The organism is Streptomyces acidiscabies (assembly GCF_020010905.1).
GTDB lineage: Bacteria > Actinomycetota > Actinomycetes > Streptomycetales > Streptomycetaceae > Streptomyces > Streptomyces acidiscabies.
Genome location: NZ_JAGJBY010000001.1, coordinates 4485447 through 4539247, shown reverse-complemented (window position 1 = coordinate 4539247; position 53801 = coordinate 4485447). Strand labels below are relative to the sequence as shown.

64 protein-coding genes and 1 pseudogene (2 of these 65 cut by a window edge) are annotated in these 53801 nt (G+C 72.5%); 27 read left to right on the top strand and 38 right to left on the bottom strand.

Annotated features, from left to right (window positions below):
* Positions 1-123, top strand: the 3' portion of a protein-coding gene (locus J8M50_RS20920; protein WP_306045093.1) for a sensor histidine kinase. 2136 nt of this gene lie to the left of the window's left edge; the window shows 123 of its 2259 coding nt (coding positions 2137-2259); its start codon lies beyond the left edge, outside the window; it ends in the stop codon at positions 121-123.
* A gap of 52 nt (positions 124-175) precedes the next feature.
* Here the strand turns inward: J8M50_RS20920 and J8M50_RS20915 are convergent, their stop codons facing one another.
* A complete protein-coding gene (locus tag J8M50_RS20915; protein WP_029183854.1) occupies positions 176-1825 on the bottom strand; it encodes a cellulase family glycosylhydrolase in 1650 nt (549 codons plus the stop codon).
* 535 nt (positions 1826-2360) lie between these two features.
* Positions 2361-3359: an ATP-grasp domain-containing protein gene (locus tag J8M50_RS20910; RefSeq protein WP_010353697.1), complete on the bottom strand. Its 999-nt coding sequence runs from the start codon at positions 3357-3359 to the stop codon at positions 2361-2363.
* Positions 3360-3848: 489 nt separating this feature from the next.
* Between J8M50_RS20910 and J8M50_RS20905 the strand changes: the two genes are divergently transcribed.
* Positions 3849-4373, top strand: a complete 525-nt coding sequence (locus tag J8M50_RS20905) for a hypothetical protein (protein WP_141655584.1) — start codon at positions 3849-3851, stop codon at positions 4371-4373.
* Between the two features lie 15 nt (positions 4374-4388).
* Entirely contained in the window at positions 4389-4700 is a 312-nt protein-coding gene (locus J8M50_RS20900) for a DUF6191 domain-containing protein (RefSeq protein WP_010353699.1), read from the top strand.
* A 2-nt stretch (positions 4701-4702) separates the two neighbouring features.
* Here J8M50_RS20900 and J8M50_RS20895 read toward each other — a convergent pair whose 3' ends face one another.
* The 5 genes from J8M50_RS20895 to J8M50_RS20875 form a co-directional block, all read right to left on the bottom strand.
* Complete coding sequence (locus J8M50_RS20895; RefSeq protein WP_010353700.1) at positions 4703-5146, bottom strand: RpiB/LacA/LacB family sugar-phosphate isomerase; 444 nt, start codon at positions 5144-5146, stop codon at positions 4703-4705.
* Between the two features lie 31 nt (positions 5147-5177).
* Positions 5178-8084: an ATP-binding SpoIIE family protein phosphatase gene (locus J8M50_RS20890; protein WP_010353701.1), complete on the bottom strand. Its 2907-nt coding sequence runs from the start codon at positions 8082-8084 to the stop codon at positions 5178-5180.
* Positions 8085-8223: 139 nt separating this feature from the next.
* Entirely contained in the window at positions 8224-9396 is a 1173-nt protein-coding gene (locus J8M50_RS20885; RefSeq protein WP_010353702.1) for a winged helix DNA-binding domain-containing protein, read from the bottom strand.
* A gap of 1006 nt (positions 9397-10402) precedes the next feature.
* Positions 10403-11689, bottom strand: a complete 1287-nt coding sequence (locus tag J8M50_RS20880; RefSeq protein WP_010353703.1) for an MFS transporter — start codon at positions 11687-11689, stop codon at positions 10403-10405.
* Between the two features lie 170 nt (positions 11690-11859).
* Positions 11860-13239 carry a M20/M25/M40 family metallo-hydrolase gene (locus J8M50_RS20875; RefSeq protein WP_010353704.1) on the bottom strand — a complete coding sequence of 460 codons (1380 nt, stop codon included), beginning with the start codon at positions 13237-13239 and terminating at the stop codon, positions 11860-11862.
* Positions 13240-13367: 128 nt separating this feature from the next.
* On the opposite strand from J8M50_RS20875, the gene J8M50_RS20870 reads away from it, so the two are divergent.
* On the top strand, positions 13368-14261 hold the full coding sequence (locus tag J8M50_RS20870) for a LysR family transcriptional regulator (protein WP_010353705.1): 894 nt from the start codon (positions 13368-13370) through the stop codon (positions 14259-14261).
* Between the two features lie 96 nt (positions 14262-14357).
* Positions 14358-14948: a TetR/AcrR family transcriptional regulator gene (locus J8M50_RS20865; RefSeq protein ID WP_010353706.1), complete on the top strand. Its 591-nt coding sequence runs from the start codon at positions 14358-14360 to the stop codon at positions 14946-14948.
* Between the two features lie 13 nt (positions 14949-14961).
* On the opposite strand, the gene J8M50_RS20860 is transcribed toward J8M50_RS20865, so the two are convergent.
* A complete protein-coding gene (locus J8M50_RS20860) occupies positions 14962-16293 on the bottom strand; it encodes a tetratricopeptide repeat protein (protein WP_040836455.1) in 1332 nt (443 codons plus the stop codon).
* Positions 16294-16516: 223 nt separating this feature from the next.
* Between J8M50_RS20860 and J8M50_RS20855 the strand changes: the two genes are divergently transcribed.
* The gene (locus J8M50_RS20855; RefSeq protein ID WP_010353708.1) at positions 16517-17362 is read left to right on the top strand and encodes an SDR family NAD(P)-dependent oxidoreductase; all 846 of its coding nucleotides are present in this window, start codon (positions 16517-16519) and stop codon (positions 17360-17362) included.
* Between the two features lie 23 nt (positions 17363-17385).
* Here the strand turns inward: J8M50_RS20855 and J8M50_RS20850 are convergent, their stop codons facing one another.
* Positions 17386-18033 carry a TetR/AcrR family transcriptional regulator gene (locus J8M50_RS20850; protein WP_010353709.1) on the bottom strand — a complete coding sequence of 216 codons (648 nt, stop codon included), beginning with the start codon at positions 18031-18033 and terminating at the stop codon, positions 17386-17388.
* Positions 18034-18073: 40 nt separating this feature from the next.
* Positions 18074-18529 carry a DUF1569 domain-containing protein gene (locus J8M50_RS20845; RefSeq protein WP_029183856.1) on the bottom strand — a complete coding sequence of 152 codons (456 nt, stop codon included), beginning with the start codon at positions 18527-18529 and terminating at the stop codon, positions 18074-18076.
* 57 nt (positions 18530-18586) lie between these two features.
* Here J8M50_RS20845 and J8M50_RS20840 point away from each other — a divergent pair, with 57 nt between their 5' ends.
* A complete protein-coding gene (locus J8M50_RS20840) occupies positions 18587-19981 on the top strand; it encodes an aldehyde dehydrogenase family protein (protein ID WP_010353711.1) in 1395 nt (464 codons plus the stop codon).
* 65 nt (positions 19982-20046) lie between these two features.
* On the top strand, positions 20047-20460 hold the full coding sequence (locus J8M50_RS20835; protein ID WP_010353712.1) for a VOC family protein: 414 nt from the start codon (positions 20047-20049) through the stop codon (positions 20458-20460).
* Here J8M50_RS20835 and J8M50_RS20830 read toward each other — a convergent pair.
* Positions 20457-20918, bottom strand: coding sequence for a VOC family protein (locus J8M50_RS20830; RefSeq protein WP_010353713.1), 462 nt, complete (start codon positions 20916-20918; stop codon positions 20457-20459). The genes J8M50_RS20835 and J8M50_RS20830 overlap by 4 nt on opposite strands.
* Before the next feature lie 89 nt (positions 20919-21007).
* On the opposite strand from J8M50_RS20830, the pseudogene J8M50_RS20825 reads away from it, so the two are divergent.
* Positions 21008-21103: pseudogene (locus tag J8M50_RS20825) on the top strand (DUF2267 domain-containing protein); the annotation flags it as partial.
* A 16-nt stretch (positions 21104-21119) separates the two neighbouring features.
* On the opposite strand, the gene J8M50_RS20820 reads toward J8M50_RS20825, so the two are convergent.
* The 4 genes from J8M50_RS20820 to J8M50_RS20805 form a co-directional block, all read right to left on the bottom strand.
* The gene (locus tag J8M50_RS20820) at positions 21120-21341 is read right to left on the bottom strand and encodes a WhiB family transcriptional regulator (RefSeq protein WP_040836456.1); all 222 of its coding nucleotides are present in this window, start codon (positions 21339-21341) and stop codon (positions 21120-21122) included.
* A 95-nt stretch (positions 21342-21436) separates the two neighbouring features.
* The gene (locus tag J8M50_RS20815) at positions 21437-21940 is read right to left on the bottom strand and encodes a DUF6328 family protein (protein ID WP_010353715.1); all 504 of its coding nucleotides are present in this window, start codon (positions 21938-21940) and stop codon (positions 21437-21439) included.
* 28 nt (positions 21941-21968) lie between these two features.
* On the bottom strand, positions 21969-23813 hold the full coding sequence (locus tag J8M50_RS20810; RefSeq protein ID WP_010353716.1) for a transketolase: 1845 nt from the start codon (positions 23811-23813) through the stop codon (positions 21969-21971).
* A gap of 9 nt (positions 23814-23822) precedes the next feature.
* Complete coding sequence (locus J8M50_RS20805; RefSeq protein WP_010353717.1) at positions 23823-24047, bottom strand: hypothetical protein; 225 nt, start codon at positions 24045-24047, stop codon at positions 23823-23825.
* Positions 24048-24134: 87 nt separating this feature from the next.
* Between J8M50_RS20805 and J8M50_RS20800 the strand changes: the two genes are divergently transcribed.
* Both J8M50_RS20800 and J8M50_RS20795 read left to right on the top strand, forming a co-directional pair.
* The gene (locus tag J8M50_RS20800) at positions 24135-24671 is read left to right on the top strand and encodes a type 1 glutamine amidotransferase domain-containing protein (protein WP_010353718.1); all 537 of its coding nucleotides are present in this window, start codon (positions 24135-24137) and stop codon (positions 24669-24671) included.
* 31 nt (positions 24672-24702) lie between these two features.
* Positions 24703-25029, top strand: coding sequence for a hypothetical protein (locus J8M50_RS20795; RefSeq protein WP_010353719.1), 327 nt, complete (start codon positions 24703-24705; stop codon positions 25027-25029).
* A gap of 114 nt (positions 25030-25143) precedes the next feature.
* Here the strand turns inward: J8M50_RS20795 and J8M50_RS20790 are convergent, their stop codons facing one another.
* Entirely contained in the window at positions 25144-25704 is a 561-nt protein-coding gene (locus J8M50_RS20790) for a hemerythrin domain-containing protein (protein ID WP_010353720.1), read from the bottom strand.
* 237 nt (positions 25705-25941) lie between these two features.
* Between J8M50_RS20790 and J8M50_RS20785 the strand changes: the two genes are divergently transcribed.
* The 12 genes from J8M50_RS20785 to J8M50_RS20730 all read left to right on the top strand — a co-directional run bounded on the left by J8M50_RS20785 (position 25942) and on the right by J8M50_RS20730 (position 33432).
* On the top strand, positions 25942-26388 hold the full coding sequence (locus tag J8M50_RS20785; RefSeq protein WP_078480773.1) for a phage holin family protein: 447 nt from the start codon (positions 25942-25944) through the stop codon (positions 26386-26388).
* 624 nt (positions 26389-27012) lie between these two features.
* A complete protein-coding gene (locus J8M50_RS20780) occupies positions 27013-28365 on the top strand; it encodes an NAD(P)/FAD-dependent oxidoreductase (protein WP_010353722.1) in 1353 nt (450 codons plus the stop codon).
* A gap of 114 nt (positions 28366-28479) precedes the next feature.
* Positions 28480-28752, top strand: coding sequence for a gas vesicle protein GvpO (locus J8M50_RS20775; protein ID WP_162138049.1), 273 nt, complete (start codon positions 28480-28482; stop codon positions 28750-28752).
* 58 nt (positions 28753-28810) lie between these two features.
* Entirely contained in the window at positions 28811-29242 is a 432-nt protein-coding gene (locus J8M50_RS20770; protein WP_029183857.1) for a gas vesicle structural protein GvpA, read from the top strand.
* Positions 29239-29967: a GvpL/GvpF family gas vesicle protein gene (locus J8M50_RS20765; RefSeq protein WP_010353726.1), complete on the top strand. Its 729-nt coding sequence runs from the start codon at positions 29239-29241 to the stop codon at positions 29965-29967. The genes J8M50_RS20770 and J8M50_RS20765 overlap by 4 nt, the downstream gene beginning before the upstream one ends.
* Positions 29968-29970: 3 nt before the next feature.
* On the top strand, positions 29971-30222 hold the full coding sequence (locus J8M50_RS20760; RefSeq protein ID WP_010353727.1) for a gas vesicle protein GvpG: 252 nt from the start codon (positions 29971-29973) through the stop codon (positions 30220-30222).
* A complete protein-coding gene (locus tag J8M50_RS20755) occupies positions 30219-30830 on the top strand; it encodes a hypothetical protein (protein ID WP_010353728.1) in 612 nt (203 codons plus the stop codon). Before J8M50_RS20760 ends, J8M50_RS20755 begins: the two co-directional genes overlap by 4 nt.
* Before the next feature lie 17 nt (positions 30831-30847).
* The gene (locus J8M50_RS20750) at positions 30848-31891 is read left to right on the top strand and encodes an SRPBCC family protein (RefSeq protein WP_078480777.1); all 1044 of its coding nucleotides are present in this window, start codon (positions 30848-30850) and stop codon (positions 31889-31891) included.
* On the top strand, positions 31888-32205 hold the full coding sequence (locus tag J8M50_RS20745) for a gas vesicle protein (protein ID WP_029183858.1): 318 nt from the start codon (positions 31888-31890) through the stop codon (positions 32203-32205). Before J8M50_RS20750 ends, J8M50_RS20745 begins: the two co-directional genes overlap by 4 nt.
* Positions 32202-32951, top strand: coding sequence for a GvpL/GvpF family gas vesicle protein (locus tag J8M50_RS20740; RefSeq protein WP_010353731.1), 750 nt, complete (start codon positions 32202-32204; stop codon positions 32949-32951). The genes J8M50_RS20745 and J8M50_RS20740 overlap by 4 nt, the downstream gene beginning before the upstream one ends.
* Complete coding sequence (locus tag J8M50_RS20735) at positions 32948-33136, top strand: gas vesicle protein (RefSeq protein WP_010353732.1); 189 nt, start codon at positions 32948-32950, stop codon at positions 33134-33136. Before J8M50_RS20740 ends, J8M50_RS20735 begins: the two co-directional genes overlap by 4 nt.
* The gene (locus J8M50_RS20730; protein WP_010353733.1) at positions 33133-33432 is read left to right on the top strand and encodes a gas vesicle protein K; all 300 of its coding nucleotides are present in this window, start codon (positions 33133-33135) and stop codon (positions 33430-33432) included. The genes J8M50_RS20735 and J8M50_RS20730 overlap by 4 nt, the downstream gene beginning before the upstream one ends.
* 15 nt (positions 33433-33447) lie before the next feature.
* Here J8M50_RS20730 and J8M50_RS20725 read toward each other — a convergent pair whose 3' ends face one another.
* Together J8M50_RS20725 and J8M50_RS20720 are read right to left on the bottom strand one after the other, a co-directional pair.
* Positions 33448-33618 (bottom strand): hypothetical protein, encoded by a 171-nt coding sequence (locus J8M50_RS20725; protein WP_010353734.1) that lies wholly within the window; start codon positions 33616-33618, stop codon positions 33448-33450.
* A gap of 74 nt (positions 33619-33692) precedes the next feature.
* Positions 33693-34298 (bottom strand): ANTAR domain-containing protein, encoded by a 606-nt coding sequence (locus tag J8M50_RS20720; protein WP_010353735.1) that lies wholly within the window; start codon positions 34296-34298, stop codon positions 33693-33695.
* A gap of 182 nt (positions 34299-34480) precedes the next feature.
* On the opposite strand from J8M50_RS20720, the gene J8M50_RS20715 reads away from it, so the two are divergent.
* The gene (locus J8M50_RS20715) at positions 34481-34867 is read left to right on the top strand and encodes a helix-turn-helix transcriptional regulator (protein WP_010353736.1); all 387 of its coding nucleotides are present in this window, start codon (positions 34481-34483) and stop codon (positions 34865-34867) included.
* A 33-nt stretch (positions 34868-34900) separates the two neighbouring features.
* Here the strand turns inward: J8M50_RS20715 and J8M50_RS20710 are convergent, their stop codons facing one another.
* The 20 genes from J8M50_RS20710 to J8M50_RS20615 all read right to left on the bottom strand — a co-directional run bounded on the left by J8M50_RS20710 (position 34901) and on the right by J8M50_RS20615 (position 52278).
* Positions 34901-36103: a sensor histidine kinase gene (locus J8M50_RS20710; RefSeq protein WP_010353737.1), complete on the bottom strand. Its 1203-nt coding sequence runs from the start codon at positions 36101-36103 to the stop codon at positions 34901-34903.
* On the bottom strand, positions 36100-36771 hold the full coding sequence (gene cseB, locus J8M50_RS20705) for a two-component system response regulator CseB (RefSeq protein WP_029183860.1): 672 nt from the start codon (positions 36769-36771) through the stop codon (positions 36100-36102). The genes J8M50_RS20710 and cseB overlap by 4 nt, the downstream gene beginning before the upstream one ends.
* 11 nt (positions 36772-36782) lie before the next feature.
* On the bottom strand, positions 36783-37232 hold the full coding sequence (locus J8M50_RS20700; protein ID WP_141655585.1) for a hypothetical protein: 450 nt from the start codon (positions 37230-37232) through the stop codon (positions 36783-36785).
* A gap of 85 nt (positions 37233-37317) precedes the next feature.
* Positions 37318-38280, bottom strand: a complete 963-nt coding sequence (locus J8M50_RS20695; protein WP_010353740.1) for a serine hydrolase domain-containing protein — start codon at positions 38278-38280, stop codon at positions 37318-37320.
* The gene (locus J8M50_RS20690; protein ID WP_010353741.1) at positions 38280-39185 is read right to left on the bottom strand and encodes a DUF6895 family protein; all 906 of its coding nucleotides are present in this window, start codon (positions 39183-39185) and stop codon (positions 38280-38282) included. The genes J8M50_RS20695 and J8M50_RS20690 overlap by 1 nt, the downstream gene beginning before the upstream one ends.
* Complete coding sequence (locus J8M50_RS20685; protein WP_010353742.1) at positions 39182-40054, bottom strand: DUF6895 family protein; 873 nt, start codon at positions 40052-40054, stop codon at positions 39182-39184. The genes J8M50_RS20690 and J8M50_RS20685 overlap by 4 nt, the downstream gene beginning before the upstream one ends.
* Entirely contained in the window at positions 40051-40707 is a 657-nt protein-coding gene (locus J8M50_RS20680) for a hypothetical protein (RefSeq protein WP_010353743.1), read from the bottom strand. The genes J8M50_RS20685 and J8M50_RS20680 overlap by 4 nt, the downstream gene beginning before the upstream one ends.
* Before the next feature lie 12 nt (positions 40708-40719).
* A complete protein-coding gene (locus J8M50_RS20675; protein WP_010353744.1) occupies positions 40720-40899 on the bottom strand; it encodes a hypothetical protein in 180 nt (59 codons plus the stop codon).
* Between the two features lie 79 nt (positions 40900-40978).
* Complete coding sequence (locus tag J8M50_RS20670) at positions 40979-42103, bottom strand: hypothetical protein (protein WP_010353745.1); 1125 nt, start codon at positions 42101-42103, stop codon at positions 40979-40981.
* Between the two features lie 96 nt (positions 42104-42199).
* Entirely contained in the window at positions 42200-43063 is an 864-nt protein-coding gene (locus tag J8M50_RS20665; RefSeq protein WP_010353746.1) for an SDR family NAD(P)-dependent oxidoreductase, read from the bottom strand.
* 11 nt (positions 43064-43074) lie between these two features.
* Positions 43075-44130, bottom strand: coding sequence for an LLM class flavin-dependent oxidoreductase (locus J8M50_RS20660; RefSeq protein ID WP_010353747.1), 1056 nt, complete (start codon positions 44128-44130; stop codon positions 43075-43077).
* Positions 44127-44645, bottom strand: a complete 519-nt coding sequence (locus J8M50_RS20655) for a flavin reductase family protein (protein WP_010353748.1) — start codon at positions 44643-44645, stop codon at positions 44127-44129. Before J8M50_RS20655 ends, J8M50_RS20660 begins: the two co-directional genes overlap by 4 nt.
* Positions 44646-44671: 26 nt before the next feature.
* Positions 44672-45712: a phosphotransferase family protein gene (locus J8M50_RS20650; RefSeq protein ID WP_010353749.1), complete on the bottom strand. Its 1041-nt coding sequence runs from the start codon at positions 45710-45712 to the stop codon at positions 44672-44674.
* Positions 45713-45716: 4 nt separating this feature from the next.
* A complete protein-coding gene (locus tag J8M50_RS20645) occupies positions 45717-46991 on the bottom strand; it encodes a ketosynthase chain-length factor (protein ID WP_010353750.1) in 1275 nt (424 codons plus the stop codon).
* A 100-nt stretch (positions 46992-47091) separates the two neighbouring features.
* A complete protein-coding gene (locus J8M50_RS20640) occupies positions 47092-48357 on the bottom strand; it encodes a beta-ketoacyl-[acyl-carrier-protein] synthase family protein (protein WP_010353751.1) in 1266 nt (421 codons plus the stop codon).
* Between the two features lie 94 nt (positions 48358-48451).
* Positions 48452-49297, bottom strand: a complete 846-nt coding sequence (locus J8M50_RS20635) for an NAD(P)H-binding protein (protein ID WP_010353752.1) — start codon at positions 49295-49297, stop codon at positions 48452-48454.
* Positions 49294-50373, bottom strand: coding sequence for an LLM class flavin-dependent oxidoreductase (locus J8M50_RS20630; RefSeq protein ID WP_010353753.1), 1080 nt, complete (start codon positions 50371-50373; stop codon positions 49294-49296). The genes J8M50_RS20635 and J8M50_RS20630 overlap by 4 nt, the downstream gene beginning before the upstream one ends.
* A 23-nt stretch (positions 50374-50396) precedes the next feature.
* Positions 50397-50702, bottom strand: coding sequence for an antibiotic biosynthesis monooxygenase family protein (locus J8M50_RS20625; protein ID WP_010353754.1), 306 nt, complete (start codon positions 50700-50702; stop codon positions 50397-50399).
* A 27-nt stretch (positions 50703-50729) separates the two neighbouring features.
* Entirely contained in the window at positions 50730-51971 is a 1242-nt protein-coding gene (locus J8M50_RS49715; RefSeq protein ID WP_010353755.1) for a nuclear transport factor 2 family protein, read from the bottom strand.
* On the bottom strand, positions 51961-52278 hold the full coding sequence (locus J8M50_RS20615; RefSeq protein ID WP_010353756.1) for an antibiotic biosynthesis monooxygenase family protein: 318 nt from the start codon (positions 52276-52278) through the stop codon (positions 51961-51963). Before J8M50_RS20615 ends, J8M50_RS49715 begins: the two co-directional genes overlap by 11 nt.
* A gap of 224 nt (positions 52279-52502) precedes the next feature.
* On the opposite strand from J8M50_RS20615, the gene J8M50_RS20610 reads away from it, so the two are divergent.
* The 3 genes in view from J8M50_RS20610 to J8M50_RS20600 are tightly spaced (at most 28 nt apart) and all read left to right on the top strand, a layout consistent with a single transcriptional unit that may run on beyond the window.
* Complete coding sequence (locus tag J8M50_RS20610) at positions 52503-52817, top strand: antibiotic biosynthesis monooxygenase family protein (RefSeq protein ID WP_010353757.1); 315 nt, start codon at positions 52503-52505, stop codon at positions 52815-52817.
* On the top strand, positions 52814-53716 hold the full coding sequence (locus tag J8M50_RS20605) for an MBL fold metallo-hydrolase (protein ID WP_010353758.1): 903 nt from the start codon (positions 52814-52816) through the stop codon (positions 53714-53716). Before J8M50_RS20610 ends, J8M50_RS20605 begins: the two co-directional genes overlap by 4 nt.
* 28 nt (positions 53717-53744) lie before the next feature.
* Positions 53745-53801 carry the start of an MsnO8 family LLM class oxidoreductase gene (locus tag J8M50_RS20600; protein WP_010353759.1) on the top strand. Its footprint extends 951 nt past the window's final position, so the window shows 57 of its 1008 coding nt (coding positions 1-57); the start codon lies at positions 53745-53747; its stop codon lies off the right edge, out of view.

Below are 53801 nucleotides of genomic sequence, written 5' to 3'. Positions count from 1 at the left end.
CACACGCCCTCCGACGACGCCTCGGAGAAGGTGGAACGCTCTCTGCTCAGGCCGCGCTGGGGCCGTAAGAAGACCCCGGCGGAGAAGGACGCCGCGAAGAAGAAGGCGTCCGCGAAGGACTGACCCGGGCGGGCCGGGGCGTTCCGCGCTCGCCCCGGCCCTTCATGAGGGTCCGTCAACTCTTGGCGCAGGTCGTGCCGTTGAGGGTGAAGGTGGCCGGTGCGCTGTTCGTGGCCCCCTTGTTGGCGATGAATCCGACGGTCACCGAGCCCGCCGCCGGGATGGTGGCCGTGTAGCTGGCCGGTTTCACGGTCACGGCGCCCCCGGACTGGGTGGCCGTGCCGCCCCACATGTTGCTGACGGTCTGCCCGTCGGCGAAGGAGAACCCGAGGGTCCAGCCGTTGATGACGGTCGTGGAGGTGTTCTTGATGACGATCTCGCCCTGGAATCCGCCGGACCACTCCCCCACCGCCCGGTAGCCGACGGCGCAGGACTGGCCGGGGGCGGGCGGGCCCGTGGTCACGTTCACGGTCCCGGAGCGGGTGGAGCGGTTCCCGGCCGCGTCACGGGCGTACACCGCGAACGTGTACGCCGTCGAGGCCGAAAGCCCGGTCACGGTCGCCGAGTTGGTGGTGGACGCGGCGGCGGCCGTCTCCGTCGTGCCGCTCACCCGGACGACGTCGTACGCGCTCACGCCAACGTTGTCGGAGGATGCGGCCCAGGTCAGGGTCGCCGAACTCCCGGTCACCGCCGAGGCGGTGGGCGTGCCGGGGGCGGTCGGCGCCTGGGTGTCGCCGCCGGGGCCGCCACCGCCGAAGATGGTCGCCTCCTTCGACGTACTGACGATGCCGTTGGGGCCGTTGAAGATCCGCTGGCCCCACGAACTCAGGTTCTTCGCGTCGAAGTTGAGGGCGAGGTCGAGGATCGGGTCGGTGTTGCCGCTCCAGCTCCAGGCCAGGTAGCCCAGCTTGAGCTGCTGCGCGCTCGCCATCATCGTGTCCTCGTCGGGGTCGCCGTACTGGTCGGCGGGGCCGCCGAACTCTCCTATCAACAAAGGGAGTTTCGCGGTGACGAAGGCGTTGAGGTAGTCGGTGATCTCGGCGGCGGTGTCGAACACGCTGTACATGTGGATGGAGAAGATGAGGTTGCCGGTGGGGTCGGCGGCGTACACGGACTGGGCGTTGGCGCGCATGACGCCCTGCCAGTCCTGGCCCCAGTTGGGGGCGTCGACCATGAGGAGGTGCTGGAGTCCGGCGGCGCGGAGTTTCTTGACCGCGGCGATGGTGGGGGCGGTCCAGCCGTCGGGGTTGGTGTTGCCCCAGGGCTCGTTGCCGATGTTGATGGCGATGTAGTCCTCTTGTCCGGCGAGGACGCTCTTGAGATTGATCCAGTAGTCGGCGGCCTGGTCGAGGGTGCCGGCGGCGGACTCCTCGCCGTAGCCGGTGGTGTCGTGGACTTCGAGGACGCAGATGACGCGGTTGGCCTTGCACTGGGCGATGACGTCTCCGACGTCGGCGGCGGTGTTGGCGGTCCAGCGGTGGCCGTCGGCGAGGACGACACGGACGGTATTGGCCCCGAACGCCTTGATATCGGCGAGGGACTGGTTCAGGCGGGTCGGGTACCAGGTGTGCGCGTGGTTGACGCCGCGCATCACGAAATCGTTCCCGTTGGACTCCAGCAGGCGGCCGTTGCTGATGTGCAGGCCGGTCGCCTTGATGCGCGGTGCCGCCGCTGCCTGGACGGCGGCCGGTGCCAGCGCGCCGAGCAGGAGGGCTCCAAGGAGAGCGGCCAGCACTTTCCGGAAGAGGGCTCTGGGTGTTCTCACTGCGGCTCCAGTAAGTGAGCGCCAAGAGGTTCAGGCTAGGGACAGAAGATGGGAGCGCTCCCATAAACCCACTTGGCCAAGTACACGTCAAGAGAGACGGCGCATGCTCATCGGTGCGTGCCCCCCTACCTGCACACATTCGTTCCGGCCCATCGGCATATTCCGGCCGCCAGATGGGGATGACCGGCCCCAAGAAGGTCAACACGCCCGAGCGCACGGGACGCGAACCGGACCGTGCTGCGGGGGACGAGGAGGCGGACGTGAAGAGGATCCAGTTGAACAGGCATCCCCGTGGACCCCGCCGACCGGAGCCGCAGGACCTGCGGACGCCGTCGGGTCGGCAGCTTCCCTACTGACGGCCTTTCTGCACAGCGCGCTTTCCGTACGCGGCGGCGCGACCGGGTCGACTCCCCGGCCGCGCCGCTTTGTTGTGTCCGTACGGTCCAACTCCCCCGCAGGTCAGGGTGGTTGGACCCCGTCCCGGTGACGGTCAGGGCGGAGCACGTCGGTCGGGTGCTCCGGCCGTCATGTCACGTCACCGGGACGGGAGCCTGTCGCCGCGCCCCAGCGGCACCCGCGTCGCGCCGTGGTGCGCGCCGGTGGCCAGGGCGTGGGCTTCGAGGTGGGCCTCGATGTACGGGACGGCGACGAGCGGGAGTTCGCCGTCCACGAAGGCGGGCTGCACGTTGACCTCGAAGACGACGCCGCCGTTCTCCACCGCGAGGTCGACCCCGGCGAACGGCAGTCCCACCGAGGCGGTCGCCGCGATCGCCAGTTCGGCGAGGCGGGGCGGCAGTCCGTGCGCCCCCAGGTGCACCGGGGTCGCGCCCCGGCAGGTGTTGCACGGCGTGTCGTCCTCGGGCTGGAGGTGCTCGCGGGCGTGCACGATCCGCGAGCCGAGGACGAAGACGCGGAACTGGTGGCGCAGGCCGTCGGCGGTGACGTTCCCCGCGTCGCGCGACAGCAGCCAGTCGGTGTCCTGCCCGGCGTAGTAGGCGGCGGCCTCGGCTAGCCGCTCCAGGCTGTTGACGTGGAAGGTGTCGTTGCCGCCGGTCCCCACGACCGGGCGGGCCCAGGTGTCGCCGCCCAACTCCTCGTAGGCGTCCCGGGCTTCGTCCCGGGTCGGCCGGGACAGGACGACCGTGTCCATCTGGGCGACGCCGTCGCGCCGGAAGCGCTCGACGGTCAGGTTCTTCTCGGTGGCGGTGCGCCAGGCGTCCGGGCCGGTGCCGAGGGTGACGACGTCGCACTCCTCCAGCAGCCGCTGGAAACCGGCGAGTTCGGCGCGTCGGTGCGGCGGGATCTCGTAGAGGACGACGACGTCGGGGACGAGGTCGAGGCCCTCCTCGGGAACCCGCAGCCGTAACCGGCCGCCGTCGCGGACGGCGCGGCCCGCGCCGCCGGTCGCGAAGTGCCGTGAGTCGACGCGGACGGGCGGGGTTCCGGTGAGCAGTTCGACGGCCTCGGCGAGGTAGTCCCGGCAGCCTTCGGGCGACGTGGGGTCGGCGATCAGGGCGATGCGGGGTCGGGACACAGCGGCCTCCAGATGCTCTCGACGCGCGCTCGCGGCGTGGGACGGCCGGCGCCGCCTCGCGTGCGGTGTCACGGGTGGTGCCTTGTCGCGCGGGTGCCCGTGTCCCGTAGGCCGGTGGCCGTGGACCCGGTGTGTACGGGCCCGGCCGGTCGGGGCGGCTTGCCGGGGCTCCGGGGCTCGTGCGGGGTGCCCCGCCGGTCCCGCGCCGCAGGGCTGTGGCGCCACAGTAGGCGCCCGGTGCCGGACCGGGCCAGGGCGCACGCGCCCCGGCGCCCTGCCCCTGCCTCTGCGCCGGACGCCCCGGCCGTGCGCCCCGCGTCGACTCCGGATGCCGTGCGGTGACCCCTGAGCCCCGTCCGGCCCCAACTGCCCCTTGCTGTGCGGCTCTTCGGGTGCATCGATGCGTCGCCGGGTCTCCAGGAATTCGTCTGCCCGCTCTGAGTAGGAACACTCATGCCCGTGTTCATGTCGTCCGGTTACGGTGATCGTGTGACGGATGTCAGGGTGCGGGTGCTGGAAGGCCCGCTGCGTACGGAGTGGTTCATCGGGGTGACCGTGTTCAGCTGGGTCGCCATGACCGTCGCCGGGGTGAGCGGCCTGTTCGGGGCGGATCCGGTGGGACCGGCGGTCGCGGGCAGCCTGGGGCTGCCGTTCCTCCTGCACTTCGCGCTGCGCGGGCGGTTCGCGGTGCGGTACGACGAGGCCGGGGTGACCGTGCTGCGGCCCTGGTCGCGGCGGCGTGCCGCGTGGGGCGAGGTGACCGGGGTGGGGTTCCGGCGGCTGCCGCTCGCCGAGGACGGCACCGAGCGGTGGGCCGTGTCGGTCCTCGCCGGGGACCGGTCGCTGCCGCTGGTGACCGTCGAGGACGCGGTCGACGCGGACCGGCCGTCGCGGGACCTCCTCGAACGCCACGGGCGCCTCTTCGCCCCGCTCGCGAACCGGGGCCTGCGACCCGAACAGCCCGCGGAACGCCGCTACTTCGACCGCGCGGTGGGGTCGTTGTCAGTGGGCTGACCCATACTGGGCGGCATGGAATTCGTCGTCTTCATGACCCTGCCGGGGCTGGTCCTCATCCTGACCGCGATCGCCTTCACCGATCAGCTCCTGCTGCGCGCGGGCCGCGCCGGATTCCTCCCCTGGCGCAACTCCGCCCGCCAGGGCCAGATCTCGGCGACCGGCTTCGAGCAGCTCCACGCGGCGCTGTCGCCGGGGAAGCAGAGCGAGCTGAAGGAACGCCAGTCGTCGCTGGTCCTGCGGGACGACGAGGGGGACGGCGCGCCGCCGCACCGTACGACGGTCGATCTGGACGGGGGCCGGGCGGTCGTGCGAATACGTCCCTGAGGTCAGCGCCGGTCGAGCCGTGCCACGTGCTCGACGTTCCCCCGGTCCTCGGCGTCCTCGCTGGCCTCGGCCGTGAACCAGGCGTCCAGGATCTCCTTGAGGAGCGGTTCGGAGGTGAGGCGCAGGCTCAGGGCGAGGGTGTTGGCGTCGTTCCAGCGGCGGGCGCCGTCGGCGGTGTACGCGTCGGTGCACAGGGCGGCGCGCACCCCGGGGACCTTGTTCGCGGCGATGGAGGCGCCGGTGCCGGTCCAGCAGCAGACGACGGCCTGGTCGGCGCGTCCCTCGGCGACGTCCCGCGCGGCGGCCTCGGAGCAGACCGCCCACTGGGGGTCGGCGCCTTCCCGCAGCGCGCCGTACGGGGTCACGTCGTGGCCGCGTCCCCGCAGCTCGGCGACGAGGGCGCGGGCGACAGGTTCGTCCATGTCGGAGGAGACGGAGATGCGCATGGGGTCAGCGTACTGAGCGGACGAGGGGTGCTTACCAGTCGTCGCCGAACGGCAGTTTGTCCAGGTCACCGTCGAAATCCGCGAACTCGGGGAGTATCTCGGCGTCGGCGAACCCGGGGAGGACCCCCGAGCCGTCGACGGGCTGCTCCGTCCAGATGCACTTGCCGGTCGCCGTGTACCGCGTCCCCCACCGGTGCGCGAGCGCCGAGACGAGCTGGAGTCCCCGGCCCCCCTCGTCGGTGTCGGTGGCCCGCCGGATGCGCGGCATGGTGAGGCTCCCGTCGAAGACCTCGCAGACGAGGTCGGTGCCGTGCAGGAGGCGCAGCCGGGCGGGGCCGCGCGCGTGCCGTACGACGTTGCCGACGAGTTCGCTGACGAGGAGTTCGGTGGTGGGGATGAGGTCGTCGAGGTGCCAGGCGGTGAGCTGGTCGCGGACGTAGCCGCGAGCTTGTCCGGCGGCGCGGGGGTCGTCGGGCAGCGACCAGGACGCGATCTTCTCCGCGGGCAGCGCGTGCAGCCGGGCGACGAGGAACGCGGCGTCGTCGGCGGCCTGTTGGTCGGCGGGAAGGAGTTCGGCGGTGAGGCGGTCGCAGAGCGCTTCGAGGTCGGCGGCGGTGCCGTCGCGGTGCGCGGTGCGCAGGAGCTGTCCGAGGTCGGCCATGCCCTGGTCGACCTCGCGGGTCGCGGACTCGACGAGGCCGTCGGTGTACAGGACGAGCAAGCTGCCTTCGGGGACGGCGAGTTCGACGGTCTCGAAGGGCGGCCTCGCGGCGCCGAGCGGCGGGTCGACGACCTCGTCCGGGAAGTGGACGGTGCCGTCCGGGTGGACCAGCGCGGGCGGCGGGTGCCCGGCGCGGACGATGGAACAGGTCTGGGTGGTGGAGTCGTACAGGGCGTACAGGCAGGTGACGTACGACCGTTCGCCCATCGCGCCGACGATGTCGTTGAGGTGGCCCATGATCTCGTCGGGCGGGAGTTCCAGGTCGGCGAGGGTGTGGACGGCTGTCCGGAGCCGTCCCATGGTGACCGCCTCGGACAGGCCGTGGCCCATGACGTCGCCGACGACGAGGGCGACCTGGCCGCCGGAGAGCGGGATGATGTCGTACCAGTCGCCGCCGACGTCCATGCCCTGGCCGGCGGGGAGGTAGCGGGCGGCGGCGGTGCAGGCGGGCAGGGCGGGCAGGGCGTCCGGCAGGAGGCTGCGCTGGAGTTCGCGGGACCGGGTGTGCTCGGCGTCGTAGAGGCGGGCGCGCTCCAGGGCCTGGGCGACGAGCGCGCTGATGGTGGCCAGCAGGGTGCGTTCCTCGTCGGTGAGGCGGCGCGGCCGGTCGAAGGCGACGACGCAGATCCCGAAGGTCTTGCCGGAGGCGGTGAGCGGCAGGAACGCCCACGCCGCTTTCCCGGCGCGCTCGGGCATGCCCGCCAACTGGGGTGAGCGCTCGACGAGTTCGCGGGCGGTGGACAGGAACAGGGGGGTGCCGTGGGTGACGGCGTCCCAGGAGGGGTCGCGCGGGGCGCGGCGGCGGCCTTCGACCTCGGCGAGGAACGTGTCGGGGTAGCCGACGGCGCCGACGTTGTGCAGCCGGTCGTCCTCGATGACCTGGACGAGCAGTCCGGAGGCGGCGAACGGCGGCAGCACCCGGCGCGCGACCGCCTCGACGACGTCGGCGGAGGTGGTCGCCTTGGCGAGGGCGGCCGTCAACTCGGCGATGCGCGCGGCGCGTTGGGAGGCGGCGCGCTCGCCCGCGCGGCGTTCGTCGGCGAGGCGGCGCTTCTCCGTGACGTCGGTGAAGTACAGCGTGCGCCCGTCGGGTCCGGGGACGAGGCGCAGGTGGAAGCGGCGACACGTGTCGCTGGGGTGGATGTCGAACTCGGTGGGTCTCTCCTCGGCGGCGGCCTTGCGGCAGCGCTGTTCGAGGCCGGGGACGTACCGGACGGCGGGGACGTCCCACAGGGTGCGGCCGAAGAGTTCCTCCTCGGTGAGGCCGAGGGTGCGCTCGGCCTCCAGGTTGGCGAAGGTGATCCGCCAGTCGTCGTCGACGGCGAGGAAGCCGTCGCTCATGTGCCGCAGGGCGCGGCCGAGGGCGTCGCGGCCGGGCCGGGAGTCGTCGCTGTCCCAGGCCATGCCGATGAGCCGGTGCGGCTCGCCGTCCGCGTGGTACGTCGCCTTGCCGCGCGTACGGGTCCAGCTCCAGCCGCCGTCCAGGGCGCGCACCCGGTACTCGGCCTCGAACACGGCGTGGTCGCGGACCGCGCGTTCGGCGAGGGTGAGGGTGGGGGCGAGGTCGTCGGGGTGGACGACGCGGATCCAGCTGTCGATGTGGCCGGTGAAGTCGGCGGGGCGCGTGCCGTACAGCTCCATCGCCGCCTCGTCCCAGCTCAGCGCGCCGCTGGTGAGGTCCCAGTCCCAGGCGCCGACCCGGGCCTCCTTGAGGGCCTGGCGCAGCCGAGCGTGCTGTTCGCCGCGCGGGCGGTGGGTGAGCGCCGGGGCCTGGCCCATGCGTTCCTCGGCCCAGGAGACGAGGGAGCGCAGGTACGACCACTGCGCGGCCGTGGGCTGGCCAAAGTCGCCGGTGAGGAGGGTGAGGGCGCCGATGCTGTGCTCGCCCCGGTACAGCGGGAGGGCGGCGAGGCCGGTGCCGGGCCAGGCGGGGTCGGTGGCGTCGCCGGGGAGCGGGTCCCAGACGCCGCTGCCCCGGTGCAGGGCTCGGGCGGGGGCCAGCGGGCCGTTGTGGTCGATGATCTCCCAGGTCCGGGTGAGGGCGGTCGGCAGGCCGGTCGAGGAGACCAGGCGCAGCGGGGACTTGAGGCCGCGCAGGTGGATCGTGCCACCGAGGGCGCCCAGCTCGGCCACGGCGTGCTGGAGGGCCAGTCGGAAGACTTCGCTCTCCGGGATGCCGGGACCTACCGTGCCGAGCAAAGCCAACCGCGCGTTCATGCTGGGAACCTTATCGTTCACGTCTCGGACGGAAGCGTGCTTCGCAGAATTCTCACCGGTCACGGGGGGTTGGCGCTATGCGGAGGGCAACCCCGTTTCGTTCTCTGGGACTTCGGGCAGGGACTTCGGGCGGTGCCTTTCAGAGGGTGCCTTCGTACAGGCGCCGTTCGATCGGTGTACGGAAGCTGGCGCGGATCCGGGTGTCGCCGAACCAGTCCTTGAGGCGCTCGGCCTCCGCCGTGACCGCCGCCGCGCTGATCCCCTGCTCGAACAGGTGGGTCGCGATCTCGCCGTCCGCGCGCTGGGACCAGACGCCGACGACCCTGCCGTCCCACCAGACCGTCGGGCCGATGTTGCCGTTGTTGTCGAACAGGTCGGTGGTCAGGGCGGGTTGGAGGTACCAGTCGCGGTGTCGCCAGCCCATCGGGGTGGGGTCGAGGGCGGGCAGGAGGGCGATGCCGGGGGCCACGGGCTCGGGGGTCTCCAGGTCGGCGGGGAGGGCGTGGCCCTCGCCGTGGTCCAGGGCGACCGGGATCGCGCCGGTCTCCGCGAGGGCCTTGCGGGTGTCGGTGAGGTTCCAGCCCGTCCACCATTTGACGTCCTCGGTGGTGGCCGGGCCGAACACCTCCAGGTAGCGGGTGACCAGCGCCGCCCTCGCCTCGGGCGCCGACAGCTCCGGGTGCGGTTCGACGAGCCGCCAGCGGAACTGTGACGACGCCCAACTCCCCAGCGGGCGCCCGCGCCTGATCCGGTTCTCCGCCGCCATCACGCCGAGGAACCGGTTCGCGATCTTCGGCCGCGCCTCGTACGTCTTGCCGGGTGACTGCACGATCCGCTCGCTCAACTCCGGTACGGCGTCGGAGAGCTGACTCGCCGTCGCCTCGCCGAGGCGGGTGAGCGCGGCCACGACCTCGCGTTCGACGGCCGTGAACCTGTCCTCGTCGTAGCCGAGTTGCTCGGCCAGCACCTTGAGCAGATCCCGGCGCAGTCGTGCCGCGACCGGGCGGGCAGCCGCCGCGTCGACGACCGGGGCGAGGTCACGGGGCACCACGAACACCGTGCGCCTCATGCACAACATCCGCACCAGGGTGCCGTCTTCGTACTGGGCCCGCTCCAACTCTCCAACGGACGGGTTCTCCTGACGCGCGGCCACCGAGAGATACACACTCGCCGGGTCCGTCGCATGCAGACACAGCACCGACTCGACGACCTCCTCCGGAGTTGCCGCGCGCAAGGAGGGGGCGAGCCGATGCCGGGTGACGAGGAGGGCGCGGCGGTGGGCGTCGGTGAGTCTGGGGAGGGGGGTGGTCATGGCGCCGGAGGATACCGGGTGGGGGGCAATCTGGTCGGACGGGTGCGGGTTCGATGTGGCTGGTCGCGCTCACGCGACGGTAGCCGCAAATCAATACAGCCCCGCGCCCCTAAAAAACCGGGCTGGGCTGCGTGGGCCAGTGCGGGCGGGCGACGCGGACGGGGCGGCGGGCGGGTGCGGCACGACTGCGCGCCGGAGGGTACCGGGTCGCGGGGCGGCTACCGGCGAATCGACCGAAGCCGGTCGGCCTGGGGACAGCGGAAGGTCGACGCCCGGACGAGGCGACCGGCGAACGCTGCTCGACCGCACGCCGGAAGGTACCGGATCGCGGGGGGCTACCGGCGAGTCGGTCGGGGCGAGTTGGTCTGGGGGTAGTGGCTGATCGCCGCAGACGGAACGGCGGGCGAACGCTGCTCGACCGCACGCCGGAGGGCACCGGGTCGCGAGTCGGCTACCGGCGAGTCGGCCGAGGCCGGTCGGCTTGAGGACAGCAGCAGGCCGACGCGGACAGGACGGCGGGCGGACGCTGCCCGGCCGCGCACCGGAGGGCACCGGGGCGCGGGGGCGGCTACCGGCGAGGCTGGTCGGCGCGGACGGAGCGGCGGCGAGCGCTACTCGGTCAGCGGACGCTGCTGGGTCGCCGACCACCGGCAAGCGCATCCCGCCCAGCAGCCACCAACCAGCCGACACACACCGCTCGGCAGCAGCCCCGAGCGCTGCCCGGCCGCACGCCGGAAGGCACCGGGTCGCGAGGGGGCCACCGGCGAGCCGGCCGAGGCCCATCGGCCCGGGAACAGCGACAGGCCGACACGGACAGGACAACCGGCAGACGCTGCTCAGCTGGTGGCCACCGGCAAGCATGTCCCGCCCGGCGGCCACCAGCCAGCCGATACACACCGCTCGGCAGCAGCCCCGATCAAGCGCAGGTCGGCCGGCAGCCGTCAGTGCGTCCGCGCGCTCACTCCGCCCTGCGGCCACCGGAGCCTCGCCGAGTGCCGGTCTCCCCTCAGCGGATGCCTCCCACCCGTACCGCCGCCCCCAGCGCCGCCACGCTCAGCAGGGCCGTACTCAGGAGGTAGTACCCGGGAGCTACCCCCGACCCCGTCGTCTGGATCAGGGCCGCCGCGATCGTCGGGGTGAAGCCGCCGAAGATCGCGACGGTCGTGTTGTAGCTGAAGGAGAGGCCGGTGGCGCGGGCGTGGGGCGGGAACGTGTCGGCCATCACCGAGGGGAGCGTGCCGAAGTAGACGGACTTCAGCAGGCCGAGGATGGTCGTGCACAGGGCGAGCGTCAGGAACGTCGGGGACGCCGTGAGCCACAGGAACAGGGGGACCGCCGAGACGCCGAGGAGCAGCGCGGCCGGGACCATGAGGCGCAGCCGGCCGTACCGGTCGCCGAGCAGGCCGACGACGGGCGTGACGAACGTGAGGACCACCCCGGCGATGAGGAGCGCGGTGAAGGAGAGCGAGTCGTCGAGGCCGAGTTCGTCGATCCCGTACGTCGGGAGGTACTGGAGCATGAAGTTCACGGCGGTCGACACGACCAGGAGGCCCCCGGCGATCAGCAGTCCCCGCCAGTGGTCGCGGAACACCGTCACCATCGGCGACTTGGCCTGCGGCTCGCGCACGACGGCCGGCGAGTCCTCGACGTACCGCCGCACGAAATACCCGACGGGCCCGATCAACAGGCCGAAGACGAAGGGGACTCGCCACCCCCACGCGTCCATCTGCCCGGTGCTCAGTACGGCGGTGAGCCCCGCCGCGAACCCGGCCGCCATCAGCGTCGACAGCCCCTGACTCGCGAACTGGAAGCTGCCGAGGAAACTCTTGCGGCGCTCGTCCTGCTCGACGAGGAACGAGGTCGCCGCCCCGAACTCCCCGCCCGCCGCGAACCCTTGGAAGAGCCGGGCGACGACGACGCCGACGGTCGCGGCGATGCCGAGCGTGTCGTAGCCCGGCATGACCGCGAGCATCAGCGTGCCGAGGACCATCAGCCGGATCGACAGCATCAGGGCCTTCTTGCGGCCGTGCCGGTCGGCATACGCGCCGAGCAGGAGCCCGCCGAGGGGCCGGATCAGGTAGGTGACCCCGAACACGGCGTACGCCTGGACGAGTTGGACGCCGGGGTCACCGCCGGGGAAGAACGTGCGCCCGATGTGCGCGGCCATCAGCGCGTACACCGCGAGGTCGAACCATTCGAGGGCGTTGCCGATGGTCGCCGCCGCGATGGCCCTGGTGGCGCTCCGGCGGACGGGGGCGGCGGTATGGGTGGACTGCGGGGAGGGAGCGGTCACGGGGAGGGGTCCTTCCGGCGGGCCGAGGCGGGGAGGGGGACGGGAGGGGTGCGGGAGCCGGAGGTACTACGGGTATGGGGTACTACGGGTATGACGGGTCCGCCCGGTGGGAGTGCCATGGCCCCACCGGGTACTACACGGGGACTACCTGAGGACTACGCGCGGCAGCACTACACGCGGACCGGCAGCGGATGCTCCACCGTCGGATTCCCCAGCGCATGCAGCAGCCCCACGGTCAGCACCAGCCCCTCCCGCGCGATCAACGCGGGAAGGTGTTCGTCGGTGGCGTGCTGCCGACAGCCGGGGTAGGAGTGCGGGAGCCAGAGCGTGGACAGGCCGAGTACGTCCGTGAAGACCGCGTTCGGCAGACCGCCACCGATGTTGGGGAGGACGGCGACGGGCCGCCCGGCGGCGCGGTCGAGGACGGGCCGCGCCCACCGCACCCACGGATCGTCGAGCGGCGTACGACTCGCGGGGTACGCGCCGAGGGTGCTGACGTCGATCATCGAGTAACCGTGGGAAGCCAGGTGCGCGGCGACAGCAGCGGCGACCCCCTCGATCTCCGTGCCGACGACGTGCCGGAGTTGCAGCACCGCGCGAGCCCGCCCGGGGATCGCGTTGACGGGTTGCTCGGCGTCCCCGGCGGAGAAGGCGATGACTTCGAGGGTGTTCCAGGCGTAGAGCCGTTCGGCGGGGGTGAGTTCGGGCTCCCCCCAGTACGAATCGGCGTCGACCTCGACCCCGGCGAGCGCCTCCCGCACCTCGGGGCTCACCGGCGGCGGCAGCAACTCGGGGACGAGGATGCGGCCGTGTCCGTCGACGAGCGTCGCGATGGCCCCGGCGAGGGTGGTCGCCGGGTTGCGCAGGACGCCGCCCCGGTTGCCGGAGTGGTGGGAGCCGGGCCGCAGATCGGCGTCGAGGAGCAGCTGTACGGCGCCCCGCGCACCGAGGAACAGCGTCGGCGTCGTCTCGTCGAGGCGGGGCCCGTCGGAGGCGAGCAGGACGTCTGCCGCGAGCAACTCCCGGTTGGAGGCGGCGAATTCGGCGAGCCCGGGGGAACCGATCTCCTCGCCGGGGTCGAAGAGGAACGTCAAGTTGAAGCCGAGGCGGTCCTGTTCGGCGAGCAGCAGCCGCAATGCGGCGAGGTTGACGAGGTGTTGGCCCTTGTTGTCGGCGGCGCCGCGCCCGTACCAGCGGTCGCCGTCGGCGGTGAGGGTCCACGGGTCGCGGTCCTCGCTCCACCGTCCGGCCATGCCCTCGACGACGTCGGCGTGGCCGTAGCACAGGACGGTCGGCAGCGCGGGGTCCTCGACGCGTCGTCCGACCAGGAAGGGACCGGCCGCCGGTGAGGGGTTCTCGTGCCGGGTGACGGTGCAGCCGAGGTCGGTCAGCGCGGGGGTCAGGATCTCGCCGAGGTATGCCTCCAGGGCAAGGCGGCCCTCGGGGAGCGCACTCTCCGTGGGGTACGCGACCATCGTCGCGAGCTCGGCGAAGAAGGCACCGGAGTCGACGAACTCCTCGGCCGCGCGGGCGAGTTTCTCGGGGGTCACGGGTGCTCTCTCCAAGGTTCCGGGGAGGTGTGGCATCAGCAGAGTAGGGCGGTTCGCGGTCTGCGACCATTGCCGTTTGTGACGTCCCGCGTTCTCTTTTCGGCAACCCTCCGGAGGTTTTGGTGCAGATGCTGCCGGTGAACCTGGCGTATTTCCTCGAAGTGGCCCGCGCGGGTTCGGTGACGGAGGCAGCGCAGGGTCTGAACGTCGCGCCGTCGGCGGTCAGCCGGCAGATCGCCAAGCTGGAGTCGAGCCTCGGGATGCCGCTGTTCGTCCGGCATCCGCGCGGCATGACACCGACCGAGGCGGGCCTCCGTCTGCTGTCCCACGCGCGCCGCACGGAGGCCGAATCGGCGGCGCTGGTCGAGGAGTTGAGGAGCGGCGGGGGTGCTGCGGCGCGCACGGTCGCCGTCGCCTGCTCGGAGGGGTTCGCGCAGCGCCTCGTCCCGCTCGCGGTCGCCGAGCTGCGCCGCGACCATCCCGACGTGTCGTTCCGCATCGACGTCGTGCAGCGTCAGGAGGCGACGCGCCGGGTGGTGGAGGGGCTCGCGGACGTCGCGGTGACCTATGCGATGGGGCCGCAGGCCGACGTACGCGTCGAGTGCTCGGTGGTGGTGCCGGTGACCGCGCTCGTCCCGTACGGCCATCCGCTCGCCGGGCGCGACCGGGTGGGCCTCGCCGAACTCTGCGGGTATCCCCTGGCGTTGGCCAACCCGGGGACCAGCCAGCGCGAGCTGTTCGACATCGGCGTACGCCTCGAAGGGCTGAGCGTGCGCCCGGCGCTGGTGTGCGACGCGCTCGCCCCGCAGTACGCGTTCGTCCGCGCGGGCGGCGGCATCGCCCTGGTCGGCGACCTGGGCGACCTCGACGACACGGGCCTCGCGCACGTCCGCGTGGACCATCCGGTGTTCCGCCAGCGGGAGGCACAGGTGCAGACGGCGGCGGTACGGAGACTGCCGTGGGCGGCGACGAGGTGCGCGGAGCTGTTGACGGAGGCGCTGCTGAGGGCGCCGGGGGCCTAGTCCCATCCGCCTACCCCCTCTCGGTCCCAAGGTCCTTACCGGTGCGGACCCGCGTCGTTAGCCTGAGCAGTTCATCCCCCCTCCCCGAGGAGAACGATGGACGGCGCCTCCGACGCCGCGCGCTCGGACGCCGCCCGCAACCGGGAGCGCATCCTGGACGCCGCGCGCCGCCTGGTCGTCGCGTACGGTCCCGGGCACGTCACGATGCAGGAGGTCGCGGCCGAGGCCGGCGTCGGCAAGGGCACCCTGTTCCGGCGGTTCGGCGACCGGGACGGCCTGCTCGCCGCGCTCCTCGACGAGGCCGACGCGGACTTCCTGGAGGCGTGCACGTCCGGCCCCCCGCCGCTGGGACCGGGTGCGCCGCCCGTCGACCGGCTCACCGCGTTCGGCCACGCCCTCCTGGACCGGACGACCGTCGAGGGCGACCTCGGCCCCGCCCTCGCCCGCGTCCTCCAGCCGCAGCACCGCGACGCCTCCGTTCCGGGCCGCGCCTTCCAGACCCACGTCACGGGGCTGCTGCGCGAGGCGGGCATCGCGGGCGACCACGAGCTCCTCGCCCGCGCGTTGATGTCCTTCCTGAGCTGGGAGACGATCGACTACCTCGACCGGCGCGCGCTCCCGACGGCCCGCCTGTACGCGGCATGGGCGGACCTGGTCCGGCGCGTGCTGTGCCTGCCCGGGGGCTGACGGTTCCGCCCCCTCACGGCGGAGTGCGCCGCGCCCGCTCCAGCACGCCCGCCGCCGCCCGGTTGCGGGCGTGCGGGCGCAGCCGGGCCAGCAGGGTGCGCAGCCGGGTGTCCGCCCGGTCGCTGGCGATCACCGGATATGTGTCGAGGAAGGTGTGCGCCGCCGCGCAGGCCCGGTCGAGGTGGCCGATGTCCAGGTGGGTCAGGGCCAGGTCGGCGAGCGTGATGGCCGTGGACCGCCGTTCGTCCGGCGGCCGGTGGCGCAGCGAGGTCTCCAACGCCCGTACGGCCGACCGGTGGTCGCCTCGTGCCCTGTGTACGTACGCCTGTTGCAGGGCGAGCGCGCCGGGGTGGAACGCGCCGGTCGGCAACTCGCCCGCGCCGCCCGCGCGTTCGAGGCAGCGTTCGGTCTGGGTCAGTCTTGCGAGGCAGGTGGCGTCGCCGGTGGCGGCCTCCGCTACCGCCAACTGGCCGAGGAAGAAGGCGTGTTGGCGGGGCGGGGCATGCCGGACGCCGATCCGGGCGGCGCCCCACGCCAGCGCCCTTGCCTCGTCGGCGTGGCCCAATTGGTGGGCCTGGACGCTGAGTCCGCGCAGGGCGATTGCGTGTCCGACGCGGTCCCCGACCTCGTCCGCCAGCCTCGCGGCGGCCCAGTACATGCGCTGCGCCAGTGCGTGCCGGCCGCCGTCGTACGCGACGAAGCCGCACAGGTACGCCAACTGGGCGGCGACCTCGAAGAGTTCGCGCCGGATGCCGGGTGGGGCGGAGCCTCGCAGCCAGGGGAGCAGGGTCGTGCCGAGGAACCTGCGGAGGGGCTCGCGGACCGCGCCGGAGCCGAAGACGTCGTCGCTGCGGGAGAGGACGATGAGGAGGTGGCGGGCGGATTCGACGTGGGGGGTGCCGATCGTGGTCGCCGGGTGCCGTGGTGGGTGGGACAGGTCGAATTCGGCTGCGGTGGTGGTGAGTTGAGAGGCCGCCGTCTCACTTACCCCGTGGAGTTCCCCCACCGCGTACACCTCCCGCCGGTCGACCAGCCCCAACGCCCCGTCCAGCAGGGCCACTCCGCTCTCGCCCGCCTCGGGGTCCCCGGTCTCCGCGAGTCCGGTGTCGGTGGCCCGTAACCGTCTGCCGAGTCTCGTCGACAGTGCCTGTGCCACCAACTGTGGTGCGGGCGGGCGGGGTTGGGTTCCCGACAGCCAGTGCGACACCGTCGTACGGTCGTAGGTCAGCGTGAACCCCTGTGCCGCCCCTAGCGAGTTGACCTCCAGGGCCAGGCGCGCGCCCGACCAGCCGGACTCGGTGAGGAGTGCGCGCAGGGTTCGGTTCGGTGGTCTCAGTCGTCGCACGGTCACCCCCGACGGACGTTCAACGTCCGCTCGTGTTCAACACACCGGTCAGCGGTACGGGCGCCGGGTGCGGCCGGTGTCGTACAGGCTCAGGGTGCGTCCGTACGGGCGGTCGCGCGCAGTGCGCATCGGCGGCGCGTGCGGCTGCCGCGCACGCCGTCCGCCGGGGTGCGGGCGGCTCGTGGGGCGCCGTTCCGCTTCCGTTTTCCGAGAGGACTCCCCCATGGCCTCGTCCCTTGAACTCTTCCGACTCGAAGGTGCCCGCGCCCTCGTCACCGGCGCCTCGCGCGGCATAGGCAAGGCGGTCGCCGAGGCGCTCGCGGACGCGGGGTGCGATCTGGTGGTGACCGCGCGGACGGCTGCCGCGCTGGAGGAGACCGTGCGGGAGGTGGAGGAGCGGGGGCGGAAGGTGACGGCCCTCGCCGGGGACCTCGGAGAGGCGGGGGTCGCGGCGGGGCTCGTGGAGCGGGCCGCCGAGGCGCTCGGGGGGCTCGACGTCGTCGTCCACAACGCGGGGGTGACGGCTGCCGACGCGGACGGCGGGATGCTGCTCGTCCAGCTCCAGGACCTGCCCGAGGCCGCCTGGAACCGGGTCGTCTCGGTCAACCTCGACGCGACCGCAGCGCTGTGCCGGACCGCGTACCCGTACCTCGCCGAGTCCGCGCGGGCGAGCCTGGTCCTGATGTCCTCGACGGCGGCCCTCCTCGGCGCCCCGCTCCTCGACTCGTACGCGGCGACGAAGGCGGCGCAGGTGTCGCTGGCGAAGAGCCTGGCGGTGGGGTGGGCGCGGCAGGGCATCCGCGTCAACGCGGTGTGCCCGGGGTGGACCCTCACCGACATGACGACGTTCGCGAGCGAGACGGACGCGCTGTCGGAGTGGCTGATGGGCCACGTGCCCATGGGCCGCTGGGCGACGGTCGAGGAGATCACCGGGTCGGTACTGTTCCTCGCGTCACCGGCGTCGTCGTACGTGACGGGGCACGTGCTGGTGGTGGACGGCGGGGTGTCGGTGCCGGACGGGGGGTTGGCGGGGTACCCGAAGCCGGCATCGCCGTTGGCGGGTGGCTGAGTCGGGGTGCTGGGCAGTACCGGTTACCGGGTGCCGTCGGGCTGCTGAAGGGGTTGCAGGGGTCCGCCGACCGCCCTCAACAGAAACGGCAGCAACCTGTCCGCCGTCCCCTCCGCATCAGCCGCCTCCGTAGGCCGTGCCGTGAGCAGCAAGCGGCTGACCATCGGGCCGATGACGAAGTCCGCGACCAGGTCGGCGTCCTCGACGGGGGCGATCTCGCCCCGGTCGACGGCCCGGCGGACGACCTCCTCGACGCGGTCGCGTACCGGCGTCATGAACGCGGCGGTGAGGGCCTCGGCGAGGGTGACGTTGTGGGCGGCCTCGCCGATCAGTGCGCGCATCAGGCGGCCGTTCTCGCCGGTCAGGCCGGTGGCCTTGTCGCGCAGGAGGAGACGGAGGTCGCCCTCCAGGCTGCCGGTGTCGGGCCGCTGCTCCAGATCCGCGGTGAAGGCGGCAGCCGCGGCGAGGACCATCTCCTCCTTGGAGGACCAGCGCCGGTAGAGCGTCGCGGTGGAGACACCCGCGCGGGCGGCGACGGCGGCGGTGGTCAGCCCGCCGTACCCGCTCTCGGCGAGAACGGCGAGGGTGGCGGCGAGGAGAGCACGGTCGCGAGCGGCATCACGGGGACGCCCTCGGCGGGCAGGGGCGGGAGCAGCACCGGACGCCCTCACCTCGTCCCCACAAGACACCCCCGCCGCGCTCCCGCCAGGCTCAGCCTCGGACACCGGTCAACCCCGGCAGATGCTCCGCAAGGTGGTACGCGTGCAGGCGGGCGTACTCGTCATGCGTGCACGGACCGTACGCCGGGTGCGGAGCGTGCGGGCCCGTGTGGGTCGTGAAGCGGGCCACCGCCTCCGCGAGGTCCGCCGCCGCCTCCGAGAGAGGGAGGTCGGGGTCCAGGGGCGGGGCGCCGTCGATCTCGGCCGTCAGGGAGTGCTTCATCGCGCCCCGGCTCAGGAAGACCTTCTTGGCGAGGGCGCCCGCCGTCGCGCGGAACACCGGTGATTTCAGGCGCGGGTAGCCCGTGACCGAGTAGCGGACGGTCTGGGCGCAGTGCTGGAGCGTCTGGGAGAGGTTCCAGGCCGTGTCCGTCTCCAGGAGGTCGCCCTCGGGGCGGTGGAGCTGTTCCAGGACGCGGTCGGTGAGGTCGGGCAGAGCGGGGGTCATACGTACGAGAATACACATACGAAACGAAACATTTTCGTTTCATATACCCTGGACCGCATGTCCCTCGACACCCGCACCACCCTCGACGCCGCGGCGACCGTCTCCCGCCTGAACGCCACCTTCGCGACCGGCCGCACCCGCCCCGCGAGCTGGCGCAAGGAGCAACTCCGCGCCCTGCGCGCCCTGTTGATCGACCGCCAGACCGAGCTGTCGGACGCGCTCCACGCCGACCTCGGCAAGAGCCCCCTGGAGTCGTACCTCACGGAACTCGGCTTCGTGGTCAACGAGATCGACCACACCCTGCGCCACCTGAACCGCTGGATGCGCCCGCGCCGCGTCGGCGTACCGATCTCGCTGGCCCCGGCCCGCGCGCGGACGGTACGCGAACCGCTGGGCACGGTCCTGATCGTCAGCCCCTGGAACTACCCCCTCCAGCTGGCGCTGGCCCCCCTCGTCGGCGCGCTCGCCGCAGGCAACTGCGCGGTCGTGAAGCCGAGCGAACTCGCCCCGGCGACCTCGGCGGCGCTCGCGCACTGGCTGCCGAAGGTCCTCGACCCGGACGCGGTGGCCGTCGTGGAGGGTGGCGTGCCGGAGACGACGGAGCTCCTGGAGCAGCGTTTCGACCACATCTTCTACACCGGCAACGGCGCGGTGGGCCGGATCGTGATGACCGCCGCCGCCCGCCATCTCACGCCGGTCACCCTGGAGTTGGGCGGCAAGTCCCCCGCAGTCGTCGAGCCCGGCGCCGACCTCAGGGCCGCCGCGCGGCGGATCGCGTGGGGCAAGTTCATGAACGCCGGTCAGACCTGTGTCGCCCCGGACTACGTCCTCGCGGTCGGGGACGCGGCGACCGAGATCGAGGAGCATCTCGCGGCGGCCGTACGGGAGATGTACGGGGAGCGGCCCGCCGAGAGCGCGGACTACGGGCGGATCGTGAACGACCATCACTTCGAGCGGCTCACCGGCCTGCTCGGCGACGGCCGTACGGTCGTGGGCGGCGAGCACGACAAGGAGACGCGGTTCATCGCGCCGACCGTCCTCGCGGACGTGTCCCCCGAGTCGGCGGTCATGCGGGAGGAGATCTTCGGTCCGGTCCTGCCGATCGTGCGCGTGTCCGACCTGGACGCGGCGATCTCGTTCATCACCGCGCGGGACAAGCCGCTCGCGCTGTACGCGTTCGTCGGGTCGGGCCGCTCCAAGAAGCGGCTGGAGGCGGAGACGTCGTCCGGGGCGCTCGCGTTCGGGGTGCCCAACGCGCACCTCACCGTCCCTGGACTGCCGTTCGGCGGGGTCGGGGAGAGCGGGGTCGGCCGCTACCACGGGTCCCACTCCATCGACACGTTCAGTCACCACAAGGCGGTCCTGGACAAGCCGCTCCTGCTGGACCCGCTGCGGGTGGCGTACCCGCCGTTCACGCAGGTCAAGGAGCGGATCCTGCGCAAGCTGGTGTGACACCGCCGCGCCGTTGTCAGTGAGCCGCGTTACGGTGCGAAGCAACCGCACTTCTGGAGGCTCGCATGGCTTCTCGGCTCAACCCCTACCTCACGTTCACCGGCGAGGCCCGGCAGGCGCTGGAGTTCTACGAGCAGGTCTTCGGCGGCACGCTGTCGCTGAACACGTACGGCTCCTTCGGCCAGGCGGGCCCCGACTTCGCCGACAAGATCATGCACGGCATGCTGGAGACCCCGGCCGGGTTCACCCTGATGTGCGCCGACAACCCGCCCGGCATGGCGCCGCCCGCCGAGCACCGGTACTCGATCAGCCTCAGCGGTGACGACGACACCGAGCTGCGCGGCTGGTGGGAGAAGCTCTCCGCCGGCGGCTCGGTGTCGGTGCCGCTGGACAAGCAGATGTGGGGTGACGTCTTCGGCATGTGTACGGACCGCTTCGGCGTCCCGTGGATGGTCAACATAACCGCGCCGCCGAGCTAGTCGAGGCAGAACTCGTTGCCCTCGGGGTCGGCCATGACCAGGAACCCGGCGCTGAGCGGAGGCTCCGGCTCGTGTCGGCGCAGCAGGGTCGCGCCGAGAGCGAGGAGGCTCGTGCACTTGGCCTCCAGCGCGGCCATCCGGGCGTCGCCCTCCAGCCCGGGGGCCGCGCGGACGTCGAGGTGGACGCGGTTCTTGGCGGTCTTGCCCTCGGGCACGCGCTGGAAGAACAGCCGGGGTCCGCGTCCCTCCGGGTCCACGAGGGCCGACTTGTCGTTCCACTCCGCCTCGGGCACACCGACCTTCGCGAGAAACTCGTCCCACGCGGCCAACGCATCGGCCCCGTCCGGGAGTTGCACGCCGGGCGGAGCGGGATACACGTACCCGAGAACCTCCCGCCAGAACCCGGAGAGGGCGCGGGGGTCGTGCGCGTCGAAGGTGACCTGGACGTCGAGACTCAACGGCGTACTCCGTTCGGTGCGACTGATCGGCTCGACGGCCACTCTGACACCGATCTGGGCCAGATCCCGGTCTACTTCGCGGACGCGTCGCGGTCGGCGGCCCCGACCTGATCACCCGCATCCTCCACCAACTGCCCACCGGCTACGCGCTGCTGTTCGGCCGCGCCGAACTCACCCCGGCCGCGTCAAGGGGTACCCGGGTCAGCCCCCAGCCGCCTCCGCCTCCACCGGAACCCCGCCCCAGACCCCCGCCCTCTGGTGCGTCTCCCGCGCCCACTCCGCGCACCGTGCCGCCACCGGGCAGCGGCGGCATACACGGCGGGCCTCCTCCACCTGGTCGGCGCCAGGGCCGTTGAGGCTGATGGGGAAGAACAGGTCCGGGTCGGCGGCGTCGGCGCAGGCCGCGTCGCGTTGCCAGTCCATCCGGTTGTGCCCGCCGGTCTCGACGTACCGTGCTCCGGGCTTGGCCCTCATGGGGTCCGTCCTCCTCACAGATCGTGCCGGACAGATACAGGTCGTCACGGGTTCGGCTTCCCAGGCCGGTCCCCGCCATGCGTGTCGCCGGCTCTCCCCCGCGCCCACAGCGGCAGCAGGAGCCAGCAGAGCGCGAGCCACCCGGCCGTCGGGACGGTCAGCCAGGCGGCGAGGGTGTCGTCGACGACCGCGCGCAGGACGAGCAGGAGGGCGGACGTCATCGTGCCGAGCAGCAGGCCGAGGCCGAGGACGGTGAGGCGCGCGGCCCAGTCCACGGTCTGCGGCTTGGCCTGCCGGCCGGTGAGGATGCGGTGCAGGGCGACGGGCCCGATGAGCGCGCCGGTGGTGGCCGCCGCGAGGACGACCGTCACGACGTACAGCGCGCGGTCGGTGTCGGAGACGTCCGCGAACCTCGGCTGGAAGACGACGGCGAGCAGGAACGCGAAGAGGACCTGTACGCCGGTGAGGGCGACCCGCACCTCCTGGAGCAGGTCGTTCCAGCGTCGGTCGGCCCGCTCGGCGGGGGTCTCCCGGCGGCCGTCGCTCATCGCAAGTCCTTCGCTCGCCCCGCTCCCCTCAGGAGACAACGGCCCGCCCCGTCAGCAGCATCACCGTCGCCGCGATGGCCTCCGCGTCGATCCCGGCCGCCCGCACCTGTTCTTCGAGTGTCGCCGACCCCGGCATGTCCCGCACCGCGAGCCGGACCAGCCTCGGCTGGGGTCGTCCGTCGGCGAAGGTGGCGGCTACGGCGTCACCGAGGCCGCCCTCGGGGCGGTGGTCCTCGACGGTCAGCAGGCACCCGGTCGCCTCGGCCGCCGCCCTGAGCGCGACCTCGTCGACGGGCTTCACGGAGTACAGGTCGATCACTCGCACCGGAATCCCGACGGACTCCAGCAACTCCCCGGCGCGCAGGGCCTGGTGGACGGTCGTCCCCGCGCCGATCACCGTCACCCGGTCGTCGGGCCCGGACCGCAGCACCTTGGACCCGCCGACGGGGAACTCCTCGTCGGGGCCGTAGATCACCGGCATCGGGGAGCGGCAGGTCCGCAGGTAGCCGATGCCGGGCAGGTCGGCCATCTCCCGTACCAGGTACGCGGTTTGGTGGGCGTCGCAGGGGTGCAGGACGGTCGAGCCGTGCACGGCCCGCATCATCGCGAGGTCTTCGAGGCCCATCTGGGAGGGGCCGTCCTCGCCGATGGAGACGCCCGCGTGCGAGCCGCAGAGCTGGATCGCGAGCCCGCTGACGGCGGCCATGCGGATGAAGTCGTGGGCCCGCGTGAGGAACGCGGCGAACGTCACCGCGTACGGCACATAGCCGCGCGCCCTCAACCCGACGGCCCCGGCGACGAGTTGCTGCTCGGCGATGTAGCACTCGAAGTACCGCTCGGGGTGGGCCTCCCCGAACACGCCCGCCTTGGTGGAGTCCCCGACCTCGCCGTCCAGCACGACGACGTCGTCCCGTTCGGAGCCGAGCGCGGCGAGGGCGTCCCCGAACGCGGCGCGCGTGGCGACCTGCTCGCCCAACTCGTAGCGGGGCCAGGAGACTTGCTCCGGCTTGGGCCGCTCGGGGCGACGGCTCCCGACGGGCAGGGCGACGCCGATCCGCGCGGACCGCGCCCCGCCGAGTTCCTCGATGGCCCGCTCGGCGTCGGGCAGCGGCTTCCCGTGCTGCCCCTCCTCGTCCTCGACCCCGGCGACGCCCTTGCCCTTGAGGGTGCGGGCCAGAACTGCCGTGGGCCGCCCCTCGGTTGAGGCCGCCTCGCGGTACGCGGCGTCCACGGCGGCGACGTCGTGCCCGTCCACGGCGACCGTGTGCCACCCGAACGCGGCCAGCCGTGCGGCGTACGCGTCGAGGTCCCAGCCCAGGCGCGTCGGGCCGCGCTGGCCGAGGCGGTTGACGTCGACGATCAGGGTGAGGTTGTCGAGGCGCTCGTGCCCGGCGTGCTCGACGGCCTCCCACACCGAGCCTTCCGCCAGCTCGCTGTCCCCGCACAACACCCAGACCCGGTATGGGAGTTGGTCGAGGCGCTGACCAGCGAGGGCCATGCCGACGCCGACCGGCAGGCCCTGGCCGAGGGAGCCGGTCGCGACGTCGACCCACGGCAGGCGGGGCGTCGGATGGCCCTCAAGTCGGCTGCCCTTGCGGCGGAATGTGAGGAGTTCGGCCTCGTCCACCACTCCGGCCGCGCGGTACAGCGCGTACAGCAGGGGTGAGGCGTGGCCCTTGGAGAGGATCAGCCGGTCGTTGCCGGGGTGCGCGGGGTGCGCGAAGTCGTAGCGCAGGTGATGGGCGAGCAGGACCGCGCCGAGATCCGCCGCCGACATCGACGAGGTCGGGTGTCCCGAGCCCGCCGCCTGCGCGGCGCGTACCGCGTCCACCCTCAACTGCTGTCCCAGTTCGGCCAGTTCGTCGTACCGCATGTGAAGTCCTCACTCGTACGGGTGCGGGCCGCGGTCGTCCATGACCGGGGTCGTCGGCGGGACGATCACCCGCCTGCGGCGCGCGATGCTCGCGAAGGTGAACGTGCCGATCACGCCGACCGCCATGAGGATCACGCCGATCAGATCGAGGTTGGCTCCTTCCACATCCCAGTCCGTCGCGAACGTGAGGATCGCTCCCACGGCGATCAGGCCGAGGCACCCTCCCAGTCCCATGAGTCCTGCTCCTTCCCTCCGGTACGCATCACCGGATCCGGGCCGGGTACCCGCCACGCGGCCACCGACACCGAGGAGTTGATCCCCGTGAACATCGCCTTCCTGACGGCCCCCGAGGGCACCGAGCAGATCGAGCTGACCGAGCCGTGGCAGGCGGTGCTGGCCACCGGGGACCGGCCGTCCCTGCTGTCCACCCGGCCCGGCACCGTCCAGGCGTTCCACCATCTCGACCGGGGCGACCTGTTCCCGGTGGACGGCACGGTCGCCGAGGCGGACCCTGGGGAGTACGGGGCGCTCGTGCTGCCCGGCGGGGTCGCGAACCCCGACGCGCTGCGCCTCGACGCGGACGCGGTCGCGTTCACCCGGTCGTTCTTCGAGGCGGGCAAGCCGGTCGCCGCGATCTGTCACGCGCCGTGGCTGCTGGTCGAGGCGGGTGTCGTGGACGGGCGGGTCCTCACGTCCTGGCCCAGCCTGCGGACCGACCTGCGCAACGCGGGCGCGACCTGGGTCGACGTACCCGTACAGGTCTGCGGCCAGGGGCCGAACCTGCTGGTCACGAGCCGCAGGCCGGACGATCTGCCGGAGTTCACGCACACGTTCACCGAGGTGTTCGCGAAAGCCTGAAAAGTCTGAGATCTGAGAGGAGTGGGCTGTCATGCCCCGAGGATCGAGCAGCAAGCGGGAACGCCAGTACGAGCACATCAAGGCGTCCGCCAAGAAGCGCGGCGAGTCCACCGCACGCGCCGAGGAGATCGCCGCGCGGACCGTCAACAAGGAGCGGGCGCGGGCCGGGGAGTCGAAGACCGCGAGCCGTACGTCGCTGAAGGACCCCAAGTCGGCTTCGCAGCGGGGTGGGGAGCGGTCGCACAAGGGGGCGGGCGGGCCTACGCGGGATCAGCTGTACGAGGAGGCTCGCCGGCGGGGGATCGAGGGGAGGTCGGGGATGAACAAGGCGGAACTGGCACGGGCGTTGGGGAAGTAGGGGGAGACAGAGCCCGGGGTGGGTGAGGTCGGGAATCGCCTCATCCGCCCCGGGCTCTCTGCCCTCCGGTCGTAGTCCTCAGGTAGTCCCCGGGTAGTACTCAGTGCTTGCCACTCAGTGCTTGCCGCGGCCCGTCAGTGCGTCCCTGATGCGGTCCACCATCCCCGTGCCGGGGGCCAGGAGCTTGTTGGCCGGCGGGGTGTTCGGGGCCGAGGGGTGGGGGCGGGTCGGGGCCGTGGACTTCGCGTGGCGGACCTGGTCGCCGAGTTTGGCCAGGTCGTCGGGGGTGGTGACCTCGCGCAGGCGGGGGAAGAGGGTCTCCTCCTCGTCGCGGAGGTGCGAGCGGACCGACGCGATCAGCTCGCGGATCAGGCGGTCGAACTCCGGCTTGTCGGCGCCGAGGCCCTCCAGGGTCTTCATCGTGCGCTCGGCCTCGGAGTGGTCGGCGATCTCCTTGTCGGCGACCCGGTCGCCGTCGGGGAGGGCGGTGCGGACGGCCGGGTAGAGGTACATCTCCTCGGCCACCGAGTGCCGGACCAGCTCGATCACGGCCTTGTCGGCGAGGTCGCGGCGCCGTGCGTCCCCCGGCGGGAGCGCCTCGATACGGGCGAACAGTTCCTCCACTTCCCGGTGGTCGGTGGTGAGTTCGACGATGACGTCTCCGCCGTGGCCCATGGCCGGTTCTCCTTACGTACGGGGGTGTACAGGTCCTGCCGTCGCGCTCCCCCGGGTTCCCGGCTGCGTGCGAGCGGGGACAGGGAGGTGCTGCGCCCATGCGGGAGGCGTCCCGATGAGGTCGCCCGGCCCGCCCTCCGGGGGGCGACGGCAAGGCCTCGGACGCCCGCCGGGTACCCCGCCGCCCCCGTACGAACCGTCGCGTTACGCGCCGCCGCCGAGGGGTACCCGGCCGCCATGAAACGCATGGACCATCTCGAACATCTCGACAAACATCTGGTCGAGGAGTTGACGGAGGTCGCCCGGGAGACGATCCGCGAGGAGCTGCGCGAGCAGACGCGCAGGCAGCGGCGCCGGGCCACCCTGTACGCCGCGTCGGGCGCGGTCGCCCTGTACGCGGGCGCGGCGCTGGCCCTCACGGTGGGCCTGGCCCTGGACACGGCCCTCCCGGGCTGGGCGGCGGCACTGATCATGGCGGCGATCCTGGGAGTGGCGGCGTACGCCCTGCGGGGAGCGGCCCGCCCGCACACCTCGCCCCACGAACCCCCGTCGGACCCGGAGGCCCAACTCCGCGCCCAGCTCCGCGAGGACGCGCTCCGGGGCCCGATGCCGACGGGCGGCCCGGGAGTCCCGTACCCACCGGCGGCACCACCGCAGCCGGAACCCCGACAGCGACCCATCTGAGGAGCGAGGGCCGCGTGGGCCCGGCCCGCTTGAACAGCCCGGGCCCGGCTCACACGCCCCGCCTGGACAGGCCGGGCCCGACCCACACGCCCCGCCTGAACAGCCCAGGTCCGACCCACACGCCCCGCCTAAACAGCCCAGGTCCGACCCACACGGCCCATCTGAACAGCCCAGGTCCGACCCACGCGGCCCATCTGAACAGCGCAGGCCCAACCCACACGACCCGTCTGGACACCCGGGCCCAACCCACGCAGCCCATCTGAACAGCGCAGAACCGGCCCACACGACCCATCTGAGCAACCCGGGCCCAACCCACACGGCCCGCCTGAATAACGCAGGGCCGACCCACGCAACCCATCCAAACAGCCCAGGCCCAACCCACACGACCCGCCTGAACAGCACAGGGCCGACCCACACAGCCCATCCGAACAGCCCAGGCCCGCCGGGGGCTGGTCGCGCCCACGTGGCGGAGCCGCAAAGCGATACAGCCCCGCGCCCCTCAAAGACGAACGGTGACCGTGGCTTTTTCAGGGGCGCGGGGAACTGCGCGAGCAACCACGACGCACCCCGCAGCCGCCCACCCTCCGGCACCCCCCACCCCCTCCCACCACCCCAGGAGCCCCCATGAGCCGCCCCCGCATCCTCATCGTCGGAGCCGGCTTCGCCGGATACCGTGCCGCTCGGCAGCTCGCGCGAGCGGCGCGAGGGCGGGCCGAGATCACCGTGCTCAATCCGACCGACCACTTCCTGTACCTCCCCCTGCTGCCGCAGGTCGCGACCGGCGTCCTGGAGCCGCGCAGGGTCGCCGTCTCTCTGCCCGGCACCCTGCGGGACGTACGGATCGTGCTCGGGGAAGCCGACCGGGTGGACCTCGATCACCGGGCCGTGCACTACCGGGGACCGGAGGGCGGTACCGGCTCGCTGCCGTACGACCGTCTCGTGCTCGCCGTCGGCAGCGTGAACAAGCTGCTGCCCGTCCCCGGCGTCACCGAGTACGCGCACGGCTTCCGGGGCCTCCCCGAGGCGCTGTACCTGAGGGATCACATCACCCGGCAGATGGAACTCGCCGCGACGGAGGACGACCCGGCGGCGCGCTGTACGTTCGTGGTCGTCGGCGCGGGCTACACCGGCACCGAAGTCGCCGCCCAGGGCCGCCTGTTCACGGACGCGTTGCAGCGAACCCGGCCGCGCCACGAGGCCCTCACGACCCGCTGGCTCCTCCTGGACACGGCCCCGCGCATCCTCCCGGAGCTGGACGAACGCCTCTCGCGCACGGCGACACGCGTACTGGGCGAGCGGGGCGTGGAAGTGCGGACGGGGACGTCCGTGAAGGAGGCGAGGAAGGACGGCGTCCTGCTGACGGACGGCGAGTCGGTCCCCACCCGGACGCTCGTGTGGTGCGTGGGCGTACGCCCCGACCCGCTCGCCGAGTCGCTGGGCCTCCCGTTGGAGCGGGGCCGCATCCTCGTCGAGCCGACCCTCCAAGTACCGGGCAGGCCCGAGGTGTTCGCATGCGGCGACGTCGCCGCGGTCCCGGACACCGACAGGCCGGGCGAGTTCACGGCGATGACGGCACAACACGCGTGGCGGCAAGGCAAGTTGGTGGCAGAGAACGTCGCAGCCTCCCTCACCGGCCGCGCCCAACGCCCGTACCACCACAAGGACTTGGGCTTCGTGGTCGACCTCGGCGGCGGCGAGGCGGCGGCCGACCCGCTGGGCCTCCCCCTCTCCGGCCTCCCCGCCGGCCTCGTCACCCGCGGCTACCACCTCGCCGCGCTCCCCGGCAACCGCGTCCGGGTCGCGGCGGACTGGCTCCTGGACGCCGTACTCCCGCGCCAGAACGTCCAGTTGGGCCTGGTACGCGCCTGGTCGGTGCCGTTGGACACGGCCTCGCCGGAGCTGCCGCGCACGCCGGGCGGCGAGCCGGAGAACGCGTCGCCGATCGTCGCGCCGACCCCGAAGCACGCCAAGGACTGAACCCGCCACGAGCCCGCGCCGCCAACTGAAGGTTTGACAGCGGGAGTTGGGGCCACTCGACACTCGAAGGGCACAAGCCCTTCACAACTCGACACCGGACAACGGGCGGCGATCATGACGGACGGCGGCTTACCCGAGCCCATGGAAGTGCTGAACCGGGCCCGCGAACAGCTCACGGAGCTGACCGGAACCGCCGCAGAGACCGTGTCGTCCTTCGAACGCACCGACGACGGCTGGTCGTTGGAGATCGAGGTGCTCGAACTCGCCCGGGTGCCCGACACGATGAGCCTGATGGCGGGATACCGGGTCGACCTCGACCCGCAGGGCCGGGTCACGGCCTACCGGCGCGTCCGCCGCTACGAGCGCGGGCGCGCCGACCCGCACTGAGCGGCCGGCCCGCACCGAAACCGAACGTTCCCCCACCATGCGAGGAGGCATGGCCGACATGACCGTCGTCCCGGCACAGACCGGCGGTGGAGGCGGTACCAGTGGTCTCTACGACGTCCTGGAACTCATCCTCGACCGGGGACTCGTGATCGACGTGTTCGTCCGCGTCTCCCTGGTCGGGATCGAGATCCTCAAGATCGACGTACGGGTCGTCGTGGCCAGCGTCGACACGTATCTGCGGTTCGCCGAGGCGTGCAACCGCCTGGACCTGGAGGCGGGGCCGCACCGCGACCCCGGGCTGCCCGAACTCGTGGGCGAGATCACCGAGTCGGGGGCGCGCGGCAAGTCGAAGGGCGCGCTGTCCGGCGCGGCCGAGACGGTCGCCGGCGCCTTCCGGCAGGCCCGCGACGAGCAGGAGTCCGACGGCGACGGGCAGCCGAAGCCGCGCCGCAGGAGCACGACCGCGCGCCGGAGGGAGGAGTCGGAGTGAGTACGTACGTCTACGGCATCGCCGCGAGTTCGCACCCGGCCCTGCCCGAAGGCGGCAAGGGCGTGGGCGATCCGCCGACAACCGTGCGCGTGCTGCGGGCGGGCCCGCTGGCGGCGCTGGTCAGCGACGCGCCCGCGGGGCTGCGGCCCAAGCGGCGCGACCTGCTCGCCCACCAGGAGGTGCTGGCCGAAGCGGGGGCGCGGGGCTGTGTGCTGCCCATGCGGTTCGGCAGCGTCGCCCCCGACGACTCCGCCGTCACCGAGGTGCTGGCCGAGCGCGCCGAGCACTACCGGGAGCGGCTGCGGGCGCTGGACGACAAGGTCGAGTACAACGTCAAGGCCAGCCATCTGGAGGAGGCGGTCCTGCACCGGGTGCTCGCCGACACCGCGGAGCTGCGCGCCCTCGCCGAGGCCAACCGGCGGGACGGCGGAGGGAGTTACGAGCGGAAGCTGCGGTTCGGCGAGATGGTCGCCGGCGCCGTGCGGGCCCGCGAGGCGGAGGACGCCGCCGCCGTGCGGAGCGCGCTGGAGCCGCTCGCCGTCGCCGTCGAACCGGGGCCCGAGTCCACGGGCTGGCTCGCCAACGTCTCCTTCCTGGTCGAGCGGGACGCCTCGGCGGCGTTCGCGGAGGCCGTGGAGGCGTTCCGCAAGACCCACGCGCACCTTGAGGTCCGCCTCGCCGGGCCGCTGCCGCCGTACAGCTTCGTGGAGCCCGGGCCGGAGTGACGGATGGGACTCATCGGGGAAGTACTGCTGCTGCCGTTCGCTCCGGTGCGCGGCAGTGCGTGGGTGATCGGGCAGGTGCTGCGGGAGGCGGAGCGGATCTACTACGACCCCGCCGCGATCCGCGCCGAACTCGCCCGTCTGGAACGGCTCCTGACGGATGGCGAGATCACGGCGGAGGAGTTCGACCGGGCCGAGGACCAGCTCCTCGACCGGCTGGAGACGAGTACGCGAACAGGCGACGGGACGACACGATGAACCGAACGGCACTGGGCCTCGCGATCGGGGCCGGCTATCTCCTGGGCCGCACACGGAAGTTGAAACTGGCGCTGGCCGTCGGCTCCGTGGTGGCGGGCAAGCGGCTGAACCTCACGCCGAGGGGAGTCGCCGATCTGGTCTCCCAACAGCTCCAGAACAACCCGCAGTTCAAGGAGATCGGGGATCAACTCCGGGAGGATCTGCGGGGAGTGGGGCGGGCGGCGACGGGGGCGGTCGTTGAACGCCAACTGGACTCGCTGGCAGGACGGTTGCACGGGCGTACGGCGGAGGTGCGGGGGCGGTTGGACGGGGTGGTCCCGGGGGTGGGGGGCGACCGGGAAGAGGGCCTCGACGACATCGGTGCCGAGGCGAGCACTGATGCCGAGGCGGACACCGATGCCGAGGCGGACGCCGGGCAGGGGCGCGCCAAGGCCGATCGTCCGAGCAGGCCCCGGAAGAAGACGTCCGGCGCCAAGCAAGCCACCACCACCGCCGCCGCCGCCGCCGCCAAGAAGACCGCCTCCCCGGACCGCGTCGTCAAAAAGGCCGCTCCCCGCACGGCCAAGAAGTCCCCGGCACGCTCCCCGAAGCGGGGTGACGAGCGGTGACCGACACCCTCTCCGGCATGGCCCGCAGCGAAGCCGCCGACCGGCTCAAGGCGGAGGTACGCGACTACGTCGCCGCCCAGGCACAGCGCCTCCTGGTCGGCGCCGGCCACAAACTCGGCGAGACCACCGTCAAGTTGAACGACATCGCGTCCGGCGAGAGCCCCGGCTTCGCCCGCCTCGCGCTGGACGGCGGACGCAAACTCGCCGAGGGCAAGGGGCCGTTGCGCACAGCCCTCGAAGTCGGCGCGGTCCGCGCGAAGGACAACGTCAAGGAGGCGCTCAAGGGCCTCGGCAAAAAGGGCAAGAAGAGCAAGAGCGCCGCCGGCAAGAAGCCGACGGTCGTCATGGAACACGTCGACGTCGGCGTCCCGCTGCGCACCGCCTACGACCAGTGGACCCGCTTCCAGGACTTCGGCTCCTTCGCGAAGGGCGTCAAGAGCGCCGACCGCGCGGACGACACGCGTTCCGACTGGCGCCTCAAGGTCTTCTGGTCCAGCCGGAGTTGGCAGGCGATGACCACGCAGCAGGTCCCGGACGAGCGGATCGCGTGGACCTCGCAGGGCGCCAAGGGGACCACGAAGGGCGCGGTCACCTTCCACCGCCTCGCCGACAACCTGACCCGCGTCCTGCTGGTCATCGAGTACTACCCCGCGGGCCTCTTCGAACGCACCGGCAACCTCTGGCGCGCCCAGGGCCGCCGCACCCGCCTCGACCTCAAGAACTACGCCCGCTTCATCACCCTCAAGGGCGAGTCGGAGGAGGGCTGGCGGGGCGAGATCCACGACGGCAAGGTCGTGCTGAGCCACGAGGACGCGATGGCCGAAGAAGACGTCCAGGACACCGAGGACGGCGAGGAGTTGGAGGCCGAGTACGAGGAGGAGGCCGCGCCCCCCGACGAGTACGAGGACGAAGAGGCGGACGCCGAAGAGTTGGAGTACGACGAGGAGGAACCGGAGGCCGACGAGGAGCCCGACGACACCCTCGACACCGAGGAGGACGCCCCCGAGCAGCCCACCGACACCCCCGCCCGCATCCACCGCGCCCCCCGGAGCCGGCGTTGACCATGCCCAGCCGCCTCCCCGACCCCTACAACGGCACCGGCGGCGCCAACCTCGCCGACATCCTGGAGCGCGTCCTCGACAAGGGCATCGTCATCGCGGGCGACATCCGCATCAACCTCCTCGACATCGAACTCCTCACCGTCAAGCTCCGCCTGGTCGTCGTCTCCGTCGACAAGGCGAAGGAGATGGGCATCGACTGGTGGGAGGACGACCCGGCACTGTCCACGAAGGCACGAAGGGACCAACTCACCCGCGAGAACACCGAGTTACGGGCCCGCCTCCAAACCCTGGAAGCGCTGGAGGAGCCCCGGTGACCGCCCTGCGCTACGTCTACGCCGTCTGCCCCCCGTTCGAGACGCCGCTCCCGGCGGATCTCACCGGCGTCGTGGGCGAGCCACCCGCCCGGCTCGCCCACGGCCACCTCGTCGCGGTCGTCAGCCGCGTCCCCGAGCACGACTTCGCCGAGGAACCCTTGCGGCGACGCCTGGAGGACCTGGACTGGCTGACCGAAACAGCCCACGCCCACGAGCGGGTCGTCGACGCGCTCACCACCGTCACGACCCCGCTGCCGCTGCGGCTCGCCACCGTCTTCCGCGACGACAGCGGCGTACGGACGATGCTGGAGCAGGGCGAGGCCCGCTTCCGGCACGTCCTGGAGCGGATCGCGGGGCGGGTGGAGTGGGGCGTGAAGGTGTACGTCAGCCGGGCGGCGCCCCGGGAGGTCCCCACCCCGGTGTCGGGCCGGGACTATCTGCGGCAGCGGCGCCGCGCGGCCCTCTCGGACGAGGAGTCCTGGCACCGCGCGGAACTGTTCTCCGAAAAGCTCCACAGCGCGTTGTGTTCACACGCCGACGCGGTACGCCTGCGCCCGCCGCAGAATTCCCCGGCCTCCCCCGCAGGACAGAACGTCTTCAACGCGGCTTTTCTCGTACCCCGGGAACTCTCCGCGAGTTTCGTGGAAATCACGGACGGCGTCCAGGACGCGGAAAACGGAATCCGGGTAGAACTCACCGGCCCTTGGGCAGCGTATTCCTTCTGTTCCGACGAGGTGGATCCGTGACCGCCCTCGAACGCCGCGAGGTCTCCCTCGTGGACCTCCTCGACCGTCTCCTCTCCGGTGGTGTCGTCATCACCGGCGACATCACGTTGCGGATCGCGGACGTGGACCTCGTCCGGATCGACCTGAACGCCCTGATCAGCTCGGTGACGGCGCAGGTGCCGTCACCGTGGGAGGGACCCCGATGACCAACCACACCCCGATGACCAACCGCCTGGACCTCGAACCGGACACCGTGGAGCGCGATCTGATCAAACTCGTTCTCACGGTGATCGAACTGCTCCGCCAGCTCATGGAACGGCAGGCCGTCCGCCGCTTCGACCAGGGCGATCTCACCGAGGAGCAGGAGGAGCGCGTCGGCCTGACGCTGATGCTCCTCGACGACCGGATGACCGAGCTGCGCGAGCGGTACGGGCTGCGGCCCGAGGACCTGAATCTGGACCTCGGGCCGCTCGGACCGCTGCTCCCGCGAACGCGAAGCTGACTGCTGACTACTGCCTCACCAGCGGTACCAGCGCCCCCTGCTGCCGGTCGCCGACGTCCCGCGCACCAGGAATCCCAGCAGCCAGACGACGAGGACGACGAGCGCTATCCACCAGAGAATCTTCACGGCGAATCCGACGCCGAACAGAAGCAGCGCCAGAAGCAGGACGAGAATAATCGGAACCATGGTGTGAACCTCCTGTGCTCCGGGTTTCCCGGACTCCACGTTTCATTCACGGCACGTCTTATTCACGGTAGATTTTATTCGCAGGCCGGCGATTCCCGTAACGGCTCCGCGGCCCCGCTCACGCTCGCGACGGCCTCGGTGAGGTGCTGGCGGACGGGGTCCGGGAGGGGTTCGCCCCGGACCGTGGTCACCACCGTCGACGCGAGGCGGTGCAGCTTCGTGTTGGTGTTCTGGGACGCCTTCACCAGGACGTCCCACGATTCGTCGGGACTCAGTCCGAAAGACGCCATCAGGATGCCCCGAGCCAGGTCGATCTCCGGCCGGGTCCGCATGGCGCGGCGCAGCTGGACGACCTCGCCGCGCAGGGCCTCCTCCTCGGTGACGTGCCCCTCGACGAGCAGGGGGCAGGTGCCCGTGAGCGCCAGCAGGCGCTCCGCGACGGGGCTCGCGGCGGTGACGGCGAGCGACTTGCCCGCGGCCACCGCGTACCGGCGGATCTCCAGCAGGACGTTCAGCGCCGAGCAGTCCCAGAACTCCAGTGCGCCCAGGTCGAGTTCGACGCGGCGGGCGGGTTCGCGCAGGGCCGCGCGCAGGGTGCGTTCCAGCAGCGCGCTGTCGTCCAGGCACAGTTCGCCGCCCACCGTGACGACGACCCGGTCACCGTCTCGGCGCGTCCGCACCGACGGCGCGACGGAGTGTGGTCGCGCTTCTCCGGGAGGATTGGGCATGGCTGCCTCTCTGTGGGTACTCGCCTACTGGTCCTCTGTTCCAGAGTCGCCCCGACCTCCGGTACGCGTCAAGAGATACCGGAATTTGAGTTCGCGCTTTTGGACACGTGAACGACCAGTCGTAGGATCTCCTCATGGTCGGAGTGGATGGAGTGCCCGAGTCGCATGCCGGGTGGACGTTTCTCACCAACCACGCGCGTGTCCTCGCCACCATCGCCGACAACCACAACGCCCGGATCCGGGACATCGCCGCCCGCTGCCGGCTCACCGAGCGCGCGGTCCAGAAGATCATCGCCGACCTCGAACAGGACGGTTACCTCTCGCACACGCGCGTGGGCCGGGGCAACGACTACGAGATCGACCCCACGAAGATCCTCCGCCACCCCGCCGAGGCGGGCCTCACGGTCGCCTCACTGCTGACGATGCTGGTCCAGGACGAGGCGGAACGGCACGGGAGGGCGAGCGAGGCGCTGCACGAGGGCGCACCCCGACACGACGGCTCCCCCTTCCACGAGGGCTGACCCCTCGACGCGCACCCCCCGCCCCACCCCACCTCACTCCCCCACCGGCAACCTCAACTCCGCCTCCGCCCCACCCCCCGGATGATTCCGGAACGTCAGCTGCGCCCCCAGCAACCGCGCCTGCCCCGTAGCGATGGTCAGCCCCAGCCCCGTACCCCCCGTCCGCCCCCCGGTCCTGAACCGCTGCGGCCCGGAAGCGTGCAGGATCGCCAGCAGGTCCGCCGGAAACCCGTCCCCCCGGTCCCGCACCCGGATCACCGCCCCCTCCACCGTCACCAGGACCGGCGCGCGCCCGTGCCGCAGCGCGTTCGCGGCGAGGTTGGTGAGGATCCGCTCCACGCGCCGGGGATCGGTCGCGACGGCCGCGTCCGTCACGATCTCGACCGTCACCCCCGCGAGCCCCGCCACCGCCCGCCGCGCCATCGCGCTGACCTCCCGCTGCTCCTTCTCCACCGCCGCGACCTGCGCATCCATCCGCGCGACCTCCAGCACGTCCTCCACCAGCCCCCGCAGCCTGCCCACGCTGTCCGCGATCAGCTCGGACGGCCGCCCCGGCGGCAGCAGCCCCACGGCCGTGGACATCCCGGCGACGGGCGTACGCAGCTCGTGCGCGATGTCCGCGGTCACCCGGCGTTCCGCTTCGAGGCGGGCGCCGAGCGCGTCGGCCATGGTGTTGACGGCGGCGGCGAGGCGGGCGATCTCGTCGTGGCCGCGCGGATGGACCCGCGCGTCGAGGTCGCCCTCGGCGATCCGCTCGGCGGTGCGCGCGGCGGCGGTGGCCCGGCGCCCCATGCGCATGCCGAGCAGCAGTCCGGCCAGCGACACGGCGACGGTCGCGGCAGCGCCGGTCGCCAGCAGGGTCCGGTCGAGCGTGGACAGGGCCTCCTCCTCGGGGCGGTACGACCGTCTCAGGGAGAGGACCTTGCCGCCGGCGACCGGTGTCGCCGCCCACAGGACGCCGTCGTGGAGATAGGTGACGCGGACCTTGTTCCGTACGGCGTGGACGACCGGCGCGGGCAGGCCGGGCCGGTCCACGCGGGCCTGGTTGCGCCGGCCGGCGGCGTGGTCGTACGCGGCGGTGACCATGTCCCGGTCGAAGGCGGCGCGGGCCGTCTTGAGCTGGTCCTCGGCGGTGAGGCGGTGGACGAGGACGCCGACGGCGCTCGCGACGCAGGTCGCGGCGGCGGCGACGGCGAGCGCCACCTTCGTACCGAGGCTCGAACCGGGCCGTCTCATGTGCGCAGCTTGTAGCCGAAGCCGCGTACGGTCTCGATGCGCTCCCGGCCGATCTTGGCGCGCAGCCGCTGTACGTGGACGTCGACCACGCGGGTGTCGCCGGACCAGGCGTAGTCCCAGACGCGCTCCAGGAGCAGGTCCCGGGACAGGACGCTGCCCGGCGCCGCCGCGAACTCCCCGAACAGCTTCAGCTCGGTCGCGGTGAGCGCGAGCGGTTCGCCGTCGCGCTCGACGGTCAGGGACTCCGGGCAGAACTCCAGGTCCCCGAAGCGCAGCCGCGCGTCCGAGTCCTCGGTACGCGCGTGAGGCACCGCGCGCCGCAGCAGTGACCGGATCCGGGCTACCAGCACCGGCCCGTCGAACGGCTTGGTGACGTAGTCGTCCGCGCCCGCCTCCAGGCCCATCACGACGTCTATCGGGTCGTTGCGCGCCGAGATCAGCAGCACCGGCACCCGCGACTCCTCCCGGATCCGCCCGGCGAGGCTCACGCCGTTGAGGCCCGGCAGCATGATGTCCAGTACGGCGACGTCGGGCCGCCGCTCCCGGAACAGCGCGAGCCCGGTCACCCCGTCGGCGGCGGTCCGCACCCGGTAGCCGCGCGCCTCCAGCGTCAGCTGCGTCGCCTCCCGGATCAGGTCGTCGTCCTCGACCAGCAGCACCTCAGGCAAGGTGGTCCCTCTCAATCGCCCGGCACATCCAGGATCGTGTCTTCGTTGCCCTCGGCCCAGAACGGGGCGGGCGGTTTCAGCGGGGTGATGGCGGCATGGCCGTAGTAGGCGACGTCCCCGCGCCGGGTCAGCCCGCTGAGGACGACCTTCACGCGGTACTCGGACGTCTTCCCGTCGATGCACCCGGCCAGGCACCCGGTGTCCTGCGCGACCCCGGTGGCCGCCGGCCGCGAGGTCCCCCACCCCGTCCAGCGCAGCCCCTCCAGATAGACGTTCTCGCCCACGGCGACCTCGGTGGGATGCCGCCAGGCCCGCCCGTACACATCACTGATGTACGTCGGCCCCGACCACTCCACAGCCGTCACCGCGGGCCCCTCGACCTTCACCCCACCGTCCACGCGCCCGCAAGCGGCAAGGCAGCCGACGGCCACGACACAGCCTCCGACCTGCCAAAACCGCATCACGACTCCTTCTCGACCACGGGAACGGCCACATCGTACGGAGAGACCCGGCCGCCCCTTGTAACAACTGTCCGGCGATCCCTCATCAGCGTGTTTCACCGGTGGCGGCGAGGGCGTGCAGGAGTTCGTGGGCGACCGGGACCAGGCGGCAGCCTCGGTGGTGGCGGTTGGCCAGGGCTACGACAGCCGTGCCGGAGGACGGGTGGAAGCCGGCGTACGCCTGTTGGCCGAAGGTCGCGCCGCTGTGGAAGAGGAGCGGGCCGTGGTCCGTTTCGTGCTGGAACCAGGTCAGGGTGTGGGTCTCCCGGTGCCGTCCGCGCCGCAGTTGGGGTACGGCCACCTGGCGCAGGGCGTCGCCCAGCACGCCCCGGGGGTCGAGGTGTGCCTCGGCGTACGTCAGCAGGTCACCCGGCGTCGCCCGCACCGACGCGGCCGGTGCGAACGCCCCCATCGGGGTGGACGGCACGCGGGTCGTCCCGTCCTTGCGGTAGCCGACGATGTCCGTGGCGGCCGGTGTCGCGCTGGTCCGTTCCATGCCCAGCGGCGTGAGGACCCGCTCGGCGAGGAGCTGGGGATACGGCGTCCCGGTCGTCCGGCTCAGCGCCTGCCCGAGGAGCGCGACGCCGAAGTTGGAGTACCCCCAGTGCTCACCGGGCGCGTGCCGAGGGCGAGTTCGGGCGAACGCCGCGAGCAACCGGTCCGTGTCGTACGCCGTGTAGGGGTTGCGGTGGGGATGCAGCAGCGCGCCCGGGAGGAGGTCGTACGGGAGGCGGGGCAGCCCCGAGGTGTGCGTGGCGAGGTGGCGCAGGGTGATCGGCGTGGGCCGTACGGGCAGGTGCGCGGCGAGCGGGTCGTCGAGCCCGATCACCCCCTCGTCGGCGAGCCGCGCGGCGAGGAGCACGGTGAACGTCTTGGTGAGGGAGCCGAGTTCGTACCGGAGCTGCCGTACCGCGCCGACGACGGTCCGCCGCCCGTGCCGGGAGACACCCACGACGGCGTCGGGCGCGTCGATGTGGTGGAGCGCCTCGGTGAGGCGGGTGTCGGGCATCAGCCGAGCGCCCGGGAGACGGCCATCGCGGAGGCGAACGCGGCGACGAGCGTGGGGTGGTGGACGAGGTCGAAGACGTCTCCGTCGGGCATCTCCCCGTGGACGGGGAACGCGCCGGACGCGTCCTGGGCCGCCGCGTACCGCTCCCACAGTTCGGCGTCCAGCGCCGGCCGGGGCAAGCAGGCGTCCACGACGAGGAGTTCACCGAGGAGGTCCCAGTGTTCGAGGTCGGCCCAGGTCTCCAGCCAGGCGGGGAGGTAGCGGTCGAGATAGTCGGCGATGTCGGGCGGCAACGCGTGCGGTTTCTCGCCCCAGTTGGTGACGTGGAAGACGGTGTGGGTGATGTCGTAGGCGATGTGCAGTTGGACGGTCCACGGTTCGGGGAGCTGCCCGAGCCAGGTCCGGCGCAGGGTCTCGTCGAAGTCGGCGCTGGGCGTGAGGCCGATCCGGCGTTCGGCGCTGAGCAGGGCGAGTTGCCGGTTGGGGGGCCGTTCGACGGCGGCCCAGCTCCGGGTGAGCCGGGACACCGCGAGCATCTCCTCCAGGCCCGGGTGCCGGTAGCCGCTCTCGTGGAACGGTACGTAGACCTCCAACGGCACCGGCGAGTGCGGCTCTTGCCGCTGGAGCGCCGCCAACACCTGGCCGCCGTCGAGGAGTTCACGCCAGGCGAAGTCGAGGAGCGCGCCGCACCGCTCCCGCTGCCGGGAGCCGACGACGCCCTCGCGGAACAACACCCGCATGTTGACGCCGAGTTCGCCGACGGGTTTGAGGCGTTCGCCGAGGGCGAGTCCGGAGGCGTGGTCCTCGGGGGTGAGCCGGAAGCGGTCCCGGTGGGTGTCGAGCCAGTCGAGCGCCCGCTCCCCCACCCGGTGCAGCAGGGCCGGTGAGGCTGCCGTCACGGTCATGACGCGGAGTCCCTTCCGAAGAGCGCCAGCGTCGCCGCGAAGGCCGTGGCCAGCGTCGAGTGGTAGCAGGCCCGGAACGAGTCCCGGGGGAACGCCTCCTGCTCCGGGACCGCTCCGTCGGCCGACTGCGCCCGCGCCAGCCGCGCCCAGGCGTCGTCGTACGGATCGGCGTCCGGCAGGCACGCGCCCACCGCGAGCAGTTCGGCGACGAGGTCCCACTCCCCCTGCGCGAGCCGGTCGTCGAGCCAGGCGGGCAGCCACAGCCGCAGGTAGTCGGCGGCCTCGGGGTCGAGCGCGGTGCGGTCGGCGCCCCAGTCGGTGACGTGGAAGACGTCGTGGGTGAGGCCGTAGGCGGTCCGCAGGTCCAGCGCCCAGGGTTCGGGGCGTACGCCGAGCCAGGTGCAGGCGAGTTCGGCGGCCGGGTCGGCGTGCGGGGCGAGGCCGATGCGGCGTTCGGCCATCAGGACGCCGAGGGTCCGGGTCGGGGTGTCGAGGGCGACGGCCCGGGACCTCAACCGCCCGCTGACGGCGGTGAGTTCGTCGGCGGCGGGGTGGCGAAGACCGGCCTGCGCGAAGACGGCGTAGATCTCGACCGGGTAGGTGGCGTGGGGTTCGCGGTGGACGAGGTCGGCGAAGAGCGCGCCCTCGCGGGTCTCGGCCCAGGCGAACGCGAAGAGGTCCCCGGCCTCGGCGCGCAGGTCCGGGTCGGGGTGGAGGGTGGCGATCCGGCCGGTGAGCTGGGCGAGTTCGCCGAGCGGCTTCCAGGTGAGGTCGCGGTCGGCGTCGGTCGTCGCGTCGGCGGGCAGCCGGAAGGCGTCGCGGTGCGCGGTCAGCCAGCCGAGCGCGCGGGCGGCGACCAGGGCAGTCACCGACCGGTCCCGAAGAGCCGGCGTGCCGCCTCCACCTGGAGGACGACCCGGGGGTCGGCCGCGCCCCACCGGCCCACGAAGACGAGGCCCGCCGCGAGCCCCAGCGAGTCGGGGACGCCGGGCAGCCGGGCCAGCCAGCGTCCGACGCCGGCGGCCTGGAGCCAGTCGCGCCGCCGTACGGCGCGGACGAACCCGCGCGACAGGTCGACGGTCCGTCCGGCGAGCCGCTCCTCCAAGCCGGGCGCGAGTCCGGGCACGGCGAGGGCGGCGAGCTGGGAGACCTGGTGGGAGAGGCGGGGCCAGGGCTCGTGCTCGGTCCAGCCGGTGTCGGGGTCCCCGGCGGCGGGCCAGGACCCGGGCAGCAGGGTGCGCGCCGACTCGGCCAGCCCGTGGTGGCTCCACGCGGACACGGCGGAGCCCGCCGTCGGCGGGTAGGCGGCGAGGGCCTGTCGTACGAGGGGTACGTCGCCGTCGGCGGCGTGGCCGCTCACGGCGTACGGCACGAGGACGTCCGCGCCGAGGACCCGGACGGCGGCCGGGGTGAGGGGGTCTTCGGGGCGCAGGACGCGGGACACGGCGTAAGGGTCACCCTCGCGCAAGGCGAGGATGACCCCGGTCGCCGCGTCGGCCACAGCGGTGTGCAGCTCAGCCAACGCGGCTCTCCTCTAGCTCTTCGCCGGCTTCGTCGGACGCGGGGTCGGCGGCGAGAGCAGCAGCGCGGCGCCGACGAGCAGGAGGGCCGCGCATTCGGCGCTGTCCTGATAGACGCCTTCCTGTTCGGGTGCGTCGATCAGGTGGTCCACCTGGACGGTGAGTTCGGTCGGCAACGTGCGTTCCATGCCCATGGAAATCAACTCCTGTGAGAAGGGGTGACATCCCAAAGCCTATATTCCGGACAAAACACCGCAAGTTGACCATCGAAGTTCACCCCTCCGACGCCCAACTCCCGTCCGCCAGCGCCGTCAAGACCTCCCGCTTCAGCTCGGCCCGCCGGGGGCTGGAGACCAGCTCCTCGGGCAGGACGCCGTCCCGCTCCTCGAAGGGGCGCAGCGCGCCGAGGACGTAGGCGTACTCCCCGGGGTATCGCTCGACGAGGAGCGCGGAGGCGCCCGCCTTCGCCTCGGCCGCCGCCAGGACGTACGGGTTCTCGCGGGCCCGCTCGCGCAGCACCTGGGTGAGCTGACGGACGTACCGCTTGTACTCCAGGCGCCGTTGCTGGACGGCGGCGAGGAAGCGGCGGGCGTTGAGGACGCCGGTCGCCTCCGGGCCCGGCAGCGTGTAGAAGTCGTCCGGCAGGACGCCGAGCGCGTGCGGCGTCTCGGCGCGGGCCCGCACCGCCGTCGTCCGGCCCAGTTCGCGCAGCGCGTTCTCCCACCGCCCGAGCACCAGCGGATGCCGCAGCGCGGTGTTGCGCCCCTCCTGGTCCTTGGCGTCCTCGGCCGCCGTGTCGCGTACGACGGTGTCGGCGGCGGCCAGCAGCCCCTCGACCTCGGGGGTGCGGGGCGCGGTGAGCCAGCCGTGGGCGCAGGCGTACGCGATCTGCTCGTGGACGTCGCGGAACGAGGGTTCCCCGGCGGCCTCGGCGACGTTCAGCCGCGCCCGCTCCCCGGTGAGGAGAGCGGCGTACTCCTGCGGGAACGCGACCCGCAGCCAACCCTGCGCGGTGAGGCGGGAGTCGGTGCCCGTCCTGCGCTCGACGCTGTTGTGGAAGTCGTGCCGGCGCAACTGCTTCACCAGCACGCTCGCCTCGTTGCGGCGCACCCGCACCCGGCGCAGTCGGCGTTCGGTCGTGCCCAGTCTCGGGTCGCCGGTGTAGCGCATCCGTTCCGTCGCGACCTGGAGTTCCCCGTCTGCGCACAGCAGCGCGTCCTGCCAGTCCTGCCGCCACTCCGGCCCGCGCAGCAGGCGGCGGGTGCGCTGCGGGACGTACCCGCTGACGGCCTCCGCCACCGCGACGGTGACCAGGTTGTCGAACCGGTCGCTGATCAGGGACACCAGGTCGTCCGGCGGTACGTGCTCGACGTCCGCGAGACGGATCTTCTCCACCACGCCGAGGGAGCCTACCGAGAACTGCGGCTGCGCACAGGGACGTTGACAAAGGGATGACCGGCAGGGACACCCCTGCCGGCCGGCGAGGAGCCCCCTTCACCACCGCAGCCCCCCGCTCACCTCCAGCACATGCCCGTTCACGTACCGGCTCTCCGCCCCCGCCAGGAACACCGCCGCGTCCGCCACCTCCTCCGGCCTGCCCATCCGCCCCATCGCGAGCTTCGCCTCGTAGTGCGGCCAGATCTTCTCGTTGCTCGGCAGGAGGCTGCCCATGCCGGCGTCGATGAGCCCCGGGGAGAGGCAGTTGACGGTGATGCCCCGGGGCGCGAGTTCGGCGGCGCAGACGCGGGTGAAGGCCTCGACGGCGGCCTTGGAGGAGCTGTAGACCGACGCGCCGGGGGTGACCTGGCCGGCGAGGGCCGAGGACATGGTGATGACGCGGGCGTGGTCGCTGTGCACCAGGTAGGGGACGGCCGACTGGACGCAGCGGAAGACGCCCGTGAGGTTCGTGCCGATGACCTCGTCCCAGGCGTCCTCCGGAAGGGTCGCGGCGGGGCCGGGCCGGCTGACGCCCGCGTTGGCGACGACGATGTCGATGCCGCCGAGCTGGGTGTCGGCGTACGCCATGAGCGTGTCGACGGAGGCCCGGTCCTGCACGTCGACGGGGTGGAAGTGGTACTTGCCGGGCCCGAAGGCCAGCTCCCACTCCGCGTGGTCGGCGCTGCGGGCCGCCGCGACGACGTCGCAGCCCTCGCGCAGGAACGCCTGGGTGATGGCCCTGCCGAGCCCTTTGGTGCCGCCGGTGACCACGGCCCTGCGGCCGGCCAGCCTCGTGGTGGGCACGTCGCCCTCCCCTTCGTCGTCGTATCCGAATCCGTGTCCGTACTGCGGCAAGGGCTCGTACATCAGCCCGCGCTGGACGAGGCCCTGGACGAGCCCCCACTGGACGAGGTCGCCCATGCCGAGGGCCCTCATGAGAAGCGGGGCAGGACGTGTTCGGCGAAGAGTTCGAGGGTTCGGACGGACTCCTCGAACGGCATGTTCCCGGAGACGATCTGGAGGCTGATGGTGGCCTCCCCGTACAGCTCGCGGATGAGGTCCACGCGGTCGGCGACCTCCTGCGGGTCGCCCACGAGGACCTTGTTGTCCCTCAGTTGCTTGCCGAAGTCGCTGCTGTTGACCCGGGCCACGATCCGCTCGTACCCGGCGTAGTCGGCGCTGCGCGTGTGCGACCAGGAGGCGACCGCCGCGGCCATCACCTGGTGGTTGCGCTCGGAGTAGAGCTGTCCGAGGCGGTGCGCCTTGTCCCGGTCCTCGGCGAGGTAGCAGTTGTAGCTGAAGTGGACGTCCTCGTCGGTCGAGGCGAGACCGGCCTCGGTGCGGGTGTCGCGGTAGCGGGCGAGCATCTCCTGGAGCTTTTCCTGCTTGTTGATGGACGGGACCATCATCACGCCGTACCCGTCCCGGCCGGCGGCCTCGCCGGACTCGGGGGTGATGGCGGTGGCGACCAGGACCCGGGGGTGCGGGGACTGGAAGGGACGCGGCAGCAGGGTGACCGGGCCGAAGGAGTGGAAGCGGCCCTCGAAGGTGGTCTCCCCCTCGGTCCACAGCTGCTGACACGCCCGTACCCCTTCGGCGAAGCGTGCCTTGCTCTCGTCCATCGGGACCTCGTACGCCCAGAACTCCTCCGGCAGGAAGCCCCGGCCGAAGCCGACGTCGAGGCGGCCGTGGGAGAGGTGGTCCAGCATGGCGAGCTTGCCGGCCAGCTTGACGGGGTGGCTGAACGCGGGCAGGACGGCGCCGGTGATGAGCCGGACGCGCTCGGTGCGGGCGGCGGCAGCGGCGAGGAAGGTGACCGGGTCGGGGCTGTAGCCGCCGTACGCGGAGAAGTAGTGCTCGACGGTCTTCACGTGGTGGTAGCCGAGCTGTTCGGCGCGCTCCGCGAGGGCGAGGGCCTCCTCGAAGTAGCGGACCGCGCTCTTGTCGTCGGGGCCGACGGTGGGGAAGAGATTGATGCCGAATTTCACGACGCGGTCCTCTCGGGAAGAAGCTTCAGGTACGAGCGGCGGTGGTAGAGCAGGGCGCCCCGGTCGTGGGCCTCGCCGCCCAGGACCCGGCCGAGGAGGATCCAGTGGTCCCCGGCCTCGATCCGGGACTCGGTGGCGCACTCCAGGTGGGCGACGGAGTCGGCGTGCAGGACGGGCGCGTGCCCGGCCCGCGCCGAGGGGCGGTGGGTGACTCCCGCGAACTTGTCGGCGGTCTTCGAGGCGAACTGCCGGGAGACGTGTTCGGCCTCCTCGGCGAGGAAGTTGACGACGAAGCCGGCCGAGCCGAGGAGCGCGGGCAGGGTGCGGGAGGACTTGTCGACGCAGACCAGCAGCAGCGGCGGGTCCATCGACACGGCGCTCACGGCGGTGCTGGTGAGCCCCTTGGGGATGCCCCGGTCGTCGGTGGTGGTGATCACCGCGACCGGTGCGGGCAGGGCGGCGAAGGCGTCCCGGAAGACGGTGGCGTCGATCGGGTCCGTGGTGCGGACGGGCATGGTGCCCTCCTTCGGTGCGGTTCGGGTCAGGACGCGAGCACGCGCTCCAGCAGCCGGGTCGCGTTGTCGTGCAGCGGGATGCCGCCGCCGAGCAGTCCGGTCACCCGGGCGGTGATGAGGCAGAAGCGCAGCGCCGCGAACACCTCGTGGTACTCCAGGTGGAGCAGCCGGGTGCCGGTGAGCCGCTCGTAGCGGCGTACGGTCGCCGCCCGGTCCGGCAGCCCGGCCAGCCGGGGTACGCCGATGCCCTCGCTGAGGTGCCGGTCGAGGTGGAGGAACCAGGCGACGTCGCTCTCGGGCGGGCCGAGGTCGGCCAGGTCCCAGTCGAGTACGGCGGAGGGCGTGAGCCCCTGGAAGAGGAGGTTGCCGAGCCGGGCGTCCCCCCACAGCGGCCGTACGGGTCCCGGCTCGGGCGGCAGGTTGGCACGCAGCCAGGCCAGGGCGCGGCGCGCCACGGGCGGTTCGTGCGGGGCGTAGAAGGTGAAGTGGCGTTCGTAGTGGTCAAGTTGGCGGTGGAGGTACGGGCGCGGGTCGCCGTCCGTGAGGAAGCCGAGGCCGAGCCGGCCGGGGTCGAGGGCGTGCAGCCGGGCCAGGATGCCGAGCCCGGCGTCCCAGAGGGCGGCACGCCCGGCCGGGGCGAGGTCGGCGACCCAGCCGGAGCGGTGGTACGAGGGGACGTCGGCGGGGACCTCGCCGTACGCCCGTTCCATGATCATGAACGGGGCGCCGAGGACCGAGGGGTCCTCCTCGTGCCACAGGACGGGCGGTACGGGCAGGTCGGTGGCGTCGGCGAGGATGCGCTGGAGGCGTACCTGGGCGGCGAACCGGCTGTCGGGGTGCACCTGGTGGCGGGTGGGCGCGATCCGCAGGACGACCGAGCGGGTGCCCGGCGGGTCCCGCCAGGTCAGGTCGAGCGTCAGGGTCTCGTTGGTGAAGCCGGCGCCGGCCGGGGTGTCCAGGCCGGACACGGTGAGGCCGGTGGCGCCGGGCAGGCGGGCGGCGAACCAGGCCGTCAGCCGCCGTACGGTGTCCGGGGTGTCGCGGTGCAGGGTGACCGGCTCGGGCATCGCGTCACGCCTCCGCCGCGCGCAGCACCATCGCCGCGTTGAACCCGCCGTAGCCGCGGGCCAGGACGAGCGCGGTCCGCAGCCGGGTGCGGCGCGGCCTCGCGACGACCAGGTCGAGCTGGTAGTGGGCGGGGACGTCGGCGGTGTGCACGGTCGGGGGGATCACGCCCTCGCGCAGGGCCATGAACGCCCAGGCGAGGTCGAGGGCGCCGCCGCCCGCGTACAGGCGTCCCGTCATGGTCTTCGGGGCGGTGACCGGGACGCCGTACGGCCCGAACAGCGCGCGCAGGGCCTCGGCCTCGGCGCGGTCGAGGTCGGGGACGCCGGCCGCGTCGGCGAAGACGACGTCGACGGCACCGGCGCTCAGGCCCGCGTCGGCGAGGGCCTGTTCGGCGGCGCGGCGCAGGCCCGGTTCGCCGCCGGTGCCGGGCCGGGGGTCGAAGGTGGCCGCGTATCCGGCGACCGTGCCGTAGGGCCGGGCGCCCCGGGCGCGGGCGGCGTCGGCGTCCTCCAGGATCAGCAGGGCGCCGCCCTCGCCGGGGACGTAGCCGCAGGCGTCCCGGTCGAAGGGGAGGTAGGCGCGGCGGAGGTCGCTGCGTGCGCTGATCCGGCGGGTGGCGAGCTGGCCGGTCCAGCCCCAGGGGCACAGGGAGCCGTCGACGCCGCCGGAGACCAGCAGGGTGACGCCGGAGCGCAGTTGGCGGCGGGCCTGGGCGACGGCGTCGATGCCGCCCGCCTGTTCGGAGACGACGACGCCGCTGGGTCCGCGCAGGCCGTGCCGGATGGAGATCTGGCCGGTGTTGACGGCGTAGAACCAGGCGAACGACTGGTACGCGCTGACGTGCGAGCCGCCGTCGCGCCACAGGGCGGCGAGTTCGCGCTGGCCGAACTCGAAGCCTCCGGCGGAGCTGGCGGTGATCACGCCGGCCGCGTACTCGGGCAGTTCGGCCGGGTCGACGCCGCTGTCGGCGAGGGCCTCCTCGGCGGCGACCAGGGCGAGCCGGGTCATGTGGTCGGTCTGCGGCAGGAGGCGGCTCGGGATGCGCTCGGCGGCGTCGAAGTCCGGTACCTCTCCGGCGAGGTGGGCGGGGTACGTGGCCGGGTCGAACCGCTGGACGGGGGCGATCCCGGAGACGCCGTCGAGACTGGCTCGCCACCATGCCTCCCGGCCGAGGCCGTTGGGGGCGGCGATGCCGAGGCCGGTGACGACGGCGGTGGTGGACCGGGCTCCCGGGACGGTCCCGGTGACGGCTGCGGCGGCAAGGGGTGCGGTGCTCATGCCACCTCCCCGAGCCGGGCCGGCGTGCGGGCTCCTCCGGGCCGGGTCGGCGTCGCCGTACCCCTCCCGCCGCCTGCGAACCGTGCAGACATCCTCGTACTCACGCTGCCTCCTTCGGCCGGGCCAGGACCATCGCGCTCTGGAACCCGCCGAAGCCGCTGCCGACCGTGAGGACCGTGTCGATGCGGCGTTCGCGGGCGGTGAGCGGGGTGTAGTCGAGGTCGCACTCGGGGTCGGGTTCGTGGAGGTTGGCCGTCGGCGGGACCAGGCCGTTCTCGATGGCGAGGACGGAGGCGGCGATCTCCAGGGAGCCGATGGCGCCCAGCGAGTGGCCGATCATCGACTTGATGGAGCTGACCGGGGTCGCGTGGGCGTGCGCGCCGAGGGCCCGTTTGAACGCGGCGGTCTCGTGGCGGTCGTTCTGCTTGGTGCCGGAGCCGTGCGCGTTGATGTAGTCGACGGCGGTCGGGTCGGTGCGCGCCTCGTCGAGGGCGAGCCGGATCGCCTCGGCCATCTCCTTGCCGTCGGGGCGCAGCCCGGTCATGTGGTACGCGTTGCAGCGGGAGGCGAAGCCGGTGATCTCGGCGTGGATGTGCGCGCCGCGCGCCAGGGCGTGGTCCAGGGACTCGATGACGAAGAAGGCGCAGCCCTCGCCGAGGACGAAGCCGTTGCGGCTGCGGTCGAAGGGGCGGGAGGCGTGCTCGGGGTCGTCGTTGCGGGGCGAGGTCGCCTTGATCGCGTCGAAGCAGGCGACGGTGATGGGGGAGATCGGCGCCTCGGTGGAGCCGGCGATCATCACGTCGGCGGCGCCCTCGCGGATCAGGGAGACGGCGTGCCCGACGGAGTCCAGGCCGGAGGTGCAGCCGGTGGAGACGACGGTCACCGGGCCCTGCGCGCCGACGTCCCAGGCGACCTCGGCGGAGATGGAGCTGGGGACCATGTAGTCGTAGAGGTGGGGGACGGCGTAGGTGTGGTCGACGGCCCACCGCTCGCCGCCGTCGCTGACGACCCGGTACTCGGTGTCGAGGCTCATGGTGCAGCCGACGGCGGTGCCGACGGTCACGCCGGTGCGGTGCGGGTCGAGCCGGTCGCTCTCCAGGCCGCTCCCGGCGACCGCCTCGCGGGCGGCGACCAGCGCGAACTGGGCGGCGCGGTCCATGCGCCGGGTCTGCTGGGGGGTGAGTCCGTGGGCGGCGGCGTCGAAGTCGCACTCGGCGGCGATCCGGGAGCGGAACGCCGAGGCGTCGAACAGCGAGATGGTGCGGGTGGCGGTGCGCCCTTCGGAGATCAGCTGCCAGAAGGACTTGGTGCCGATGCCCTGCGGGGCCACCACCCCGATGCCGGTGATCACCGCGCGGCGGCTCATCCGGCGCTCCTGAGTTGTGTCACGTGCATGTCGCATCCTTCGTACGGTGTCGAAGAGAGGTCGGTGTCGAGGAGAGGTCGGCGTCGAAGAGAGGTCAGCGGAAGTCGGCCGCGTGGTCGGCGGCCCACTGTGCGAAGGTCCGCGCGGGCCTGCCGGTGACACGGGCGACCGTGTCCTCGACGGGGGCGGGGTGCCCCACCCCGGCGGCGAGATAGGCGAGCACGGTGTCCGCGAAGTCCGCCGGCATGGCGGCCCGCAGCTCCTCGCGCGCGGTCTCGGGCGGCACGTCCTCGTACCGCACGCCGCGTCCCACGGCCGCCCCGAGGATCTCGGCCTGCCGGCGCCGGGTGAGGGACTCGGGCCCGGTGACGACGTACGCCCGCCCGGCGTGAGCGGCGTCGGTGAGGGCGGCGACCGCGACCGCCGCGACGTCGGCCTCGTGCACGGGCGCCGTCGCGGAGTCGCCGTAGGGGGCGCGGACCACCCCGGTGCGCAGGTGGGAGGCCCAGGCCAGGGTGCCGGTGGCCAGCGTGCCCGCCCGGACGAAGGTCCACGGCAGTCCGCAGGCGGCGACCGTCTCCTCGACGCGGGCGTGGTACGCGGCGATGGGTCCCCCGGGCGGGTCCCCGGCGACGACGGACGCCGAGGACAGCACGGTGAGCCGGCCCACCCCGGCGGCGACGGCCGCCCGGGTGAACGCCTCGATCCCCCGGGGTTCGCAGTACAGGAAGACGCCGTCGACGCCGTCCAGCGCGGGCGCGAAGGTGTCCGGCTCCGTGAGGTCGAGGGGCAGCACCTCGGTGCCGTCCGGCAGGCCCTTGACGGCGGCCGGGGTGCGGCTGCCCGCCCGCACCTCGACGCCGCGTGCCGTCAGGGCGTGGGCGACGTGCCGGGCGAGGGTGCCGCCGGCGCCGGTGACCAGGACGCGCACGGTGCTCACCGGACGTCCGTGAAGGCGGGCGCGACGTGCTCGGCGAAGAGCCTGAGGCCGTGCTCGACGGTGGCGCGGGGTACCTGCCCGGAGTGGACGGACAGGCCGACGGAGATGCCGTCGCCGTACCAGTCGGCGATCTCGGCGAGCTGGGCGCGTACGTCGTCGGGGGTGCCGGCGAGGATCTTGTTCTGCTTGACGCGCTCGTCGAAGGCGGCGCCGCCGCCGAGCGCCGCGGCGGCCATCCGGTCGTAGCCGGGGTACTGGTCGCTCCTGACGGTGGCCCAGGCGCTGACGGCGGCGCCCATCTTCTCGCTCAGCTTCCGTTCCACGTGCTCGCCGAGGCGGTAGGCGGCCTCGCGGTCCTCGTCGACGAAGCAGGGGAAGGTGAGGTCGATGCGCTCGGTGCCGGGGGCGTACCCGGCGGCGGCGCGGGCGCCCCGGTAGACGGCCAGGGCCTCCTGGACCTTCTCGCGGGTGGCGACCGCGGCGATGAGCTGGAGGTGGTGGCCCTGTTCCCCGGCGGCGCGGCAGGAGTCGAGGCTGCCGGTGCTGGCGACGAAGACCGGCGGGTGGGGCTGCTGGGCGGGCTTGGGGAGCATGGTGAGGGGCCCGAACTTGTGGAAGGAGCCCTCCCAGCTCAGGTCGTCCTCGGTCCACAGCCGTACGCAGGCCTCGACGCCCTCCTCGAAGCGGGCACGGCTCTCGTCGAGGGGGATGCCGAACGCGGCGAACTCGTCGGGCAGGAAGGCCCGTCCGAAGCCGACGTCGAGCCGTCCGCCGGAGATGTTGTCGAGCATGGCGAGCTGGCCGGCCAGCTTGACGGGGTGGGTGAAGGCGGGGATGACGGCGCCGGTGGCGACCCGCAGCCGGCTGGTGCGGGCAGCGACCGCCGCGAGGAACGTGATCGGGTCGGGGCTGTAGCCGCCGTAGTCGAAGAAGTAGTGCTCGACCAGCTTGACCTGGTGGTAGCCGAGTTGCTCGGCGAGCTGCGCGAGGTAGAGGCCGTCGTCGTAGTACTGGGTGGCGGTGGGTTCGCCGCCCGAACCGCCGACGGTCGGGAAGAACACGATGCCGAATTCCATGGGGGTGCTGCCTTCCCGGCGGTTCAGGCCGCCGACGCGTCGAATTCCAGCTGGAGCTCGTACAGGGCGGGGCTGACCTCGGTGAGGGCGAGGATCTCGGGGTAGAAGGCGGTGTGGGCGTCCATCTTCATGAACTCCCGGTACTCCTCGACGCTCTCCCAGCGGGCCACGTTGAGGTAGCGGGTGGGGTCGTCCTGGTCGCGGACGAAGGTGTGGTCGAGGTAGCCGGGGTGGTCGAGCGCGAGGTCGGACACCTTGTCGAAGAGGGCCTCGAACCGCTCGGCGGTGGTGCCGGGGCGCAGGGTGAACCGGTTGATCATGACGATCATGGGGGCTCCAGGTGGGGTTCGGTGGGGTCAGCGGACGTTGTCGTGGGAGACCAGGCGGTGGCGGACCTTGAGGCCCTCGGGGGTGCGCACGAGGACGTCGTCGACGGCGGTGCTCAGGTAGACCTGGGGCGAGCCGTTCTCGACGGTGGAGTAGATGGCCGCGTAGTAGTGGGTGGTGACGGTCTCCTCGTCGTACGACACGAGGTCGACCATGCCGAGCCAGTGCCGGCGCTGGAGGCCCTCGCCGGCGATGCGGTCGAGGCCGGTGCGCATCCGCTCGCGGATCTGGGCGCGGCCGATCCAGGGCTCGGGGCGGGCGTTCTGCACGAACTCGCCGTCCTCGGTGAAGGTGTCGGCCCAGCGTTCGGCCTGGCCGGAGTCGAGGAGGTGGGCCTGGCGGGCGTAGAACCGGACGACCTCGGTGTACAGGAGCAGGTCGGTGGCACTGCCGGCCTTGTCGGTGAGCTGCTGGACGGTCATGGTGGCCTCCTTCTGGAGCCGGGCACGGGTGGTGGCCCGCAGGGCGGTGATCGTGGCGCCCTCGCCGGGGGCGAGGACCGCGCGGCGGCGGACGGTGAGCCGGACGCCGGCCGCGGTGGGGGTGAGGTCGAGGACCGAGGCGTCGAGGGTCAGCGCGGGGTCGGCGGTGAAGTGCCGTTCGGCGACGCGGCGGCCCAGGACGCCGACCCGGACGGTCGTGGCGTCCGGCACGGCTGCGTCCAGGAGCTCGTACAACTCCTCGGCGCTCAGCGGGAGTTCGGTGGCGCTCTCGGCCGTGACCGTGAGGGGTCCAGTGCGGTGGTCGTGCTCGGCGGCGTCGCGCAGGTGGCCGAGTTCGAGGTCGCTGTTGCGGTCGATCAGCGCGTCCACCGCGAGCCGGTCGGACTCGTCGAGGAGCTGGTAGGCGTGGGTGAGGACGATCCGGGTGCGGTCCGTGCCGAGGGGTTCGACGCGCCAGGTGCCGCTCATCGCGGCGAGCGGCGCCGGGGACTTCTCCTGGCGGAACGTCATCGTGCGGCGCCGCGCGTCCAGGGCGACCCGTGACACCCAGGTCCTGGTCCCGCCGGCGGGCCCTTCCGGGGCGCGCCAGACCTGGATGCGCAGCTCGTCGCCGTCGGTGCCGAGCGGCTCGATGTGGACGGTGCCGGGGAAGAAGCGGGGCCACTGGGCGAAGTTGCTGAGGATGCCGAAGACGGTGTCGGCGGGTGCCTGGACGGTGACGTCGTGCTCGGCGCGGTGGACCGGGGGCGCCTGGGTGTCAGCCGGCACGGTGCGCCGTCCGCGTGGAGTGCTTGACCGACAGGACGGTGGTGCTGGTGTCGCCGATGTGCCGGGCCGCCCCGCCGAGCTTGCCGATCACGTCCTGGAACTCGGCCTTGGCGGCCATCTGCCGGACCGCCTCGTCGTTCTCCCAGTAGCTGACGGAGAGCTGGGTCAGCGGGTCGTCGAGCGCGGTCACCAGCTGATGCCGCAGATATCCGGGCTGGGCGCGGAAGAATTCAGCGGTCTGCGCGAAGACGTCCCGGAATCCACCGGATTCCGATTCCGTCCGGAACTCGCTGAGCAGTACGACCATTTTCGGGCCTCCCGGTGAAGGGGAATCGAATCGAATACATCGAACTTTATGGTCGGCGGTCTCGGTGATCACTCGGAAGCACCTCGGAGATCCCCTGAGAGAGAATTGAGAAAAACCCTCCGAGCGGCTTCCGAGTGCGCGCCGACCGTGCACCGAGGAGCGGGATTCCATTCTTTTTCCAGCGCATCGCTCAACCCACGGACCGCTATTTGAGGACGGACGACATGACCGCCATCTTCGCGAACACGCTCACGCTCAAGGACCCGCAGGACGCCGGGGCCGCCAAGGACCTGGAGGAGACCATCACCGAGGCCGGCGCCTTCATGCGCCGCCAGCCGGGCTTCCGCTGCTTCCGCCTGGTCCGCTCCGTGAAGAACCCGGAGAGCTACCTGATCTACGCCGAGTGGGACGACGTCGAGGTGCTGGAGACCGCGATCGCCCAGCCCGACGTGCGGACCCGGGCGGCCCACGTCCGTACCCTGACGCAGGGCGCGCCGAAGATCTACGAGGTCGTCTCCGCGGCGGACCTGACCACGTGACAGGACGGCTGACGGAGGTCGCCGACCGCGTCTTCGCGTTCGTGCAGCCCGACGGCGGCTGGTGCCTGAACAACGCGGGGATCGTCGTGGGCGCCGACCGGGCCTGCGTCGTCGACACGGCCGCCACCGAGCGCAGGGCCCGCGCGCTGTACGCCGCCGTCGAGCGGGTCGCCGGCCGGCCGCCGGGGTTCCTGGTGAACACCCATCACCACGGCGACCACACCTTCGGCAACTCCCTGTTCCCGCCCGGCACGACGGTCGTCTCCCACGATCTCGCGCGCACCGAGATGGCCGACAAGGCGCTCTCCCTGTGCCAGGTGTGGCCGGACGTCGACTGGGGCCGCCTCGCCCTGCGCCTGCCGGACCTCACGTTCTCCGACCGGCTCACCCTGCACCTGGGCGACGAGCGGGCCGAGCTGCTGTACGTCGGTCCCGCGCACTCGACCAACGACGTCGCCGTCTGGCTGCCGGAGCGCGGGTGCCTGTTCGCCGGGGACGTCCTGATGTCCGGCTGCACTCCGTTCTGCCTGATGGGGTCGCTGGAGGGCAGCCTGCGGGCGGTGGCCCGGCTGCGCGCCCTCGGCGCCGAGACCGTCGTCTGCGGACACGGTCCGGTGTGCGGCCCCGAGGTCTTCGACGCCACCGAGCGCTACCTGCTGTGGGTGCGCCGGCTGGCGAAGGAGGGGATCGCGGCCGGCCTCGACCCGCTGACCACGGCCCGCGAGAGCGCGCTCGGCGAGTACGCCGACCTCGTCGACCCGGAGCGGCTGGTCGCCAACCTGCACCGGGCGTACGCGGAGGAACGCGGCGCGCGGCCGGGCGAGTACCTCCCCTCAGGTCCGGTGTTCCGCGAGATGACCGACTTCAACGGCGGCCGTCCCCTGCGCTGCCTGGCCTGAGCACCACACACAACGAGAGGAGCACACCGTGAAACTGTCGGTGGTCGAGCAGGCCCCCGTGGTGGAAGGACTCACCCCGGCCGAC

What these genes read in the sequence shown, in the direction of transcription:
- J8M50_RS20900 (WP_010353699.1), top strand. Translation starts at nt 4,389, where the DNA reads ATGGAATTCGTCGTCTTCATGACCCTGCCGGGGCTGGTCCTCATCCTG.
- J8M50_RS20805 (WP_010353717.1), bottom strand. Translation starts at nt 24,047, where the DNA reads ATGGGACTGGGAGGGTGCCTCGGCCTGATCGCCGTGGGAGCGATCCTC.
- J8M50_RS20760 (WP_010353727.1), top strand. Translation starts at nt 29,971, where the DNA reads ATGGGACTCATCGGGGAAGTACTGCTGCTGCCGTTCGCTCCGGTGCGC.
- J8M50_RS20815 (WP_010353715.1), bottom strand. Translation starts at nt 21,940, where the DNA reads ATGAGCGACGGCCGCCGGGAGACCCCCGCCGAGCGGGCCGACCGACGC.
- J8M50_RS20650 (WP_010353749.1), bottom strand. Translation starts at nt 45,712, where the DNA reads ATGCCCGAGCCGGTCACCCTGCACCGCGACACCCCGGACACCGTACGG.
- J8M50_RS20695 (WP_010353740.1), bottom strand. Translation starts at nt 38,280, where the DNA reads ATGCCCGACACCCGCCTCACCGAGGCGCTCCACCACATCGACGCGCCC.
- J8M50_RS20810 (WP_010353716.1), bottom strand. Translation starts at nt 23,813, where the DNA reads ATGCGGTACGACGAACTGGCCGAACTGGGACAGCAGTTGAGGGTGGAC.
- J8M50_RS20750 (WP_078480777.1), top strand. Translation starts at nt 30,848, where the DNA reads ATGGCCCGCAGCGAAGCCGCCGACCGGCTCAAGGCGGAGGTACGCGAC.
- J8M50_RS20755 (WP_010353728.1), top strand. Translation starts at nt 30,219, where the DNA reads ATGAACCGAACGGCACTGGGCCTCGCGATCGGGGCCGGCTATCTCCTG.
- J8M50_RS20775 (WP_162138049.1), top strand. Translation starts at nt 28,480, where the DNA reads ATGACGGACGGCGGCTTACCCGAGCCCATGGAAGTGCTGAACCGGGCC.
- J8M50_RS20640 (WP_010353751.1), bottom strand. Translation starts at nt 48,357, where the DNA reads ATGAGCCGCCGCGCGGTGATCACCGGCATCGGGGTGGTGGCCCCGCAG.
- J8M50_RS20785 (WP_078480773.1), top strand. Translation starts at nt 25,942, where the DNA reads ATGAAACGCATGGACCATCTCGAACATCTCGACAAACATCTGGTCGAG.
- J8M50_RS20865 (WP_010353706.1), top strand. Translation starts at nt 14,358, where the DNA reads ATGGACGGCGCCTCCGACGCCGCGCGCTCGGACGCCGCCCGCAACCGG.
- J8M50_RS20835 (WP_010353712.1), top strand. Translation starts at nt 20,047, where the DNA reads ATGGCTTCTCGGCTCAACCCCTACCTCACGTTCACCGGCGAGGCCCGG.
- J8M50_RS20630 (WP_010353753.1), bottom strand. Translation starts at nt 50,373, where the DNA reads ATGGAATTCGGCATCGTGTTCTTCCCGACCGTCGGCGGTTCGGGCGGC.
- J8M50_RS20690 (WP_010353741.1), bottom strand. Translation starts at nt 39,185, where the DNA reads ATGACCGTGACGGCAGCCTCACCGGCCCTGCTGCACCGGGTGGGGGAG.
- J8M50_RS20770 (WP_029183857.1), top strand. Translation starts at nt 28,811, where the DNA reads ATGACCGTCGTCCCGGCACAGACCGGCGGTGGAGGCGGTACCAGTGGT.
- J8M50_RS20725 (WP_010353734.1), bottom strand. Translation starts at nt 33,618, where the DNA reads ATGGTTCCGATTATTCTCGTCCTGCTTCTGGCGCTGCTTCTGTTCGGC.
- J8M50_RS20645 (WP_010353750.1), bottom strand. Translation starts at nt 46,991, where the DNA reads ATGAGCACCGCACCCCTTGCCGCCGCAGCCGTCACCGGGACCGTCCCG.
- J8M50_RS20665 (WP_010353746.1), bottom strand. Translation starts at nt 43,063, where the DNA reads ATGGGCGACCTCGTCCAGTGGGGGCTCGTCCAGGGCCTCGTCCAGCGC.
- J8M50_RS20855 (WP_010353708.1), top strand. Translation starts at nt 16,517, where the DNA reads ATGGCCTCGTCCCTTGAACTCTTCCGACTCGAAGGTGCCCGCGCCCTC.
- J8M50_RS20610 (WP_010353757.1), top strand. Translation starts at nt 52,503, where the DNA reads ATGACCGCCATCTTCGCGAACACGCTCACGCTCAAGGACCCGCAGGAC.
- J8M50_RS20820 (WP_040836456.1), bottom strand. Translation starts at nt 21,341, where the DNA reads ATGGACTGGCAACGCGACGCGGCCTGCGCCGACGCCGCCGACCCGGAC.
- J8M50_RS20795 (WP_010353719.1), top strand. Translation starts at nt 24,703, where the DNA reads ATGCCCCGAGGATCGAGCAGCAAGCGGGAACGCCAGTACGAGCACATC.
- J8M50_RS20840 (WP_010353711.1), top strand. Translation starts at nt 18,587, where the DNA reads ATGTCCCTCGACACCCGCACCACCCTCGACGCCGCGGCGACCGTCTCC.
- J8M50_RS20710 (WP_010353737.1), bottom strand. Translation starts at nt 36,103, where the DNA reads ATGAGACGGCCCGGTTCGAGCCTCGGTACGAAGGTGGCGCTCGCCGTC.
- J8M50_RS20790 (WP_010353720.1), bottom strand. Translation starts at nt 25,704, where the DNA reads ATGGGCCACGGCGGAGACGTCATCGTCGAACTCACCACCGACCACCGG.
- J8M50_RS20870 (WP_010353705.1), top strand. Translation starts at nt 13,368, where the DNA reads ATGCTGCCGGTGAACCTGGCGTATTTCCTCGAAGTGGCCCGCGCGGGT.
- J8M50_RS20845 (WP_029183856.1), bottom strand. Translation starts at nt 18,529, where the DNA reads ATGACCCCCGCTCTGCCCGACCTCACCGACCGCGTCCTGGAACAGCTC.
- J8M50_RS20655 (WP_010353748.1), bottom strand. Translation starts at nt 44,645, where the DNA reads ATGCCCGTCCGCACCACGGACCCGATCGACGCCACCGTCTTCCGGGAC.
- J8M50_RS20615 (WP_010353756.1), bottom strand. Translation starts at nt 52,278, where the DNA reads ATGGTCGTACTGCTCAGCGAGTTCCGGACGGAATCGGAATCCGGTGGA.
- J8M50_RS20730 (WP_010353733.1), top strand. Translation starts at nt 33,133, where the DNA reads ATGACCAACCACACCCCGATGACCAACCGCCTGGACCTCGAACCGGAC.
- J8M50_RS20625 (WP_010353754.1), bottom strand. Translation starts at nt 50,702, where the DNA reads ATGATCGTCATGATCAACCGGTTCACCCTGCGCCCCGGCACCACCGCC.
- J8M50_RS20895 (WP_010353700.1), bottom strand. Translation starts at nt 5,146, where the DNA reads ATGCGCATCTCCGTCTCCTCCGACATGGACGAACCTGTCGCCCGCGCC.
- J8M50_RS20890 (WP_010353701.1), bottom strand. Translation starts at nt 8,084, where the DNA reads ATGAACGCGCGGTTGGCTTTGCTCGGCACGGTAGGTCCCGGCATCCCG.
- J8M50_RS20675 (WP_010353744.1), bottom strand. Translation starts at nt 40,899, where the DNA reads ATGGGCATGGAACGCACGTTGCCGACCGAACTCACCGTCCAGGTGGAC.
- J8M50_RS20885 (WP_010353702.1), bottom strand. Translation starts at nt 9,396, where the DNA reads ATGACCACCCCCCTCCCCAGACTCACCGACGCCCACCGCCGCGCCCTC.
- J8M50_RS20700 (WP_141655585.1), bottom strand. Translation starts at nt 37,232, where the DNA reads ATGCGGTTTTGGCAGGTCGGAGGCTGTGTCGTGGCCGTCGGCTGCCTT.
- J8M50_RS20780 (WP_010353722.1), top strand. Translation starts at nt 27,013, where the DNA reads ATGAGCCGCCCCCGCATCCTCATCGTCGGAGCCGGCTTCGCCGGATAC.
- J8M50_RS20715 (WP_010353736.1), top strand. Translation starts at nt 34,481, where the DNA reads ATGGTCGGAGTGGATGGAGTGCCCGAGTCGCATGCCGGGTGGACGTTT.